At 42.2% G+C, this 57,671-nt stretch carries 49 protein-coding genes and 4 pseudogenes (1 of these 53 running past the window's edge); 18 read left to right on the top strand and 35 right to left on the bottom strand.

The genetic code is table 11. From position 1 onward, the window contains the following. On the top strand, positions 1 to 1,905 hold the 3' portion of the coding sequence (locus V7K36_RS07270; protein ID WP_335114434.1) for an SMC family ATPase. Its footprint begins 1,122 nt before the window's first position; only the last 1,905 of its 3,027 coding nucleotides appear in the window; its start codon lies beyond the left edge, outside the window; it ends in the stop codon at positions 1,903 to 1,905. Here the strand turns inward: V7K36_RS07270 and V7K36_RS07265 are convergent. Continuing rightward, on the bottom strand, positions 1,902 to 3,350 hold the full coding sequence (locus tag V7K36_RS07265) for a peptidoglycan-binding domain-containing protein (protein WP_335114432.1): 1,449 nt from the start codon (positions 3,348 to 3,350) through the stop codon (positions 1,902 to 1,904). The two genes, V7K36_RS07270 and V7K36_RS07265, sit on opposite strands and share 4 nt — an antisense overlap. A 373-nt stretch (positions 3,351 to 3,723) precedes the next feature. On the opposite strand from V7K36_RS07265, the gene V7K36_RS07260 reads away from it, so the two are divergent. Further along, complete coding sequence (locus V7K36_RS07260) at positions 3,724 to 5,076, top strand: serine/threonine-protein kinase (protein ID WP_335114430.1); 1,353 nt, start codon at positions 3,724 to 3,726, stop codon at positions 5,074 to 5,076. 89 nt (positions 5,077 to 5,165) lie between these two features. On the opposite strand, the gene V7K36_RS07255 is transcribed toward V7K36_RS07260, so the two are convergent. Then, positions 5,166 to 5,669 (bottom strand): SH3 domain-containing protein, encoded by a 504-nt coding sequence (locus V7K36_RS07255; RefSeq protein WP_335114555.1) that lies wholly within the window; start codon positions 5,667 to 5,669, stop codon positions 5,166 to 5,168. A 241-nt stretch (positions 5,670 to 5,910) separates the two neighbouring features. After that, complete coding sequence (locus V7K36_RS07250; protein ID WP_335114428.1) at positions 5,911 to 7,422, bottom strand: AAA family ATPase; 1,512 nt, start codon at positions 7,420 to 7,422, stop codon at positions 5,911 to 5,913. Positions 7,423 to 7,625: 203 nt separating this feature from the next. On the opposite strand from V7K36_RS07250, the gene V7K36_RS07245 reads away from it, so the two are divergent. The 4 genes from V7K36_RS07245 (at position 7,626) to V7K36_RS07230 (ending at position 12,675) form a co-directional block, all read left to right on the top strand. Further along, positions 7,626 to 9,878, top strand: coding sequence for a hypothetical protein (locus tag V7K36_RS07245; protein ID WP_335114427.1), 2,253 nt, complete (start codon positions 7,626 to 7,628; stop codon positions 9,876 to 9,878). A gap of 15 nt (positions 9,879 to 9,893) precedes the next feature. Then, a complete protein-coding gene (locus V7K36_RS07240) occupies positions 9,894 to 11,171 on the top strand; it encodes a TRAFAC clade GTPase domain-containing protein (RefSeq protein ID WP_335114425.1) in 1,278 nt (425 codons plus the stop codon). A 23-nt stretch (positions 11,172 to 11,194) separates the two neighbouring features. Then, positions 11,195 to 12,151 (top strand): hypothetical protein, encoded by a 957-nt coding sequence (locus V7K36_RS07235; protein ID WP_335114423.1) that lies wholly within the window; start codon positions 11,195 to 11,197, stop codon positions 12,149 to 12,151. Positions 12,152 to 12,246: 95 nt separating this feature from the next. After that, positions 12,247 to 12,675 (top strand): hypothetical protein, encoded by a 429-nt coding sequence (locus V7K36_RS07230; RefSeq protein ID WP_335114421.1) that lies wholly within the window; start codon positions 12,247 to 12,249, stop codon positions 12,673 to 12,675. A 175-nt stretch (positions 12,676 to 12,850) separates the two neighbouring features. On the opposite strand, the gene V7K36_RS07225 is transcribed toward V7K36_RS07230, so the two are convergent. The 7 genes from V7K36_RS07225 to V7K36_RS07195 all read right to left on the bottom strand — a co-directional run bounded on the left by V7K36_RS07225 (position 12,851) and on the right by V7K36_RS07195 (position 17,014). Continuing rightward, a complete protein-coding gene (locus tag V7K36_RS07225) occupies positions 12,851 to 13,369 on the bottom strand; it encodes a YceD family protein (RefSeq protein ID WP_335114419.1) in 519 nt (172 codons plus the stop codon). A gap of 165 nt (positions 13,370 to 13,534) precedes the next feature. Continuing rightward, positions 13,535 to 14,062: a Jag family protein gene (locus tag V7K36_RS07220; RefSeq protein WP_335114417.1), complete on the bottom strand. Its 528-nt coding sequence runs from the start codon at positions 14,060 to 14,062 to the stop codon at positions 13,535 to 13,537. Beyond that, a complete protein-coding gene (yidC, locus tag V7K36_RS07215; RefSeq protein ID WP_334832603.1) occupies positions 14,059 to 15,210 on the bottom strand; it encodes a membrane protein insertase YidC in 1,152 nt (383 codons plus the stop codon). Before yidC ends, V7K36_RS07220 begins: the two co-directional genes overlap by 4 nt. A gap of 154 nt (positions 15,211 to 15,364) precedes the next feature. Next, positions 15,365 to 15,757, bottom strand: a complete 393-nt coding sequence (locus V7K36_RS07210; RefSeq protein ID WP_334832604.1) for a PH domain-containing protein — start codon at positions 15,755 to 15,757, stop codon at positions 15,365 to 15,367. Further along, entirely contained in the window at positions 15,744 to 16,172 is a 429-nt protein-coding gene (gene rnpA / locus V7K36_RS07205; RefSeq protein ID WP_335114415.1) for a ribonuclease P protein component, read from the bottom strand. Before rnpA ends, V7K36_RS07210 begins: the two co-directional genes overlap by 14 nt. Positions 16,173 to 16,197: 25 nt before the next feature. Next, positions 16,198 to 16,332, bottom strand: coding sequence for a 50S ribosomal protein L34 (gene rpmH, locus V7K36_RS07200; RefSeq protein WP_094327629.1), 135 nt, complete (start codon positions 16,330 to 16,332; stop codon positions 16,198 to 16,200). A 169-nt stretch (positions 16,333 to 16,501) separates the two neighbouring features. Next, complete coding sequence (locus V7K36_RS07195; RefSeq protein WP_334948368.1) at positions 16,502 to 17,014, bottom strand: DUF2808 domain-containing protein; 513 nt, start codon at positions 17,012 to 17,014, stop codon at positions 16,502 to 16,504. Positions 17,015 to 17,777: 763 nt separating this feature from the next. Between V7K36_RS07195 and V7K36_RS07190 the strand changes: the two genes are divergently transcribed. The 3 genes from V7K36_RS07190 (at position 17,778) to V7K36_RS07180 (ending at position 20,733) form a co-directional block, all read left to right on the top strand. Then, positions 17,778 to 18,950 (top strand): Re/Si-specific NAD(P)(+) transhydrogenase subunit alpha, encoded by a 1,173-nt coding sequence (locus V7K36_RS07190; RefSeq protein ID WP_335114413.1) that lies wholly within the window; start codon positions 17,778 to 17,780, stop codon positions 18,948 to 18,950. An 86-nt stretch (positions 18,951 to 19,036) separates the two neighbouring features. Beyond that, positions 19,037 to 19,330 (top strand): NAD(P) transhydrogenase subunit alpha, encoded by a 294-nt coding sequence (locus tag V7K36_RS07185; RefSeq protein WP_229547018.1) that lies wholly within the window; start codon positions 19,037 to 19,039, stop codon positions 19,328 to 19,330. After that, on the top strand, positions 19,327 to 20,733 hold the full coding sequence (locus V7K36_RS07180; RefSeq protein ID WP_335114411.1) for an NAD(P)(+) transhydrogenase (Re/Si-specific) subunit beta: 1,407 nt from the start codon (positions 19,327 to 19,329) through the stop codon (positions 20,731 to 20,733). The genes V7K36_RS07185 and V7K36_RS07180 overlap by 4 nt, the downstream gene beginning before the upstream one ends. A 164-nt stretch (positions 20,734 to 20,897) precedes the next feature. On the opposite strand, the gene V7K36_RS07175 is transcribed toward V7K36_RS07180, so the two are convergent. From V7K36_RS07175 to V7K36_RS07140, 8 genes are all read right to left on the bottom strand, one after another. Then, positions 20,898 to 21,620, bottom strand: coding sequence for an HNH endonuclease (locus tag V7K36_RS07175; protein ID WP_335114409.1), 723 nt, complete (start codon positions 21,618 to 21,620; stop codon positions 20,898 to 20,900). Positions 21,621 to 21,681: 61 nt separating this feature from the next. Further along, a complete protein-coding gene (locus V7K36_RS07170) occupies positions 21,682 to 21,984 on the bottom strand; it encodes an HNH endonuclease signature motif containing protein (RefSeq protein WP_335114407.1) in 303 nt (100 codons plus the stop codon). 28 nt (positions 21,985 to 22,012) lie between these two features. Continuing rightward, positions 22,013 to 22,228, bottom strand: coding sequence for a hypothetical protein (locus tag V7K36_RS07165; protein ID WP_335114405.1), 216 nt, complete (start codon positions 22,226 to 22,228; stop codon positions 22,013 to 22,015). A gap of 70 nt (positions 22,229 to 22,298) precedes the next feature. Continuing rightward, entirely contained in the window at positions 22,299 to 22,652 is a 354-nt protein-coding gene (locus V7K36_RS07160; protein ID WP_335114403.1) for a type II toxin-antitoxin system PemK/MazF family toxin, read from the bottom strand. After that, on the bottom strand, positions 22,639 to 22,911 hold the full coding sequence (locus tag V7K36_RS07155; RefSeq protein ID WP_335114401.1) for a hypothetical protein: 273 nt from the start codon (positions 22,909 to 22,911) through the stop codon (positions 22,639 to 22,641). Before V7K36_RS07155 ends, V7K36_RS07160 begins: the two co-directional genes overlap by 14 nt. Position 22,912: 1 nt before the next feature. Continuing rightward, entirely contained in the window at positions 22,913 to 23,053 is a 141-nt protein-coding gene (locus V7K36_RS07150; RefSeq protein WP_335114399.1) for a hypothetical protein, read from the bottom strand. Next, positions 23,050 to 23,328, bottom strand: coding sequence for a hypothetical protein (locus V7K36_RS07145; protein WP_335114397.1), 279 nt, complete (start codon positions 23,326 to 23,328; stop codon positions 23,050 to 23,052). The genes V7K36_RS07150 and V7K36_RS07145 overlap by 4 nt, the downstream gene beginning before the upstream one ends. A gap of 58 nt (positions 23,329 to 23,386) precedes the next feature. Then, positions 23,387 to 23,590, bottom strand: a complete 204-nt coding sequence (locus V7K36_RS07140) for a hypothetical protein (protein ID WP_335114395.1) — start codon at positions 23,588 to 23,590, stop codon at positions 23,387 to 23,389. Between the two features lie 309 nt (positions 23,591 to 23,899). Here V7K36_RS07140 and V7K36_RS07135 point away from each other — a divergent pair, with 309 nt between their 5' ends. Both V7K36_RS07135 and V7K36_RS07130 read left to right on the top strand, forming a co-directional pair. Continuing rightward, positions 23,900 to 24,130: a type II toxin-antitoxin system HicA family toxin gene (locus tag V7K36_RS07135; RefSeq protein ID WP_335114393.1), complete on the top strand. Its 231-nt coding sequence runs from the start codon at positions 23,900 to 23,902 to the stop codon at positions 24,128 to 24,130. Continuing rightward, on the top strand, positions 24,117 to 24,335 hold the full coding sequence (locus V7K36_RS07130) for a type II toxin-antitoxin system HicB family antitoxin (protein WP_193919289.1): 219 nt from the start codon (positions 24,117 to 24,119) through the stop codon (positions 24,333 to 24,335). The genes V7K36_RS07135 and V7K36_RS07130 overlap by 14 nt, the downstream gene beginning before the upstream one ends. Before the next feature lie 29 nt (positions 24,336 to 24,364). Here V7K36_RS07130 and V7K36_RS07125 read toward each other — a convergent pair whose 3' ends face one another. Then, the gene (locus tag V7K36_RS07125) at positions 24,365 to 24,568 is read right to left on the bottom strand and encodes a hypothetical protein (RefSeq protein WP_335114387.1); all 204 of its coding nucleotides are present in this window, start codon (positions 24,566 to 24,568) and stop codon (positions 24,365 to 24,367) included. A 654-nt stretch (positions 24,569 to 25,222) separates the two neighbouring features. Between V7K36_RS07125 and V7K36_RS07120 the strand changes: the two genes are divergently transcribed. After that, complete coding sequence (locus tag V7K36_RS07120) at positions 25,223 to 26,332, top strand: histidine decarboxylase (RefSeq protein WP_335114385.1); 1,110 nt, start codon at positions 25,223 to 25,225, stop codon at positions 26,330 to 26,332. 475 nt (positions 26,333 to 26,807) lie between these two features. Here the strand turns inward: V7K36_RS07120 and V7K36_RS07115 are convergent, their stop codons facing one another. Continuing rightward, positions 26,808 to 32,459 carry a PAS domain S-box protein gene (locus tag V7K36_RS07115; RefSeq protein WP_335114383.1) on the bottom strand — a complete coding sequence of 1,884 codons (5,652 nt, stop codon included), beginning with the start codon at positions 32,457 to 32,459 and terminating at the stop codon, positions 26,808 to 26,810. 680 nt (positions 32,460 to 33,139) lie between these two features. Between V7K36_RS07115 and V7K36_RS07110 the strand changes: the two genes are divergently transcribed. Further along, the gene (locus tag V7K36_RS07110) at positions 33,140 to 33,664 is read left to right on the top strand and encodes an Hsp20/alpha crystallin family protein (protein WP_335114381.1); all 525 of its coding nucleotides are present in this window, start codon (positions 33,140 to 33,142) and stop codon (positions 33,662 to 33,664) included. Between the two features lie 160 nt (positions 33,665 to 33,824). On the opposite strand, the gene V7K36_RS07105 is transcribed toward V7K36_RS07110, so the two are convergent. After that, positions 33,825 to 34,184 carry a Rieske (2Fe-2S) protein gene (locus tag V7K36_RS07105; RefSeq protein WP_335114379.1) on the bottom strand — a complete coding sequence of 120 codons (360 nt, stop codon included), beginning with the start codon at positions 34,182 to 34,184 and terminating at the stop codon, positions 33,825 to 33,827. A gap of 279 nt (positions 34,185 to 34,463) precedes the next feature. On the opposite strand from V7K36_RS07105, the gene V7K36_RS07100 reads away from it, so the two are divergent. Continuing rightward, positions 34,464 to 36,311: a vWA domain-containing protein gene (locus V7K36_RS07100; RefSeq protein WP_335114377.1), complete on the top strand. Its 1,848-nt coding sequence runs from the start codon at positions 34,464 to 34,466 to the stop codon at positions 36,309 to 36,311. A gap of 18 nt (positions 36,312 to 36,329) precedes the next feature. Here the strand turns inward: V7K36_RS07100 and V7K36_RS34045 are convergent, their stop codons facing one another. The 4 genes and pseudogenes from V7K36_RS34045 to V7K36_RS07085 form a co-directional block, all read right to left on the bottom strand. Further along, entirely contained in the window at positions 36,330 to 36,578 is a 249-nt protein-coding gene (locus V7K36_RS34045; protein WP_442948443.1) for a zinc ribbon domain-containing protein, read from the bottom strand. Between the two features lie 74 nt (positions 36,579 to 36,652). Beyond that, positions 36,653 to 36,841: pseudogene (locus tag V7K36_RS07095) on the bottom strand (recombinase family protein); the annotation flags it as partial. Between the two features lie 165 nt (positions 36,842 to 37,006). Beyond that, complete coding sequence (locus V7K36_RS07090; protein WP_335114375.1) at positions 37,007 to 37,705, bottom strand: DUF6745 domain-containing protein; 699 nt, start codon at positions 37,703 to 37,705, stop codon at positions 37,007 to 37,009. Next, complete coding sequence (locus tag V7K36_RS07085; RefSeq protein WP_335114373.1) at positions 37,705 to 38,046, bottom strand: hypothetical protein; 342 nt, start codon at positions 38,044 to 38,046, stop codon at positions 37,705 to 37,707. Before V7K36_RS07085 ends, V7K36_RS07090 begins: the two co-directional genes overlap by 1 nt. Positions 38,047 to 38,479: 433 nt before the next feature. Between V7K36_RS07085 and V7K36_RS07080 the strand changes: the two genes are divergently transcribed. Further along, positions 38,480 to 39,055, top strand: a complete 576-nt coding sequence (locus V7K36_RS07080; protein ID WP_335114371.1) for a single-stranded DNA-binding protein — start codon at positions 38,480 to 38,482, stop codon at positions 39,053 to 39,055. 57 nt (positions 39,056 to 39,112) lie between these two features. Here the strand turns inward: V7K36_RS07080 and V7K36_RS07075 are convergent, their stop codons facing one another. The 7 genes from V7K36_RS07075 to V7K36_RS07045 all read right to left on the bottom strand — a co-directional run bounded on the left by V7K36_RS07075 (position 39,113) and on the right by V7K36_RS07045 (position 47,758). Then, positions 39,113 to 39,646 carry a GH3 family domain-containing protein gene (locus tag V7K36_RS07075; RefSeq protein WP_335114369.1) on the bottom strand — a complete coding sequence of 178 codons (534 nt, stop codon included), beginning with the start codon at positions 39,644 to 39,646 and terminating at the stop codon, positions 39,113 to 39,115. A 352-nt stretch (positions 39,647 to 39,998) separates the two neighbouring features. Next, positions 39,999 to 43,010: a UPF0182 family protein gene (locus V7K36_RS07070; RefSeq protein WP_335114367.1), complete on the bottom strand. Its 3,012-nt coding sequence runs from the start codon at positions 43,008 to 43,010 to the stop codon at positions 39,999 to 40,001. A 20-nt stretch (positions 43,011 to 43,030) separates the two neighbouring features. Then, complete coding sequence (locus V7K36_RS07065) at positions 43,031 to 43,195, bottom strand: type II toxin-antitoxin system HicA family toxin (protein ID WP_442948442.1); 165 nt, start codon at positions 43,193 to 43,195, stop codon at positions 43,031 to 43,033. A gap of 165 nt (positions 43,196 to 43,360) precedes the next feature. After that, entirely contained in the window at positions 43,361 to 43,579 is a 219-nt protein-coding gene (locus V7K36_RS07060; protein ID WP_335114363.1) for a DUF1902 domain-containing protein, read from the bottom strand. 209 nt (positions 43,580 to 43,788) lie between these two features. Continuing rightward, positions 43,789 to 44,316 (bottom strand): transposase, encoded by a 528-nt coding sequence (locus V7K36_RS07055; RefSeq protein ID WP_335114361.1) that lies wholly within the window; start codon positions 44,314 to 44,316, stop codon positions 43,789 to 43,791. Between the two features lie 624 nt (positions 44,317 to 44,940). After that, positions 44,941 to 46,110, bottom strand: a complete 1,170-nt coding sequence (locus V7K36_RS07050) for a WD40 repeat domain-containing protein (protein ID WP_335114359.1) — start codon at positions 46,108 to 46,110, stop codon at positions 44,941 to 44,943. Further along, entirely contained in the window at positions 46,034 to 47,758 is a 1,725-nt protein-coding gene (locus V7K36_RS07045; RefSeq protein ID WP_335114357.1) for an nSTAND1 domain-containing NTPase, read from the bottom strand. The genes V7K36_RS07050 and V7K36_RS07045 overlap by 77 nt, the downstream gene beginning before the upstream one ends. Before the next feature lie 67 nt (positions 47,759 to 47,825). Here V7K36_RS07045 and V7K36_RS07040 point away from each other — a divergent pair, with 67 nt between their 5' ends. After that, positions 47,826 to 48,203, top strand: coding sequence for a CU044_2847 family protein (locus V7K36_RS07040; protein WP_335114355.1), 378 nt, complete (start codon positions 47,826 to 47,828; stop codon positions 48,201 to 48,203). Between the two features lie 665 nt (positions 48,204 to 48,868). Here V7K36_RS07040 and V7K36_RS07035 read toward each other — a convergent pair. The 3 genes and pseudogenes from V7K36_RS07035 to V7K36_RS07025 all read right to left on the bottom strand — a co-directional run bounded on the left by V7K36_RS07035 (position 48,869) and on the right by V7K36_RS07025 (position 54,211). Next, on the bottom strand, positions 48,869 to 52,048 hold the full coding sequence (locus V7K36_RS07035; RefSeq protein ID WP_335114353.1) for an nSTAND1 domain-containing NTPase: 3,180 nt from the start codon (positions 52,046 to 52,048) through the stop codon (positions 48,869 to 48,871). Positions 52,049 to 52,585: 537 nt separating this feature from the next. After that, a pseudogene (locus tag V7K36_RS07030) lies at positions 52,586 to 52,910 on the bottom strand (IS4 family transposase); the annotation flags it as partial. A 356-nt stretch (positions 52,911 to 53,266) separates the two neighbouring features. After that, positions 53,267 to 54,211 (bottom strand): glycosyltransferase family 2 protein, encoded by a 945-nt coding sequence (locus tag V7K36_RS07025; protein WP_335114351.1) that lies wholly within the window; start codon positions 54,209 to 54,211, stop codon positions 53,267 to 53,269. Between the two features lie 181 nt (positions 54,212 to 54,392). On the opposite strand from V7K36_RS07025, the pseudogene V7K36_RS34040 reads away from it, so the two are divergent. Next, a pseudogene (locus tag V7K36_RS34040) lies at positions 54,393 to 54,673 on the top strand (ATP-binding protein); the annotation flags it as partial. 154 nt (positions 54,674 to 54,827) lie between these two features. Next, positions 54,828 to 57,578 (top strand): annotated as a pseudogene (locus tag V7K36_RS07015) (ATP-binding protein); the annotation flags it as partial. Positions 57,579 to 57,671 lie beyond the last annotated feature (93 nt).

The raw sequence follows: 57,671 nt of genomic DNA, 5'->3' as shown, positions 1-57,671 counted from the left end.
CACCATGTTGCTCGCCTAGATCAACTACAAATGCAAGTTACTCCCTTGTTGCAACAACGAGCAACTTTACAAAGCCAACTCGATCGCACTCATGCTGGTTTAGTAGCGCGACTCGAACAACTGCAAAGTACTGAGAACCAATTGCAACGACAGCAGCGACGACAACCGCAACTGCAACAAGCAGTGATGGATGTGGGAATTCAGATTGAGGAACTGGAGAAAAAGCGGGTTTATTTGCAACGAGTCCAGGAAAAAGGACAAGAAAGGCGGCACTTTATCGAACGTCTGCAAGCTCACCAACGGGACTATGAAAAACTGCTGGGAGAATTAGAGCAAAAATTGCAAATGCTCCAAAATCCTAATGCTCTTTGTCCATTGTGCGAACGTCCTTTAGACGAACATCACTGGAGTCGGGTGGTGGAAAAAACCCAGGCTGAGTTAGAAGATACTCAAGGGCAGTTTTGGGTAGTCAGAGAACAAATGGCTGTGTCAGACAGAGAAATTCAGGTACTTAGGCAGGAATACCGGGAAATTTCCCAACAGTTGGCGGGCTACGATGGTTTACGGGAACAACGGGGACAGTTGGCAGCACAGTTAGAAGCTACAACTGATGTCCAACAGCAGTTACAACAAATTGCTGCCGAAAAACAGCATTTAGAGCGATCGCTCCAAGGTGGTGATTACGCTCCCGATAAACAAGCCGAACTCCGACAGCTAGACCAATATCTGCAACAAGCTAATTATAATGAACAAGATCACGCCCTCGCCCGGAGCGAAGTTGAGCGTTGGCGATGGGCAGAAATTAAACAAGGACAAATTAAAGATGCGACTAAGCGACAAGCGCAACTATTAGCCCGAAAACCAGAATTACAATCCCAAATTGTCCAATTACAAACCAGAATCCAGCAGGATCAGACTGATTCGGAATGTGCTAAACAAATTGCGGCTCTTGAACGTCACATTGCCGAAATTGGCTATAGTTCCGAGCAGCACAACAATCTGCGGATAGCTGTAAAGAAAGCTCAATCTTGGCATTTGCGGTATCAACAACTACTGTCAGCCCAGCAGCAGTATCCGCAACTCCAGACGAGATTGCAAGAGTTAGAGGAATCTAGGAACGCCAGATTAACGGAGCGGCAAAAACTCGGCGCACAAATCGAAAGTATTATCCAGCAACTACAAGCTACATCTAACCCATCTGCCCAAATTCAAGCTCTAGAGCAGCAGTTAGGAATACGTAGACGGCAACTCGATGAGCAGATAGCTAAGTTGGGGCGTTTAGAACAGCTGGCGCATCAACTGGAAACGCTGCAAATTCAGTATGAACAACAGCAGCAGCAACTACAATCTTGCAAGCAGGAATATCGTGTTTATCAGGAATTAGCGCAAGCCTTTGGTAAAAATGGTATCCAAGCACTGATGATTGAAAATGTGTTACCGCAACTGGAAGCCGAGACAAATCAACTACTTTCGCGGCTGAGTGGTAATCAGTTTCATGTACAATTTATTACTCAAAAAGCTGGGCGCAGTGCTAAATCAACCAAAAAAAATGCCAAACTGATAGACACCTTAGATATTTTAATCGCTGATTCTAGAGGAACGCGATCTTATGAAACTTACTCTGGTGGAGAAGCCTTTAGAATTAACTTTGCCATTCGTTTGGCTTTGGCGAAATTATTAGCGCAACGGGCGGGGGCGGCGTTGCAATTGTTGATTGTGGATGAAGGTTTTGGTACACAGGATGCTGAAGGATGCGATCGCTTGATTGCCGCGATTAATGCGATTTCTTCTGATTTTGCCTGCATTCTGACTGTAACCCATATGCCCCACCTCAAAGAAGCTTTCCAAGCCAGGATTGAAGTCAATAAAACTCAGGAGGGTTCGCAGTTGAGTTTGTCAATTTAATTGTATTTTACCCGTGCATCAAGACCATAGGAGCGGAGCTTTTTTGATAGCGTTTCTGCTTGGGTGCGATCGCTAAATGCCCCAGCATTCACATAATCTCCTAGACCGGATTGCTCCGTGACAGCATTCGGTAGATACTGTTGCACTTTACTCAGAGTATCATTACTGGAAATTGGCACTATTACTCTGTAGGGATTATTAGCAACTAATGTGTTGCCATTAGTAACAGGTATTACATAGTCATTAGTAGGAGGTAATACATCGCGACTAGTCTGAGGTAATAGATAACCACTAGTCTGAGCAGAATTACTTACAGTAGAGCTATTTAACCCTAATGCTTGCCAAGTTTGCCAATCTACATTTCCAGTAGAATTAAGTCGAGAAGATTGCTGGAATCCAATCACAGATTCTCTAGTGTAATTGTTGTAAAGGCCATCAGGATTGGTATTAGAGAAGCCCAACTGCGACAAACGCTCTTGAACTAATCTGACATTTTCTCCGCGATCGCCTACAGTCAGATAATCTCTACCTGGTTGTTGAGTAGTAGATCCAACTGTAGAGGATCTACGCACTGACTCCAAGAGTTGGGCATTGGCGATACCATCAACAGGTAGTTGATAATTTCGCTGGAATTGGATGACAGCTTCCCTAGTCATTGCGCCAATCTTCCCAGTGGGATTAGTCTTAAAATAACCTAGCTGCCGCAAACGCACTTGTAGTTCTCTCACTTGTTGAGTCGAGAGACTTGTTCTAGCTGGAGTCGGGGAGGAACCTAGTAGTTTGTTCCAAGTTGGTCGATTCACAATCCCGTTAGCAGGTAGGCGATAATTTCGCTGGAACGCAATTACAGCATCTTTAGTAATTTGTCCAAAATTGCCCGTGGGATTAGCATTCAAGTAGCCTAACTGCCGGAGACGCTGTTGCAACCTGGTCACGGCTGCACCAGTTTTACCTTGAGAGAGAAGAGGATATTGACCAACTGGCGATGCCTGCAACGGGCTGCGCCTACGTAATGTACCAGTGGTATTTCTACTAGAAGCTCTACTTTGACAGGCTCGTTGCAAGGCTCGTTGAGTACTAATACCCACAACTCCATCAGCAGGTATTCTATTGGCTTGCTGGAATTTGATCACACCATTTTGAGTCAAGCTAGCAAACTTGCCACTCACCGGGCCGTTAAAGTAGCCTAATTTTTTTAAGCACCTTTGGCTACTGCTAACTTCAGCCCCACTACTTCCGATTTTCTGAAGTGCTAAAGCCTTCCCAGTTATACTTAGAAGTCCCATAGTCAGTGCCACAGACAAAAGACGCATCGCCGCACTGCTAGATAACTTTTTCCAATTCAAAAATTTGAAATTAGCTACCGTAGGAACAGCCTTGACGCTTTCGGATGCCTCGTAGACTGAGGCAAGCTTGGTTAAATAGCTATTTACCCCTGTTTTCACTTGCTTTTTTCAGTTATGAGTATACCAAATTATACCGTTTGCTCTGTGTTGTGTTGATTTTTTGTATGATTCTTTACAAGAAATTTTCCAAGCTGATATGAAACACAAGCTTCTGTAGGGGGAATAATAACCAATGTAAAGCTATAGGATTACTACGTGATTTTTGAACAAAATTAGGTATTGTAGGGTGTGTTAGAACGAAGTTCGTAACGCACCATTATCAAGGGTTTGGTGCCGTACTCTCGGCGATAACACAACGCCAGTTGCTACAACGGAGGGAACCTCCGCAACGCACTGGCTCCCCTACATATCTTTTCATAGATCAAACCGGATTCCTATATATAGTAATTGCAACAAATAGGACTCCTATAGTATGAGCTACTGTACCAATATTGATTGCCTGCGTCCGCAAAATTCTGACATCTCTGGTTTTTGTAATAGTTGTGGTCAGGAATTGTTACTCAAACAGCGATATCGCCCACTCGCTCTCATTGGACGTGGTGGCTTTGGGAGAACGTTTTTAGCTATTGATGAACATCTTCCATCTCAACCCAAATGTGCAATCAAACAGCTATGTTTTCAAGAGGAAAATACTGACATTTGGCACAAAGCAGTCAAACTATTTCACCAAGAAGCCCTTCGTCTCAATGAACTAGAACACTCTCAAATACCCAAATTACTGGCGCACTTTGAACAAAATCAAAAGTTTTATATCGTCGAGGAATTAGTAGATGGACAAACACTCGCCCAGGAATTAAAACAACAAGGCGTTTTGAAAGAACCGCAAATTTGGGAGATATTAAAAAGTTTATTGATCACACTGCAATTTATCCATTCCCGACAAGTAATCCACCGAGATATTAAACCGGAAAATATTATGCGCCGTTCGATTCAAGGTGATCTGGTTTTAATAGATTTCGGAGTTGCTAAATTAGCCACTAATACGAGGCGACTTCGTACAGGCACAATAGTAGGTAGTCCAGAATATATTGCTCCCGAACAATTGCGAGGAAAGGCATTACCAGCCAGCGATCTTTACAGCTTGGGTGTAACATGTATTTACTTACTCACCGATGTTTCTCCCTTTGATTTATTCGATATTGCTAACGATCGCTGGGTATGGCAGGAATATTTACCAGCAGACAATACTGTTAGCATTCGCCTCTGTGAAATCTTAGATAAACTTTTAAAAAATGCCGTTTCGCAACGCTTCCAATCTGCAACAGAAGCGTTGCAGATACTAGAACAACAACCAAAGAAATTGCTAAATATTTCTAATTATCATACATTAACTACTATTGATTACACGCATTTGCATAATTTATTAGCAAAAGGAAAATGGCAATTAGCAGATCGAGAAACTTGGGAACTGATGTGTCAGGCACTAGCAAAGCCTAGAGGTAGCTATATACTTAGTAGTAATATTGATAAATTTACCTGTGAAGATTTACAGACCATTGACCATTTATGGGTGAATTACAGTCATGGACGCTTTGGTTTTAGCGTGCAAACACTTATTTACAAAAACGTGGATGGAGACTATGGAATTTTTTGTAATCAAGTTGGTTGGCATGTATACAATTATAGTTATGCCAACTCGGAATTCAATTTTAGTCTCAAAGCACCAATCGGTCATTTACCCTCACGCATTTGGATTGGTGGTTCTCAACCGTGGCGATACCCCAATGCTTTAGCTGTAAAACTAGCAGCCTGTGGTATTAGTTAGCTTTGTTGAATAGACACATCTTATTTTTGGTCTTGCTTTCTTGTTTGCTATAAATGTTGTGGTTCTTCTATTTTCTCTGATTTTTTAAGCTATTGTTTATCAACTTTTTCAGTATTACCTGCTTTCACCCAACCTTCTTGTTCGCTACCTTCCAAACGGATCTTTTGCCAGGATTTGTCCTCGCTTTCTTCTAAAACAATAATTTTCTGATTAAAACCAACCCCACCAATACGTTCAGCTTCTTGATTTGGTTGCGATCGCAAACTTAACCCTTGAGACCAACTAACACGCCCTCGATAAGCTCCCGATGGCAATGGTTTTGGTGATGGGGTAGCCTTTGGTGATTCTGTGGGAATGGAGGTTGCAGACGATTGAGTTTGAGTCCCAGGTTTAAGGCTGGGTTTACCTCCTCCAGGCTCAGTTGTTTTTGGAGCTTGGGCTTTTACTGAGGGACTATCGTTGGAAAAAACGGGTTTGGCAGGGGGTATGCCGGTGCGATTCATGAAATAGAGTGCAACTGCAACGCCGCCACCTACTAACACAGCGATCGCTAATAAAAACCCAAGTATAAATTTTGTTAAGCCAGACAACATAGTTACAACTAAAACCTGATTATCAAGAGTCAAAGTGCCGTTCAAGGTGAGCAAGTCACGCGTGTATTTCCCCCCGTGCGGAGGTTTCCACCATTGAGGGAAGTGGCGTTGAACTAGCTCTCAAGGGTTACGAGTAGAGAAGCAATGTAATCCATCCGTATAAGAATCAATAGTCCATAATAATTCATCATTAACTATGGACTTTTGACTAACTCATTATTGTAGCTGCCACTGACTGCGTTTACGGAGTGCGCCGGAGGCGATCGCTTAAAGGATTGTGTTTCGATGCTAAACGCGCTCTCCCGGCAGCAGCCCATTCTTGAAGTTGCTGAATTTGCTCTACAGCAGTTCGCGCCAAGGGTATGATCTGACTGGCTGCTTCTAAAATGTCGTCGGTAGCAAAGTCGCGGTTTTGGCTAAATCCAATATGCATCGCTTCAATTAAAGTTTGCTCAATCTCTGCCCCAGAAAAATCAGGCGTTTCGTATGCTAGCCTGTCGATGTCATAACTTTTCAAGTTATAAGGGCGCAATCGGGATAAATGAACATCATAAATTGCTTTTCTCTCTTCTTGGGTGGGCAAACCCACAAAGAAAATTTCATCAAATCGCCCCTTACGGAGCATTTCCGGCGGTAAGGCTTGGATATCGTTGGCGGTGGCGACGACAAAAACGGGTGAGCTTTTTTCGGCTAGCCAGTTAATAAATGTGCCAAACACACGGCTGGCTGTTCCGGCATCACCTTTGCTACCAACTCCGGCAAAGGCTTTATCTATTTCATCAATCCACAAAATACAGGGAGCAAGGGCTTCAGCTACTTGGATCATTTGGCGAGTCCGAGATTCTGATTCACCCACCAAACCACCAAATAACCTCCCGACATCCAGACGTAGCAAAGGTAAATGCCAGTGATGAGCGATCGCTTTTGCCGTTAACGATTTACCAGTTCCCTGAATACCCACCAACATTAAACCACGGGGGTGCGGTAATCCGTACTGTCGCGCCTTATCAGTAAAGGAGCCTCCCCGACGAATCAGCCAGTCTTTGAGGTTATCCAGTCCGCCAATATCAGAAATTTGCTCAGTGGCAGGGTAGAAGTCCAGGATTTGGGTTTGGCGGATAGTTTGGCGCTTTTCTTCCAAAACGAGATCCACGTCTTCTGGTTGCAATTCACCGTGGGTAGCGATCGCTTTTGCCAAAACCCGGCGAATCCGTTCCATCGAAAGTCCTTGACAAGAGCGTACCAAATCATCTAAAACTTTGCCAGAAAGGGAGTTACCAGTAGTTTGTAGTAAGCGTTCCACCTCAGTTTTAATTTCTGGGGCGGCGGGTAAGGGAAACTCGACGACTGTCAAAACTTCCGTTAAATCGTCAGGGATGGCGATGCGTGGCGACAGTAGGACAATATTTTTTGGTTGCGACTTGAGAAGTCTCGACAGGTTGCGGAGTTTGCGGGCGATCGCTACATCATCTAAAAAGCGATGATAGTCTCGGAAAATCAATACTGCTGGCGCGGATGCGGGTAATTTTTCGATAAATTCTAAAGCTTGCAACGGATTACGCCGCCCAAACCCAGCATCATTGGGGTTTCCCTGGTAGCCATCGACAAAATCCCAAGTATACACTGGGCGATTACCCTGGTTGGTTGCTTCTTCCCGGATAGCTGCTTCTACCCGCTCCTCCTCATAGGTGGGAATATAAATTAAGGGGTAGCGGGCGCGTAGCAGCAGTTTAAACTCTTCACGGAAGTTCATATATAGTTGTGGTTATTAGTTCTTCTCTCATTGTTCAGGTTTGTATCGCGTCTAACAAGTCTATTGCCATCTGAGAGGATGTTTGAAAAGTATTAGGGGAATAGAATTCGCCACTACACAAACTAAGTCCACCTCCGTGGACTAACGAAAAATTAAGGTTTTTATAATACACTTAGAGCTAAACACTTTGATCAGGCTATCTAATGGACAGAACCACACTTATTACTAGCATTATTGAGAAGCGTAAACCCCTTGCTCAGAGGATTGAACTGGTAGAGGGTAAGTTGAAAACTCTTTCTACAGCCTTGCATCAAGTGGAGGAGTACCGGAATCACCTTTTAAACCAAATTGATGATCCAAATGTTATTGGGAGACTGGAAGAAATTAGTTTTTCTAACATTCAGTTGACTATTGCCTCTGAGTTAGAAACCTTAACTAAGCTGAAAAACCGTTTTTCTCGCAATACTCTTAATATAGGTGTTGTGGGACGTGCTAGACAAGGAAAAAGCCGTCTCCTGCAAAGTTTAACCAGATTAAGTGCAGCCGAAATTCCTGATGGCGATCGCCAACATTGTACAGGAGTTCGGAGTACAATTCACCATAACCCGAATGTGGATACTTATGGAGAGGTGTGGTTTCATACGGAGCGATCGTTTTTAGATGAAGTGATTACTCCTTATTATGAAAAACTTCGTTTAGGTGTAAAACCGATCACTTTAGAAGAATTTGCCAATAACCCTTTACCACCATTACCTCAAGATATCCCTGGTTATGCAGCACCTGGGGCAATGTATGAACATTTAAAGCGATATCATACTCACCTCGATCAATATCGTCATCTTTTCAAACAAACTTCACCTCGAATTATTCCCAAAGATGACATTCGAGAATATGTTTCTCAAGATACTCTGGATGGCCAACGAATTTTATTTAACTATTTAGCGGTTAAAGAAGTAAAAATTACCTGCAAATTCCCAAATGTTGATATTGGGAAAATTGCTTTAGTGGATATGCCAGGTTTAGGAGATACGGGACTTGGAGATGAAGAAAGGTTAATTCAAGCATTAGGAAAAGATATTGATTTTGTTTTATTTGTGAGAATGCCTAATTCTCTTGGAGATTCTTGGGCAGATGTAGATGTTAAATTATATGATACAGTTCGTTCAGCCTTAGCAGATTTGCCAGTTAACTTGTGGTCATTTGTGGTAATTAATAGAACTAATGCCGAGTCAAATAATGGCGATAATTTGAGAAACTGCCAAGATTTATTAGATACAGTAGAAGAAAAACATATTAATGTAAAGAAATCTTTGATTGCTAACTGTGGTAATGACACAGAAGCAACTCAACTTTTAGATCAACTTTTGGATTATTTAACTAATAATTTGACTGTTCTGGACAAACAATACACTTCTACTTGTCAAGAACGCTTATTAGAAATTCATCAAGCCGTAAATGCTGAATTAAACAAAGCCAAAATTGTCTTTAATCAAAATGCAGAAGACGATTCTCAAGAAACTGAAGAACTGTTTAGCGACTTATTCGGAGATAGTGATAATGGTTGGTGGAAAGAGGTTGCATTAGGACTTCAAGGACTTAGGACACAGCTTTGGTATCTGCGTCAAACTCCCAATGAAGAGTTACATAATGGTGTCATTGCTGCTATTGAAAATTGTGAACGAGATAAGGGGATTTTATCATCAGAAAATGCTCTCCAAGAGATTAATGATCGAATTATGATTAGTAGTGCATTCAGAACTTATCCTGATTATCAAGATGATCTGAGAGTATTTATCTCTCATCGTTTCTTATCTTTAGATGAAAACCTCAAGCGGACAGTGGAGTTAGTTAAAAATCAGGTTGTTAATGTTTTAAAAGAAAAAGGTTGTTTAGGTATCATAAGTAATAGTGAAGGATCAGAGTTTTTTACTGAAATCTCTGAACTCATACCGGAGCGTTTTACAAAGCTAAAAGCAGGATTTAGAATCATCGCAGGTTTTCAATTATCATATCGTGGATTAATTCTTCCTCGTATTCGCCAACACTTAGATGGACTTACTAATATTAGTGCTGTGACGGGTCAATCAGGAGGAATTTCGGAACAACAAGATAAAACACTTGCTGTTTCTAAAGATACAACTGCTGAAGATATTTTAACGGCTCTGGAAATTGACTATGATAAAGCAATTAATACTATTAAGCCAGCCATAGAGGAATTATTGTGTGAACCCAATGAAGCGGCTCATGCAATGGTAGAGGAATTTATTGATAACATCATTCGTCAAAAAGACATTCAAAAAGAATGGAAAAATTTTCTCAGGGGACTTCGCCCAAAGATATGGTCAGACATTTTTGGAAGAAAAGAAAGGGACAGAGAGATGAGAAAACAATGGTTGGAATCAGTTAATCAAGTTACTCTAGTTAATCAACTTGAATCTTTTAATTTAGCTCAATAGTAGTAAGGAGAAATTATGACAGATGGAAATGAAGAATTAAAAATCATTATGGTTGCTCTCAGAGGAATGGGTAAAACCAGTCTTTTAGCAGCCATGCACGAAGAATTTCACAAAACTTTCGAGAGAGCTAATCTGCAAACTTGGATAGATGATAATAATACATTACGCGCCATACAAGAATGTAAGTCTGTCTTGAAAAATATAGATGCAAAATTAGAAAATAAAGTTACTCCTACGCAGGCTAAAGAAAACCCTTGGAATGACCAAGGTTTTAGCTTTGAGCTTGGTAGTAGTGGAAAAAAGTTTATGAAATTGAGGTTCACTGATCCCTCTGGTGAATACTTTAATTCAGATGCAACGAATGAATACAAACAGTATGTTAAACGCCAGTTAAATGAATGTGATGCTGTAGTAATTCCTATTGATGCTACTGCCCTGATGCAAAAAAAGACGGGAAAGGTAAATCATGCAGAAATCGGGACATGGCATGAAGAAAAAAATAGTTCTCAGCGCATTACTCAACTATTAAAAGATGCTTATACTAATGTAACGTCGCCTAGACTAGTTATTTTAGCTCCTGTCAAGTGCGAAACCTATACTAAAACACCTAGAGATGCAGAGAGGTTACTATACCATGTCAAAATCGGATATAGTGAATTGCTCGATTTTTTTAAATCAGATTCTTTAATTGATAAGGTGGCTGTAGTAATAACTCCAGTCCAAACTATTGGAAATGTAGTTTTTAGTTATGCCAAGACTGATAACGTTGGGTATACTAAGTTTTGCTACCATAAAACTCCTATTAATGCTCCCTACGAACCTAAAGATGGTGATCAACCTCTCCGATATATTTTATTGTTTCTCATTAATGTTTTCTTAGAAAAGAAAAAAGAGATTCTGAAAAAAGAACAAGAGAATTTAACAAAACTTACGAGTGACCTTGGTAAGGAAAAACATAAGCTAGACACTGCAAAAATAGAATTTGATGAAAAACAAAGACTCTTAAATGAACGTAATAATACTTGGTGGCTAGCTAGAACTATATTCAATATCTTTGATGATAGAGAATCACCGTATTATAAAGCGAAAGGACAATTTGAACAGAAAGAAGTTGAGAATCAAGAAATCCAATCAAATGTTGAATCAACTTCGCTCAAAGTTCAGGCTACTCAAGAAGAAATTAATGCATTCAACAATGCATTATATAAATTTGCGATCGGTTGTAAAAATAATGATGGTTTTGCGGTTGTTCAAGGACATAAATGGTTCAATTTTCCCCAGTCTATTTTCTAGTGAGTAACAAGGATGGTTGAGTTATGAATAACTTTGAAATCTATGTTAAAACTTCAGCAATAGGCCAGACAGGTATTCACTGGCGTAGTATCGAGAGTGAAGAACGTCAACCTGTAGAAGTTCCTAGTTTGATCAAACTTGAAGTTATAGGAAAAGAAAATGGTCAAATAGCTATTGTTAACGATTTAATTGATGAAGTTAAACCCTCCCTACTTCTCTTGAGAGATAATAAAAAGCTTTTATTAGAAATTACAGGAATTGAATCACCCCAACGCTCTATTAGAATGGGGCGAAAAGTTTTCAATTCTATGGTTTGGATAGCTGATGATATAGAAGAAAATGAAGTACTCTTACGAAAGATTGCTTATAGTGCAATCCAGAATATTTTACAGAAAGATTTCTTATTAAGGGAAATGATTGAGAAATCAGTAGAATTCTATGGACTAGAAGAATTTAGAGTCAATCTAAAAGAAGTTAACGAATATATCGAGCATATTGAACCAGTTGATAGCCATCAATTTAGTGATCTAGAATCCTATCAACAATATCAAATAGAATCTAAATCATCTGAAAGGTTAGAGAAATTGGCAGAAGAATTCCGAAATTATCCCCTACCTAAAGAATGGGTGAATTGGGATGGAGAAACAAAAAACGATGGCGTTTTAATTGTTGTGACAGAAAATTTAGAAAAAAGAACTATTTTGCACAAAGCTGGTGTCTGGAGAGGTTTTGCAACTAATGTAGAAGAACCTGCAAAAGTAGTAGTTGAATCAACGGAAAAAAAAACCGAAGTATTACCTTCAATGGAGACATTTCCGCCAGAACAAACTCAAATACCCAATCAGCCAATTCCAATTCCTTGGCGCATAATCATAATGTTGATAGTGGGAGTAATAGTGATATTGTTCATAATTCTCGGATTCCCATCCCCGGTGCAAGCTCCACATCAACCGGTGAAGGATTCACAAATACAATTATAATTATTGCTGAGGTAGGCAAATCTATAGTAACCATAGTAAATTTAATGGAAGACGTGGTTTCCTCGTTATTAACAGAAGAAACCATAACATCTTTAATGTCTCAATTAGATGATGAACAAAACTGGAATTTATTTTATATTGTCAATTTCTTAAACTCATATTATTCATCTAATATTGCTCCCCCTCAAAAAAAATACCAAGATATTATGAGTTTTTATGGAGAGCTAATTCAAGAAATAAAGCGTAAAGGCGAAGGCGAAGGCTACAAACATAAGTTTAAGGAACATCAAAAGAGTCATCAAGGATTAGATTCTAAAGATAGTGACAAAATTCCTAATCATACTCAGATTATTAATAAATTTAAGGATTTAGAGAGCTATGAACAACAAAATTTAAAGTATCTTGCTTGGTATATTTTATATTGCAAAATTGAGTTAGATATAAACAATCCAAAACGACCTTATCCTATTTGGCAGCGTTACTCTCAGTTAATTAAGCAGATTAAAGATTTGCCTATTAATTAATGAACAGATTTAACATGAGATTACTTGACTCGACTATCGCCTAGCGATCGCAATCACAATTTTACACAACTGCAAGCTTCATATATTCGCCACCCATGCTGTCTCTGTTGAGTTAATATTCTCGAAAGCGATCGCACGGGCGGGAAATCACAGAATTTGAGCCATCAGCAATAAGCTATAAGCCGGGAAGTTGCTTTTTCAGTGCTTCCAGAGAAGCCCAACGGTTATCAACTGGAGTTTCAGGACTATCAGAACTATCAACAATAATTACAGGAATACCTGGACAATTGCGATCGCACAGTTGTCGTTGAGGTACTGCCAAGCACATCTGCTCATACAGCCATTCATTGGGATAAAAATAACCATCGGGCGGTAGAGTTTCAAGCAATTCTTCCATAATGACTTCCCTTTCTAAAGGCAAGTCATTTAGCTGATTTGCAGTTTCGTCTAACCAGATGATTTCCTTCGTATCAAGCCCTAAACGTCGATTGTATTGCTGCAAACATCGGTTGCAGGTACAAGTAATAATTGTTTCTGCCTGACTAGACACTTCCAAGTAATTCCCATGATGCTGCACGCGCACATGGCCACGAACTGGTGTTAACGTTTCCAGACCAGGCAGAAATTCGTTAACCTCAACTTCCTCTGTCCGCTCCGGGGCTTGAGTTAGCTGCGGAATATAAATTGCGTCCATAGGATTTGTGAGACATCCTCACTAAAATTTATCTTCTTTATCAGTGATTGTACTGATTTTGCCTCTTTATTTTATCTCTTAGGAATAAGAGAAATTTTGAAATTATATGGTTATGAGTTTTCAATTAACTCCTAACTACAGACGCGATTAATCGCGTCTCTACTCTTAACTCGTAACTCCTTCCAAGGAAGCTGGACACACAACCAGATGACGATGCGGCTCTTTACCGCGACTAAAGGTTTCCAAATCTCCAAATTCCTTCAAGAAGGTATGGACTTGACGCCGTTCAGCAGAACTGAGGGATTTGATTTCCACTTCTCTACCAGAAAAGCGCACTTCATCAGCTGCTGCTTGTGCTAATGTGCGAATTTCGGCTTCTCTTTTGACCCGGTAGCCATTCAACTCAATGGTGTAAGAGGCTTGTTCCTCCGGCGGTTGGCTCAGGTTTAAAACCGAATTTGCTAGATACTGAATCGCATCTAACACAGAACCATCGGCACCAATCAATACCTGGATTTGTTCTGACGTAAAGTTGGTTTGGTCAATGGTCAACCAGTAGTTATCTGGTTCGGTGGAATCGCCGTCTTGAGATTGGGCAGTTTCTAAATGACCCTGAATCTCAGTAGGTATCCCAGTGAGTTCTAGCAGTGTTTTTAACCACTGCTGACCTCGCTGCATCGGAATGTTGCTCATGATCCCCCTGCCGCCTTTTTCTTACCACTTTTTGGTTCAAACGGTAATGCCTTTTGTTCTGTGACTGCTGCTTCTTTCTCCTGAGTTTCTACGATTTTTTGCAGTTCTTCTGATAAAGGTTCGCGGGAGAGAAGATAAGTTTGTGCGGTTTGGAAAATATTACCAATCACCATATACATCAGCACCCCAGCTGGTAAGGGGAAGAACAAAAACATCCCAGAAAAGATGACTGGGGTGATTTTGTTAACTGTATCCTGCTGCGGATTGCCACCACTGGAATTTTGCCCAGAAAGCATTTGGCTAACATAAAGGCTGATCCCAAAAAAGACAATCATGGCGACAATATCCCAGTGGATTGTACCATCTGGATCATTTGCGCCAACCCTGCCTAAGGCATCAATGAATAAAAAGCCTTTGTCTGCTGCTAGTCCAGGAATTGTTCCTTGAATGGTAACTTCTCCGGGCTGCAAGGCTTGGACATTGCCCTGGGCATCAATTTTTATCCGATCTTCCCCTTTGGTGACTTTCCAATCAGGAATCAGCTTATTTTCTGGGTGTTCTGCTAAGAGTACCTGAAATGGTTTCCCTTCAACGGTCTGATATTGTATCTTGGTTTGTTCTCCCACCGCTAGTTTGTTACCACTGGGAAGGATTGCAGCTACTTTAACGTGTTCCCCATCCGCAACGTAAATATTTTGAGGAGCAGTCGCAAATGCTTGCGGTTGAATTTGTTCGATTTGTTCTGCGGGAAAGATTTGCAGGTTAACGCTGTAGTTGGCACTTGCAAAAGGCGAACCCCGCAAAGTGGCGAACAGCGCGAATAAGACTGGCATTTGCACTAGTAATGGAAAACAACCTGCTAAAGGGTTGCCAAATTCTTTTTGAACATTGACCATTTCCTCATTCTGCTTTTGCTGATCATCCTTATAGCGCTCTTTGATTGCTGCCATCCGCTTTTGCATCAGAGGTTGTACAATTCGCATTTTCCGCATGTTGCGAATTGAGCCAGCACTCAGGGGATAGAGCGCAAAGCGGACTATCAGTGTCAAAGCAACGATCGCTAATCCGTAGCTAGGCACAATACCATAGAAAAAATCTATGATTGGCAGCATCACGTTGTTCGAGAGAAAGCTGATACCAAAATCCATTATTCTGAATTCAACCTGAGGTACTGTAAACTGAATCTAATTTATCTAAATCATAATTTGTTGGCGACTATCTTTCGCTACGGATAGCCGCACATTTAAATAGGGAATGGGGCATTGGGCATTGGTTCTTCTCCCCCTACTTCGCGTACTCCCATCACTTGTTGGCAGCGACAGTATATTCGGGATTTTTCGCTGCAATTCTTTCGTTGATGTAGTCATAGACTTCCCGAAACTTGGGAATTGCACGCAATTCGAGACGACTGCCGTTTTTCAGGGTTAGCACCATATCTCCCCACAAGCCAATGCCACGGGGGACTGTGACGACTTTGACAATTTCTGAGTAAATTATGTCAGTGCGATCGCGCCCTTGCCAACCTCCGATCACAGTAATTCGGCGATCGGTGATGCGGAAACGCAGCCACAATGCCCTGACAATTGCCCCGACTGTTAATGGTATCCCGACAATGGTTAGCCCAATCAGCAGGTTGATAATTAAATCCCCAAGATGGGGGCCACCTTCATAATAAACATCTTCACGAATTCCCATCGAACACCTCAGCTTGTGCCAATAACTGCTCTAATTCTTGCAGAAATTGTGGGCTTACGCACTTAGATTCTGCTGCTGTGGGTTTGACAATGACCACTAGCCGCCATCCTTGTGATAATTTGGGCAGTAAGTTATGTAAAGCAGCAGTAATTTGCCGTTTGATTCGGTTGCGAACCACTGCCCTTTTGCTGACTTTTGTGCTTATGGAAATGCCAATCCGCGTGCTGGCAAGATGTGCTGAGTTAGTTGCTTGTGTAGTCTGGGTGGCAGTGTTCAAAGAAGGTTTTGTTGAACATAAAGGTTTTAGTTTTAAGGCTCTCAATGTTAAATAAGAGCCATGACACCGAATTCCTTCCCGGAAAACTGCCTGGAAATCCTTGCGGGATTTTAGCCGATTTGCTTTGGGCAAAGCCACAGATGCTCTTTTAGCTTGATATGCCCTAAACGCTCAGACGGTGACGTCCCTTTCTTCTCCTGGCGCTAATCACGTTTCTGCCATCTGGTGTCCGCATCCTGGCGCGAAAACCAGAGGTTCTTTTTCTCTTACGGCTAGTGCCGCCCAGTGTTCTTTTCATACAGTTCTCCTCTTAGGTGATTTTTATAAAAACTCACAATCTGCAATTTTATCACTTTACTAGTGAATTGGGAATTGGGAATTGGGCATTGAGCATTGAGAAAGACGAGGCAGAAGGCAGGAGTTCTTCAATTTTGAATTTTGAATTGATTTCTCCCCACTCCCCACTCTTAATTGATGCTCAAAATCCATGTTCCCATGTAGCGTAGTAGTGGCACATCGCCAGGGGAGAGAACTTGACAGTTGAAATAATAAACTCCGCCAAAGGCTGGGTTTTGTACGTTAGATAAGACTAACTCTACTGGGCTACCTGCTGGCACCGGCTCTTGAGGAAAAATATTAATCAGCTTACCTTCTTTGTCCCACTTCACCTCCGAAAGCGGAACTGCTTTGCCTTTGACTCGAACTTCAATTTTTTTCGGGTCAAAGGTTCCTTTGTAATAATCAGGGTAGGTAATGGCAAATTGACCAACTGCCAATTTCATTCTTTTGGCTGGAATCCTCAATATGTATCGATCCCAACCATTAGCTTGTCCACCAAAATCTAACCTAAAGGGCAACTGATTCTCGCCTTTGACGCCACTAAACAGTGTCAATCCAGGTAAGCTTTGTGCCCAAGTCAGGGCTGGTAATCCAGTAACCAAAAAGCCAGTCACGGCTAAAGCAGAAAGTAAACGTCGCATAATTGGGCTTCCTCTACCAAAATGTAAATCTGTGATCTAAAATAACTGTGTGTTAGTATTCTTTACTAAACTTTACTACTCACTTCCTAACAATGGACGTTAAATTGCAATAAAAAGTGCCATCTCTGTGAACTTTGGGTGGCAGTGAAATTACTTAGTAGTAAATTCAACATTTACTAAATTAACTTCATTACCCTTGTAGAGTCCTGATTTGATTACTAAGTTGGTCAAATTTGAACTCAATAGAAACACAGTTAGGATTGGATTGTGTTTCCAAATATGTATAAGTGTATCTAAATTTGATAATTTTGTGATAAAAATTGAGGCGTGCGATCAGCGATCGCTAGTTAACTCGCGCTAAATTGATTAAAATAAATTTGAATCTAAAGTCGTAATCCTTAAAATTTAATTTGGAAATTATAAAACTTTCAAAATTTGGTCAATATTACTCTATAAGAAAGGAATACCAAAATTTCTCAATCCCGAAAACAAGTTGAAGATAAAGATGCAAAATTTGGGAATCATCAATTTAGGATGTGCAATAGGTAACCCTGTTTGCAACTATCTGAAAATATGACCTTTGCGAGCGGCAAAGTCAGGCTTTGCCTGGACAGCTAAGAGTGGGAGAGGAAAGATTCAAGGTTCAATCTACTAGTAAAAGTCATGGCTGATGTTCCTGCCTAAGTACTATGAGTGCGGGATACTCCTCATTTGGGCAATCGCTTACTTGACAGAGATTAGGTATTTATCTTCAGGAGATTTCATGAGAATAGCAGTTGCTAAAGAGATTGAAGTTTGTGAACGTCGTGTGGCATTAATTCCTGATGCCGTTGCCCGATTGGTAAAACAAGGTTTGGAAGTCTGGGTAGAAACAGGTGCAGGAGAGGGAGCTTTTTTCGGCGATTCTGACTATGAAGCAGCAGGAGCCACAATAATCAGCGATACTGCCAAACTATGGGGCGAAGCTGATATTCTGCTGAAAGTCAGCCCACCGCAAGAACGAGAAGATGGACGCTCAGAAATTGAATTACTCCGGGAAGGGGCTGTATTAGTCAGCTTCCTCAATCCCTTGGGAAATCCCGTCGTGGCGCAGCAACTGGCAAATCGGAAAGTCACAGCCTTGAGTATGGAGATGATTCCCCGTACCACCAGGGCGCAAAGTATGGATGCTTTGTCCTCGCAAGCTTCATTAGCAGGTTACAAGGCTGTATTAATTGCCGCAGCAGCATTACCGAAATATTTCCCGATGTTAACCACAGCCGCAGGTACGATCGCTCCAGCGAAAGTATTTATTATGGGTGCTGGTGTAGCCGGATTGCAAGCGATCGCCACCGCTAGACGTTTGGGAGCAGTGGTAGAAGCCTTTGATATCCGTCCCGCCGTTAAAGAAGAGGTGCAAAGCTTAGGGGCAAAATTCGTTGAAGTCAAATTAGAAGAAGAAACCGTCGCCGCAGGTGGTTACGCCAAGGAAATTTCTGAGGCTAGCAAACAACGTACCCAAGAAGTTGTCGCCGAACACGTCAAAAATTCTGATGTTGTAATTACCACCGCCCAAGTTCCTGGGAGACAAGCGCCACGGCTTGTTACAGAAGAAATGGTAGCACAAATGAAACCAGGTTCAGTGATTGTGGATTTGGCTGCTGATCAGGGTGGTAACTGCGCCTGCACCGAACCCGGTAAAGATATTGTGTGGAACGGCGTGACAATTATCGGCCCCATCAATCTCCCATCATCGATGCCAATTCACGCTAGCCAATTGTATGCCAAGAACGTAACTTCGCTGATGCAACTACTAATTAAAGACAAAGCTTTGCAGGTAGACTTTAGCGACGACATCGTTGATGCAGCTTGCGTTACCCACGCTGGTGAAATTCGCAATCAACGAGTGCGGGATGCACTACAAGCTTTGAATACTCAAGAACCGGCGGTTAGTTAGGGACTGGGGGGATGGGGAGATGAACCAGTACACCATGCCCAATGCCCAATGCCCCATGCCCATTTACATTAAGGAGTTTTGATTTCATGACAGAGGCATTACTTGCTGCTTTGTTTGTATTTGTTTTGGCATCTTTTATCGGCTTTGAAGTCATCAACAAAATACCACCGACTCTACACACGCCCTTAATGTCAGGCTCAAACGCGATTTCTGGGATTGCGGTACTTGGAGCAATAGTTGCTGCTGGTGCCAGAGAGACGAATGTATCAGTAATTCTCGGTTTGATTGCTGTGGTATTGGCAACAGTCAACGTTGTGGGTGGTTTTTTAGTCACAGACAGAATGTTGCAAATGTTCAAGAAGAAGGAGATTAAGGCGTGAGCGACTTTTTACCAACTGGCATTCAGCTGACGTACTTAGTCGCTGCATCGTTATTCATTCTGGGCTTGAAAAAGCTGGGATCACCTGCTACAGCTAGGAACGGTAATCTGGTAGCGGCTGTAGGGATGCTGCTGGCGATCGCAGCGACAATGCTGGATCAACATGTGTTGAACTACGAGATGATATTGTTGGGCTTGGCGATTGGATCGGCAATTGGTGCGATCGTTGCCTACAAAGTCCAAATGACCGAAATGCCCCAAATGGTGGGTTTACTCAACGGCTTGGGCGGTGCAGCTTCGGCTTTAGTAGCTGTTGCCGAATTCTGGCGGTTGTTGGATAGTTCTCAGGCGATACCCCTAGATGTCAACATTTCCATACTTTTGGACGTGTTAATCGGTGGTATTACCTTCACAGGTAGTTTTCTAGCCTTTGCCAAATTGCAAGGTTTAATCAGCGGTTCCCCGATTACATTTCCATTCCAGCAACCATTTAACCTCTTACTTCTGGGTGCTTATGTAGTAGGCAGTGTCTATTTAATCATCACACCAGATAGCTTACCCATATTCTTAGGAGTGGTTGGCGTTTCATTGGTGCTGGGCGTGATGTTCGTCATCCCCATTGGTGGCGGCGATATGCCTGTGGTAATCTCGCTGTTGAACTCGTTGTCAGGTGTGGCGGCGGCGGCGGCGGGGTTCGTGGTGATGAACAATATGTTAATCATCGCTGGGGCTTTGGTGGGAGCATCTGGCTTAATCCTCACCGAGATTATGTGTAAGGCGATGAACCGCTCCTTATTTAGTGTGCTGTTCAGCGCTTTTGGTACAGGCTCTAGTTCTGGTGGTGCTGCTGCTAGTGGTGGTGCAACTGATCAAACCGTCCGCAGCATTGATCCTGAAGAAGGCGCGATGATGTTGGGTTATGCCCGTTCTGTGGTAATTGTGCCTGGTTATGGTATGGCAGTTGCCCAAGCGCAACATAGCGTGCGGGAATTGTCAGATCAGTTAGAAAAAATGGGCGTTGATGTCAAGTATGCCATTCACCCCGTTGCTGGGAGAATGCCGGGGCACATGAATGTGTTGCTGGCAGAGGCAAATGTGCCTTATACGCAGTTGTACGACATGGATGATATTAATCCCCAATTTGAGCAAGCGGATGTGGCTTTAGTAATTGGGGCAAATGATGTGGTAAATCCGGCAGCGCGGAGTGATAAAAATAGCCCGATTTATGGTATGCCGATTTTGGAAGTAGATCGGGCGAAGCAGACGATTGTGATTAAGCGCGGGATGAGTACGGGTTTTGCCGGTGTAGATAATGAGTTGTTCTACAAGGATAAAACTACGATGCTTTTTGGTAGCGCTAAGGATATGGTGGCGAAGTTGGTTTCGGAAGTGAAGCAACTTTAAGAGAAACGAACCGCCAAGGCGCAAAGGGCGCGAAGTAAAGAAAGAATTAGAGAGTTTGCTTGCCTTGGGAGTGTGATGCTTCTGGGGCAAGTTTTTTAGTCAAATAAAGTGAGTTTTGCAAATTTCGATTTTGGTGTTTATCTTGCATAAACTATTTATAGCATTCAGCATGACAATTCCTTTGGCTTTACTACGGCGTACATTTTTAATCTACCCCATATTTCTATGGCATAAAAACCAGCATCTGGATTGTCACTTGTCATAGCACGTACTACTTTAATACCTGGACGATCGTATGGCTCACAATATTGTTGGTATTTTTTTAGTAGGGGTTGAGCAGCTTTATCATCTAGAGTAAAAAATTGAATCTCAAAATTGTTTTCTATAAAAGTCTGATCAACAAAATAAGTTATACCGCGAACGATCTTATGACACAAACGTTCTAACTTATCGGCTGATATTGGAATAGATGGATATTCTGGATAGTAAACATTGCTTTGTACTCCAAAATTTGGATGTAAACCTATAGGTGGGATTGCTTCCCATTTAACTATTTCTTTTTTTATCTTCTCTTTTTTTCTTTCTCTTATTCGCTTTTCTGTTCTATCATTTGCATAGTCTGGATCTATTGAACGTAATACTTTATCTGTAATTCCGCTTGAATTTGCATTTTCAGGATCAATACACATACCTAGTCTCAAGAGTAGATCCTCTTCCAATTTGCCATATTGCTCGTTGCATGTTTTGCACGATGGAATTGTCCATCTTTGCAAATTTTCAGGAGTATTATCTGGATACCAAGCAAAGGGAAAAATATGATCTCGTGTTAAATCTTCCACGTTTTGTAAACAATGTACACATCTTCCGGACTTAGGTCGTTTAGCCATTGTTTGCCTTGTTCCAGTTAAAATTTATTGTAGGTGGGGTAGAGCAACAGAGGAATCTAACCTATTGCCTAACAATATTGATGTACCATTGTAGGGGACGTAAATTGTAAATATGATCACTGCCCCCTTGAGATTTTGGTATTATATGGTCAATTTCCCATCCATAAGTAGATTCACGCTTTCCATACTTATATCTATTTATGAATCTTCCAAATTGATCTTTCCGCCAGATCCTTGGATCGCAATTTTGAAGAATAAAACCCTTTTCCCATACTGCTTGAATTTTAGTTAATTTGACTGCATTTTGAGCCGCTTGATACGCCAGTGCCAAGGAATAAGGGTTAGGACTTACACTACCGAACATATTGTGATTTCTCCTTATTAGAGTTAGTTTATAGATTATAGTATATTTGTACTGAAAAATATTGGTAAAAAAAGCGATCGCCTACAAAATCTCTATAGTGCGATCGCCCTCTTCCTTCTTTGCGCCTCTGTGGTTGGTTAAAAAAGCGATCGCCTGAAAAATCTCCACAGTGCGATCGCTCCTTCTCTGTGTTCTCTGCGCCTCTCGGGTTCGTTAAAAAGGCGATCGCCTGAAAAATCTCCACAGTGCGTAGGCAAAGCCCGCCGCAGGCATCGCTCTCTTCTTCCTCTGTGGTTCGTTAAAAAAGGCGATCGCTAAGATATTGGGTGAGAAATATTTAAGACAACAGCTAATGCTTGAGAAATAAGTTGCATTTCTGAGTCGGAGAGTTGACCTAGTTTTCTCACTAATCTTGTTTCTGAAACTGAACGTATTTGAAAAGTATCTACACCAGAAACTTTGGCTAAACTGTTCTCTGTGCTTGGTTCCAGCCGTACTATCCAAGGTCTAACAGCATATCTTTCTTTCCAATCTGTAACTGGGACAATAACCTTCAAAGGCAAAATCCCAATAGCATCATCATTGACTATAATACAAGGACGTTTTTTGCTAATTTCTGTCCCTACTGTTGGATCTAAATTAACTAACCAGACTTCACCTCTGTACATAATTCCCTGAGTTGTGGAAGTCTTCATCTGGATAGTCGCAAAAATCTTCTCCCTCTAAGTCAGAGAATATATCTAATTCACTACCAGGTGCATAATCTACAATCGCTGTGATGGCGGCTAGTGTTAATTGGTGTTTTTGTTGATCTTTGGTGAGTGAGTGTTTTTCTTGAAGAACCAATTGCAGGGCTGATTCAGCTATCTTTAGGCGATCGCTTATGCTCAGGTTTGGGAGTGCTTGGAGAATTTCTTTAGTTTCCATATTAATTCATAGAGCAATTTATATTACTAATTGTAGTGAAATTATGATCGGCGATCGCCTGAAAAATCTCCACAGTGGGATCGCCTCTTCTATTCTTCTGCACCAAACGCAGCAAAATATTAGTATCCACCAAATAGCTCATAACATTTCATCTTCTCTGGTGTAAATACTCTCTTGACTAATCGCTGCATCTGAAAGTGCTGGTGCTAAATAAAAAGCAGGGCTATTTATTAAATCTGTTAATATAGCTTCCCATTCTTCCTGAGTTGATACTTGATAAAAACATTTTTCTTCATGGCTGGTTAAACTATCTTCAATCAGAGATGCAATATAAGCTTCTACCGATAAACCTTGTGCAGCAGCTTCAGCAATGAGACGAGCGTCTATTTCTGGTTTCAATTGTAGCTGTATGGTCATTTTTTGTTTCCTATGAGTGCTTTTAAATATTTAATAAAACTAGATAGATACTGGGTATTCACTCTCTTTCTAATTCGGCTAATGCTTCATTAATATTTAATGGTGTTTCTTGTTGTACTTCCTTGATTGCTAATATCAATCCTTCATCTTCTCTCGCTTCTAATAAGCGTAGATAGTCTTGGAAATCTATAATTACTTTACGAATGTTACCTTGAGTATCTGTGATTAATTCTTCAGCAAATGGGTATTGATTGGTTTTCATTTGGGTATTAGTGTTTGTAATCATAGAGAATTTGATTACCTTTACATAGTACAAGTATAGAAGATTTGGAGTAGGCGATCGCTTCGCTGCGACTTTGCGCGAAACAAAAAACGTAGGTATTGACGTAGCCTTTTTGCTGCTCTCTTCCTCTGTGTCCTCTGCGTCTTCTCTGCGAGACGCTGCGCGATGGCGGTTCGTTAAACCTACTTCATTAAAAATGCGTTCCCCCTGGACTCATCTTGAAGTATCGCATTCCCCATTTGCGGTAAGTGCGATATCTTGGGATTAATTAAGCGTCTAAACCTGATAATGCCAAAGAAAATCAGGGAACTCAAACAAATGTTGGTAAGAGCGAATTTTACAGAAATCCCAGGTAAAGGAAGTCATACAAACTGGATACATCCTTTATATGCGGGAAAACTCACGGTTTCTGGTAAAGACAGTTCAGACGCAAAACGCTATCAAGAGAAAGACGTTCAACAAGCAATTCAAGAAGTAGAAGAAAAACAGAGGAAGAATGAAGAAGATGAGCAAATTTAAATATCAAATGCTAATTCAATGGTCTGATGAAGACAACTGCTTTTTAGTCGGGTTTCCCGATTTCCCTGGACAGCCTTTTCGGACGCATGGCGATACTTATGAGGAAGCTGTTGCCAATGGTACGCAAGCATTGGAGTCACTGATAATGGCTTATGAAGCCACTGGGGAAGCACTTCCAAAACCGACCGTTTGTAAGGTCGCTTAAATGGGTAGTGCGTTGACAAAGTAACTCGCTTATTTTGTATTGCCTAACCTGATTTTATCAGCTAGGCGATCGCCAAATCTCCACAGTGCGTAGGCGTTGGCGTAGCCTCTCCAAGAGAAGCCCGCACAACGGCCGTACTCAGTGATCACCTCAGGTATCGCTAAGATATTGGGTGATAAATATTTAAGTGGGTAACTGAACAAACTGACCTGAACGAAACAGCAGTAACTCATGCCAAACAAAGCTTTGAGGATGCAGAATCTGATTAGATTCAAAGCTATGGAATGCAAAAGATATGAAGACCAGTTGTGCAAGGAATTAAAATTTCATGAAGATGACTCAGGAATTAAAGATGTGATGAAGGTTACTAAGTAAGACTTGAGTATTCAGGGTCTATGTGATTTTATGGAAATAAGAAATACGTCACACAAGTATCGCTGACTGAATGAACGTCCAATATGAATTAGCTAGCTGCAAAATTTAATACTACTTATTGAAGACTATTTAATGGTCTGCTTATTTATGCCGTGCTGTACTAGTTTTTAGGGAAATAGTTTTAGGAGTTTTCCTGGTATGTAAGTACTTTCTAAGCTATAGCACATAAATAACAGTAAAAAGTGTGGGCAAAAGAGTCTTTATTCAGCTCAACATTGCTTGCTATTCTCAATATCTTCACAAAAAAGATAGATGTAAATTTTACACAAATCACACAATTAAACTGTGTGATTCAATATTAGTAAAAAGGTATAATTACTTTCAATTACTTAGATATCTGCTCCCTTCTATACTTGTAAATAGCAACTACACCTTGACAGGAAAGACTAAAGATATCGTGTGGTTTTACGAGATTAAAATTTGATGTTTATGAGTTTAATGTAATTAAGATTATGTCCACTGCAAACTTGTCTGTTCTCTCGATTGATGGTCTGTTGGAACGTCTTCAAAGTCGCTCAAAGCTTCATGCTGGTTATCCTTATAATCTAGCATTTGATTCTCACCGTGTATTACCGCTTTTAAAATACACACTTAATAATTTAGGTGATGCATACGTAGAAGGTAATTATGGAATCAATACCAAAGATTTTGAGCGAGAAATAATTAGTTTTTTTGCAGATATTTATCATCTCGAAAAAGATGATGCTTGGGGATATGTAACATCCTGTGGCACTGAAGGAAACCTTTATGGTATTTTGATGGGGCGTGAGTTATATCCAGATGGAATTCTTTATGGTTCAGCTGATTGTCACTATTCAGTGGTAAAAGCTGCAAGGATGTTTCGCATACCATTTGTAGAAATAAAAAGTCAGATTCATGGGGAAATAGATTATTCTTCGTTGCATGAAGCTCTCGATAAGAATAGGGATAAACCTGCAATTATTAATGTAAACGTGGGAACTACAATTACAGGTGCAGTGGACGATATTAGTAAAGTAGTAGCAATACTTTCTGAACTAAATATAAGTCAGTTTCATATTCATGTAGATGGAGCTTTAGGAGGAATGCTAATTCCTTATATGGAAGAAGCTACTCCTCTAGATTTCTCTCGATATCCAATTGGTTCCATAGCAGTTAGTGGTCATAAATTTATCGGTTCTCCAGTCCCTTGTGGAGTAGTGCTAGCACGGAAAGAAAAAGTACAATCCTTTGATATTGAATATCTTGGCTCAAGGGATACAACAATTACAGGCAGTAGGAATGGATTAACACCAGTCATTCTCTGGGATGCTATTAAACAGCGAAAACATCTCTTTAAAGAGGAAGTATTAAACTGTCGGAGGTTAGCAGAATATTTCTGGAATAAAATTGCTGAATCAAGAAAGTTTGCACTGATTAATCCTTTCTCCACTACGGTTGTATTTGAGCGTCCAGAGAAGTTCATTGAGAAACGATGGCAACTAGCTTGTTATGGCAAAATTGCTCATATTGTAGTTATGCAGAATCATAATCAAGCAATATTAGAACAGCTTTTGCAAGAGCTAGGTGTGATGAATACATAGAGGGTGTTTGAAAAGTCGCTCAGGTGGTAAAAAAGCTCCAAAATTTTTGTAGTATTCATGTAATGCTTCTGATCCCGGTTTTCAATTAATTTGGTCGGATGTTAGTACTTCTGCCTTGCCGAAATGCTTGATTTTCATAGGCTTCGGGCAATCAAAATTTTGCACGAGAAAATCAACCCATCACCCCTTTCATTGCCTAAAGCTTACCCAAAAATGATTATTTTTGGGAATGTTTGAACTAGAGGAGTCAAGTAAAGTTTGGTATTAAAACAAATGCATATGGGTAGATATAGCGAAGATGCCATCAGGGGTAATATTGTCTCAAAAGCTTACTAGATAAGCTTTTGATGCTATGAAAAAATATTTTTTATTGGCATTTTCAGACACTATGTATATTGGGGTAAAATACCTGTTTTGGACTAAACATTATGTCAATAGGGTTTGAGATGCGCTAACCCTGTGAGTTTTTATCCCTTCAACACTTACTAATCAATTCCATAATTTTCTCAAACTGAAAATCATGAGCGAAATTCTTGATAAAATTTCGCAGTGCAGCATTTTCAGAAGGGATTTGCTCAATCAATTCTAAAATCAGGTCATCACTGCATTGGGCTGCGGCAGTGTACACCTGTTTCATCCATTCAGGCGACATTTCAGATAATAGAGTCACTAAATCCGTAAGCGTCAACATTGATTCTATTTTCTGTTGGCTTGCATCTGCTATCTGATAGCTTTCTTCTTGATAAATATATTTAACTCCTAAATATTCGCTCAATTTCTCTAGTAATTGTTCCTCGCGGAAGGGCTTGTTAATATAATCATCACAACCCGCTTTGATCATTGCCTCTCGCTGTTCCTCAAAGGCATTAGCAGTTAAGGCGATGATAATGGTCTTGCGATTTGGGATTTGGGTTTCTTCTCTAGCTTTAATAACTTTTGTGGCTTCATAGCCGTCCATAATCGGCATCCGCATATCCATTAAGATTAGGTGTGGTTGCCATTTCTGCCAAAATGCGATCGCTTCAGTGCCATTTGTTGCTTCCTGGACTGCAAAACCAATAGATGTCAGAATTTTGATTAGCACTAAACGGCTGTCTGTGGAGTCATCAACCACCAAAATGCGGTATTCGCTTTGATCGGGCGCTAAACTCAGAACTTGCCGTCTAATTTGCTTGATCTGGATTTCGCTAGCTGTGGCTAGACCAATTTGAATATCAAAAGCAAATTTACTTCCCTCGCCAATAATGCTGGAGACGCTAATATTTCCCCCCATTAATTGTACATATTTGCGACTAATTGCTAAACCTAGTCCTGTTCCCTGTTGCGATTTCCTTCCGGTTTCAGTTTGCCCAAAAGCTTCAAACAACAAGTCAATTTCTTGTGAGGCAATACCGCAACCAGTGTCTTGTACCTCGAAGAAGAGATGAGGAGGATGAGGTAAAATTTTCTCCTCCATCTCCCCCATCCCTACGCGTAGCATCACTCTCCCAGTATCGGTAAATTTGATTGCATTTCCCAAGAGGTTAAGCAAGACTTGACGCAGTTTACTTTCGTCAGCTTGAACGTATTGGGGGAGGTAAGATTTATATTCAAAGACCAATTCTAATCCTTTGGAGGTGGCGCGGAAGCGCAACATCTCTTCGAGGTTTTCCAAGAGACGAATTAAGTCAAAACTGTTGAGATTTAATGTTATTCTGCCAGCTTCGATTTTAGACATTTCCAAAATGTCATTAATTAAGTTAAGGAGATGTTCGCCAGCACGATTGATGATTGTTAGATTTTGCTGATGTTCTGTAGATAAAGCACGATCATGGTTCATGACTTGGGTAAAACCGAGGATAGCGTTGAGTGGGGTACGTAATTCGTGGCTCATGTTGGCAAGGAATTCGCTTTTGGCGCGGTTGGCAGCATCAGCAATGATCACAGCTTCTTGCAATGCTTGTGACTGCGTTTGGGTTTGCGCTAGCAATTGTGCCTGCTGAAAAGCAACACCCAACTGATTGCCAATTTGAACTACGATATTGACTTCTTCTGCTTTCCATTGACGGGGAGCGGAATTTTGATAACTCGCTAGTAATCCCCAAAGCTGACTACCATATAAAATGGGGACAATAATGTAGGCTTTAGCCTGAAAGCGCTCTAAGAAATTGACATAAGAAGGATGAAATCCAGCGTTGTAAATGTCTGGGACACAGAGGAAACTTGCACCTGGGGTTGCTTGCAGATCAGGATCTTGCACCTGGTTTTCCGCGCTAGCCAAAATTTTTGCTAGGCAACGGCCGTCTTGGAAGACACCTTGTGTAAGATTGGGATCATTGTTGTGTTCTTCAATCAGAGAAATCCAACCATTACCTACCGACTCGGAGAGAAATTCGCCACTCCACTGGGGATTAAAACGATAAACAACAACCCGATCGCAATTGAGTACTTGCCGTAATTCTTGGGTTGTAGCCGCAAATATCGTCTCTAAATCCAGTGTTTGGCGCATCCTTTGAATTACTTGGGCGATCGCTCTTTCCCGTTCTGCACTCTCACGCAAGGCTTCTTCTGCCAATTTTCTCTCGGTAATATCTGTAATTGTACCGATGTAACCTTTAATTTCTCCATCATCTCCAAATTCTGGCAAAGCTTGAGCAATTACCCAGACGACCATACTATCATCATGCAAGAAACGATGTTCGTACTTATACATTATTTTAGCGTCTCTTGCTTGATTCCATGCCAACAATAGCTGCTCGCGGTCGTCTGGATGTACGGCATTTACCCAACCTGTTCCCAGAGACTCTTCTAAACTGCATCCAGTAATCTCACTCCAGCGTTGATTAAAATATAAGACATTGCCATCTATATCTGCGTGAAATATACAAGCTGGTGAGGCTTCTGCTAGAAGTTGATATCGCTGTTGACCTGACTGCAAAGCTAATTCTGCTAATTTGCGATCGTTAATGTCTGCCCAATAACCAACGCATTCTATAGGGTAATCAGCTTCGTCACGGATTAACCTCATCTTTTCGTAAAACCAGTGATAAGTTCCGTCAGCGTGTAACCACCGATATTCGTAGGAGATGTACTCGTGTTCAACAAGCTCGTTAAATTTTTCTGAGATCAGTTCAATATCTTGGGGGTGGACGTGCTGGAGCCAGAAACTGGAATCTTCGATAAATTCCCGCGCTTCGTAGCCCACCATTCCTTTAATATTCTCACTGATAAAGGTAGTGCTAAAATCTTCTGATGTTTTGCTGCTATAAATGACTACAGGGCTAGAGGTGAGCAGATATTGTAGGCGTTCGTTGGCTAAACGCAATTCTTGTTCGACACGTTTGCGTTCGCGTAGCGCGGCTTGCCGTTCGCGCAGCGCTGCTTGCAGTTCGCTAATTTCTACTAAAACAGTGCCTATACCAGAGGGGCGATCGTCCTCACCAGGGATCGGAAAATAAGAAGCTAGGAAGTGGCGGATAATATCTGGTTGTTTAATTGATGCGGCGCTTAATTCTTGATTGAGAATGGGTTGACCAGTCAACAGAACCTGTTGATAGATTGGTTCCATTCGGGGGGCGATGTGGGGTAAGACTTCATAGATCGTCTTGCCAATATGATCTTGCTGAGGTAGTCCATTAATCTCCGCCAGCAGTTGGTTGATTTGCACAAACCGCAGCTGCTTATCTACAATGTTCATGCCGACGGGAGCACTGCTAAAAAAGGCATTCAGGCGAGCTTCTCTGAGTGCTAATTCTTGTTCTAGAGTTTTGCGCTCAATTAATCCACCTAACTGAGCAGCAACAGCACTTACTAGCAAAAGCAAACGTCTATCTACCAATACTGAGCTACGTTTAAAAAACACTAAAACAGCTAATACTTGGTTTCCAGCCAGTATGGGAACACCAAAACTAGCTTTTAATCCTACTTTGGCAGCTTGTGGCGATCGCAAAAAAACTGGCTCTGTAACTTCGGAAACATCTTCTATCCATTCTGGTTTCTGGCTTTGCCAAACTCTTCCTGGTAGTCCCAATCCCAGAGCAAATTTCACAGTTTGGCTTTGGCGGCAGAATTCTGCTAAACTGCTCTCTTCACCGTACCAACTCAGACTGTGTTCTAAAACAGTACCATCTTCATTAGGTATCCATGCTTCACCAAAATTCCAGCCAATGGTTTGACAAATTAAGCGCAAGACCACTGCTAAAGCGCTATTGACATCACTGGCGCGCGCGATCGCTTGGGTTGTCAACAGTAGCAAACGGCTTTCATTTTCTGCCTGCTTGCGTTCAGTAATGTCTTTCGCTGTGCCCAGTACGTACCATTGTCCATCAATCTCGATCATTTCCGCACTAAATAGTGTCGTCCTAATTTCTCCTGTGGAAGTGCAGACATCAACCTCATAGTTGCGGATGGCTTTAGTTTGTTGCAGCCTGTGGGCGAGGAAATTATATTCTTCTGGATTCGCCCAAATATTCAATTCTTCATCGGTGTGATCGATGACCTGAGAACGAGAATAACCAAAAAACCGACAAAAGCTGTCGTTAACTTCGATGTAGCGTTTGTTGTGAACAGTAATTAAGGCAATTGGATCAGGAGATGACCGAAAAGCTGATGCTAACTTTTTTTCAGAAGCCCGTCGCGCTGCTTCTGCGCGTTGGCGTTCTTTTGCCTCCAAGACCAAGGATGTTAAATTGCCCAGAGAGCGAGCGAAATTTTGGTCTTCTAGCGTCCAATGATGAGTAACTCCCACTGCCTCCATACATAAAACTCCTACGGTCTTGCCCTCCAGCCTAATAGGTGTATCGAGTATAGAAGTAATGTTTAATCTTGAGTAAGATGCAGAAAATTCTCTAGTTCTGGGATCGCTATGGGCATCATCTGCGGCGATTAGTTGGTCTTGGTGCAAAGCTGTAAAATAAGCTGGATAGTCTGCCTCTGCCAAGAAAAGTCCTTCACTATGTTGATTACGGCTGGCCTCAAATAGGTCAAAACACTCGATTTTCGCGCCTGTTTCGTCATACAGCCAGATACTGGTTCGTTCCACCCCAATATTTTTCACAGCTGTTTCTGTGATTTTACTCAAAGCTGCTTTCACATCACCCTGATAAAGCGTCTGATTTTGTGCCAGTTGGGTTAGCACTAGGTTATGCTTGTAAAGCTTAATCGCGCTTTCTCGGAGTAATTTTTCTACTCCGCGACGCTGCGTAATATTACTAGCAGTACCTGTCATACCTATAACCAGATTGTCTTCGTTGCGTAAGGCGATCGCATTAAACATTAGATAAAGTAAAGTACCATCTTTAGCGACACAGGTAGTTTCATGCTGAAAGATCGGCTTTCCCTGAAAAACACGCTCAAAGGCTACTTTATCTTGAGCAACTTGTATCGGCCAGATGAAATCAGTCAAGGTACGCCCGATCATTTCCTGGGGTTCGTAGCCATAAATCTGCTTGACTGCCGGGTTGACAAAGGTAATTAGTCCATCAATATCCACCGACCAGATCATATCCTGGGATGTCTCCACAAGGTGGCGATATTGACTTTCACTCTTCTTCAAGGCGGCTTCGACTAAAAGGCGTTCGCCCTTGCCGTTGGCTGTGCGATCGCTTTGGTAAAATTCTCTACAAGAGGGTGTGCCAAGGCTAACAGGAATTTCTTTGAAAATCTCTTCTAATTGTTTGTTCCGAATATTTAACTCAATCGCAACCCGTTGACGCTCTTTAATCTCTTGTTGCAGTTGGGAATTTTGTTCTTTTAACTGTTTTTTCAGCCTTTGGAGAGTGAGTTGGTTTTGGACGCGTAATAAAACTTCTTTAGTTTGGAATGGTTGAGTAATATAGTCAATATCGCCTAAATCAAAAACATTTACTTCTTCAGATAACTCATCTAAAACACCGAAAAAAATGATCGGAATCTCTTGAGTTTTCTGGTTAGCTTTCAAATGTTGACAAACTTCATAACCATCCATCTCTGACATAAGAACGTCTAGCAAAATCAGATCAGGGGGAGAAGCCAGTGCCGTATTGATTGCCAATGGTCCAGAAATGGCACTTTGCACCTGATAAGCTTGGTGTTGAAGGATGTCTGATAAAAAATGTAAATTCTCTAGCTTATCATCAACTAATAAAATTTTTATTTTTTGAGCATTCATATCAATTACTAAGTTACAGGAATAAATTATTAAATAAAACTGAACATGAAATCAGAAAGCAAAACTCTGTTACAAGATTGTAAATAAAATTATCGTCTCTTACCACCATACTTCAGCGCCGGGTGTAGGGAAAAGTTGCAGGTCAAGCAGAACAACTGGTTAATACTGCCAAATCTCTGTAACGCCAGATCGGAATACAAAGATACAACAAAGCGGACATCGCCCATACACCCTGCTGATTCGATCAGATTGGTAATGGCATCAACTCCCCAGCCATTAATATCATGTCCGGTAAATTAGTTGTGATTCCTGCGTGACATCTCAAGAGCAGCCCCTCACCTATTCGGGCTACGGTGTACACACAAGTCTTTCTCAATGCAATTTACAGTTAAGTCTCATAGCCCCTGAGATACCTCACCTGCTTTTGCTACGCAAAACCTGTCCCTCTCCTTACTAATTGGATACGGTAAATCTAACCTATGTCTGTACGGTTTACCCAACTGGATTTACATTTTTATTGTATTAAATTACTTACTAGAGAGAAGAAACAAAGCAAATAAAGCTCCTCTCAAAAAAACTAGAGGTTCGATAATTGCTTAAATATCTGAAACCTCTAAATACCTCTAAAACTTTGTTTGATTACCCAAACTTGAATTAGAAAGTTAAGGAGAGATTGAGATATGGCATTAATTCGTTGGGAACCATTCCGTGAAATGGAGATTCTGCGTCGTCAAATGGATCAACTATTCTCTGATATTACAGCAGCCGAGCGCGGTAACTCCGAGATTTATCCATCACCGAGAACAGCGTGGGTTCCTGCTGTTGAATTATCTGACAATGGTTCCGAGTTGCTATTAAAAGTTGAGATTCCAGGCGTAGAAGCTAAAGACCTGGATGTTCAAGTTACTCAAGATGCAGTTTCGATTGCTGGTGAACATCGTTACGAAAAACATTCCCAATCTAACGCTAAAGTTCATTCTGAATTCCGGTATGGCAACTTTACTAGAGTAATTCCTCTACCAACCAAAGTTCACAATCAACAAGTTAAGGCAGACATGAAAGATGGGATTTTAATTTTGACTTTACCCAAATTGGAGCAAGAGCAGAGCAAGGTATTCAAAGTTAATTTAGGCCAATCTGAAAGTGCTACAGCTTCTATAGAAGCTGGCAATGCTAACACACAATCCGACATTACATCACAATAAAGCGTTCAAACTTCTGAGAAGGTGTTCTATTTTCTGATTTAATGGTTCCTATGTCTTTGAAATAGGTCAATTTTGATCGAAACCCCAGCTAAACTCATCGGCTGGGGTTTTATTGCTTTTTTTTACTTACCACTGTTTCGGTAAATTCCGGGAGAGGGTGCTATTCCTCTTGCACATCAACCCAGATACTACCTTCTTCCACACGAATCGGAAATACTGGCAGTACCTTTGGTTGTGAAACCAACGAGAGTAATTTACCTACACCAGGTGGCCAGGAACACCAGTCTTGTACATCACCAGTCCGCAGGTCAAAAGCACTGTGATGGAAGGAACAAACAATTGTCCCACTTTCAGTGATTTTCCCACTTTTCAGTGGTAATTTCATGTGAGGACAGGTGTTATCTACAGCATAAAGCTGACTTTGGTGATTCAAAAGCAGAATTTTCCGATTACCAACTTTCACGACTTCTCGCGCACCTGGGGAAAGTGCTTCGACTGCAAGAACTTTAGTCCAACTCATTAGGTTCTCCTCTCCTAATATATCTGCTTTCAGTTTCCCGCAATTGTGACCCGTGCGATCGCCTTTCAGTTGTGGCGAGTGGGGAAGGATAAAGTCAGTAGCTCACAAACTTTTCCCGAAAGAGCGGCCGCTGGTGAAAGGCGGAAACTATAAAATATTACATAAAAGCAACTTTATACACTGAATAAACTGATTTCTGGGTAAACTAAAGAGAGCGCTTCCTGTCCCAGCATCATCGGGATTGTGGCTGATAACAGACAATTTTGAGCGATATAAAAAATGATTAAGACAAGTTACGAATTTGACCAGTCTATCCTCCCCGCAGGATCTTCATTAAAGACTAATATTCTGCTACGTTTTCGTGTTGACATAGCTGAATCTCCCCGACGTCACCTTAACCTTTCTCTTGTAATTGACCGTTCCGGCTCTATGGCAGGCGCTCCCTTGCATCATGCACTCAAAGCCGCTGAGTCTGTCGTAGATCAACTTGAGCCAGATGACATTCTCTCAGTAGTTATTTACGACGATGAAGTGGACAGCGTTGTGCCACCCCAGGCTGTAACTAACAAGGCCGCACTAAAAAATTCTATCCGCAAGGTTAGAGCCGGTGGGATTACCAACTTATCGGGGGGATGGCTCAAAGGCTGTGAACATGTGAAGACGCGACTTGATCCGCAAAAAATAAATCGTGTTCTCCTGCTTACCGATGGTCATGCCAATATGGGCATTCAAGACCCCAAAATACTTACAGCGACATCGGGGCAAAAAGCTGAGGAAGGCATTATCACAACTACGTTAGGTTTTGCTCAGGGTTTCAATGAAGACCTGCTGATTGGTATGGCAAGAGCCGCCACGGGCAACTTCTACTTCATTCAGAGCATCGACGAAGCAACGGAAGTGTTTAGTATTGAGCTAGACAGTCTCAGAGCAGTAGTGGGACAGAACCTCAAGGTGACACTTGAGTTAGCTGACGGTATCAGCCTTGTTGATACCTTAAGTCTTGCTAAACTTAGCCAGAATGACGCTTCTCAAGCTGTCCTCACCTTGGGAGAACTTTACGAGGGCGAAGACAAACTTCTCGGTTTGAGTTTGGTGATATCAAGCGCTCAAATTGGGGAGTTACCTGTGATGAAACTACATTACAGCGCCGATGTTGTGCAAGATGACGTTATTCAAAGCGTGTCAGGCACAGTAGATATCGTCGCCAAAGTGGGCACCGTTGAGGAAGCAGCTTTTGCTTCTACGAGCCAGATCATTCTGGAACTGAGTCGCCTGACGATCGCTAAGGCCAAAGAAACTGGACTCAATCTAGCTGAACATGGCAAGCATCAGGAAGCTGAAGAAACCCTCCGGGCGCTTGTGAAAGATTTGCGGGATAAAGGGTTGAGCGAGAATTTTGAAATTGCTGAAGAGATTGATCAGCTTGAGTATTTTGCAGGTCGGATCGCCCAAAAAGCTCTAGGCAATGCCGGACGTAAAGAGATGCGGGATCAATCTTACCAGACGATGACGCGCAATCGCAGCGATCTGGTGGGTCGAGGTGTCACTGCTGGCGATGAAGTGTACGCGATACCGATTGTCAATCAAGTCGGTTCGGGTGTTGAATTGTATTGCGTTCGTGAAGGGGGTAAACTGCGGGTCAAAGTCATGTCCGAAGGCTACGATTCAACCAAGAACATCCAGTTTCCTCGGGCGATTCGTGCCGAGGGGGCACGCTATGTTATTGAAGGACTGGAACTCTCAAGCGATGGCACTTTCTACCGTGTACGTGGTAAAATCACCCGTTTTACTCAACCTGGTGAAGCAGATATCTTCGTTGCCCCTAGACAATCGAATCTAACTAACACAGGCAAAGCTTCCAAAGGCCCTGCTAGTGCCGCCGATCTGACCACAACTGACAGTGTAGGGGACAGCATTTTAGTTCAGTGTGTCAAAGATGGCAGCAAGCTACGTGCTAGGGTAGTTTCAGACGGATATGAACCGGATTGGAATATGCGTTTTCCGCGATCGGTTCGCGAGGAAGGAATGCTTTACCTCGTTGATGAAGTCAAAACAGCACCTGATGGCAAGTCCTATATTGCCTGTGGTGAAATTAAGCGATTTGTGCAACCCACTTCTAGCAATTGAGTAGCCGCTCTCTGAAACTTACTCAATTCTACTTTGAGAGTCTTGAGGTTCAGTTTCTAGCTTGGAGCATGGGAGCGGTGAGCCATCACTAGACTTGCACGATTGAGCTATCCGTGCGTAGTTTAAAATGTTGCGACTAGCATTTAAATCGCGGTCGATAGACAGGTTACAAGCAAAACACTCATAAACTCTTTGATTTAAAGGCATAGATTGTTTAGCGTCACAACCAGAGCAAAGCTGACTGGATGGAAACCATCTATCAACCAAACAGAGTTTAGATCCGTACCAAACGGTCTTATATTCTAGTTGGCGCTTAAATTCAGAAAAACCACAATCACTAATAGCATAAAAATCAGTTCACTGCCAAATCGAAGTAATCTATCTTTGTGAGTTAGTACGAGTCGCTCAACTTGGTTGTCAGTAATAAGTCTAATTAATCTTTTTAAACCACGCTTACTATAATTCAACCCAGAGCCGAAATCATCAATAATTTGGAACTGCCAACCATTAGTAGAACAAAATAGTTCTAATTATTATAGGTCATTGCGTGAGTAAGTTTAGAAAGAATTAGATAATTATTTTGTTGCTGTACTCATCCCTTTCAAAGTGACTCATAAAATCTTTGCTTTCCTGCTCTAATAAACTTACTCAAAATTGCCCAAAAATTTTACCCACCTTGAAAGGGTTAGTCCTAATTACGCCTCGATCGCAGGGTTATAATCATCTGGGTTATTAAAACCTGCAATCCAGGCGGCTGCCTGATGGCAATTTCGCATCTGAGGGGGAACGCGCAGGATGTGAATATGTCCTGTGGATGGACAGGTAACTTTCAAGACCATAAGCGGCTCGTCATCCTCAAAAGGAATGTAGACTAGTTGACGTTCTCCACCAGAATCTCGATCGCGATCGCGGATCAACCCTCCCGCTTGCTGCAAAAATGTCTCGTATCCCAGACGTTCAATCAGCACACGCCGCAACTCAACATTCTCTATATTCAGGATATCCGGCCCAGTTATGGACTGGGATTCAAAGGCAATCTTATCCGTCGCCTGCACGCCTCGCCAGCGCAAGAGAAAACCATGCCCCGCAGATAAACTGGTAATCCCACTTCCGGCCAACTCGATCCAATAAGTGACGTGGAGTCCTTGGGGAAGGGTAGTGAGGTTTACACAGTCGCTGATATCAATACTTTCACAGGTGAGATTTTCAGGTAGATTGTAAAGATCCAACGCACGACTTAAATCTAGATGACCCAAAACGCGCATACGATCCCAGGCGCGATGCTCAAGGATAAGTTTTCGAGCAAGTTCAGCCGATACAGGCTCGTGGCTTTCCTTTGGGCGCTGCTTAACTGGTTTATTCGGCACACGTCCTTTCGACATGATCTTCAGCATTAGTCCATCACCTCCACGTAAGTATCAGGGCGATATTCACGTTGTCTCCAGACGCGGTATAGACCTTGGGGTAATTCAATCGCCCGATGTTCTTCATGAACTAAAGTGGCACTTGCTTCTTTAACTTCAACAAAAAGGTCACTACCATGTACCCACAACTGAACAGCATTGGATTGCTGAATGCGATGGCTGTGTCCTGTGATTTCACCATGAGCCAGAGTAGCACCTACACGCCTTTGAGTACCGACAGGTAAGTTAGCAATACGTCTGATTAGAACGTCGCCATGTCTGTACAGAACACTAGCTTGGTTAGCTTGGGAGTTATTACTGTCGTTAAACATCTTGTCATCATCTAATACTTAGTAGTTAATGTAACGTATATGTTACGGTTCATATAGTGTTCGTCTAATTTACCCACCTGGCGCGACCTTCCAGCAAGGTTGATCGCCTTGGGTGTTTTCCAGTTCACGTCAAGACTTAATTTTTGCCAAGAATTTTTTCTATTTCCGGAATCGATGGTACAATTATACTACTTAGGCAGAATTCAATGCTCATTTAGTCAAGCGAAGGTGGCGAGTAGCATATTTAATACTGTTCAAAGCGATCGCTTGGCTTTTATGTTAAGAATAACTAAAAGTAAGAGTGGATGTAAGAAATTTATTCAGGCATTATTAAAAAATGCAAACAATTAAACATATCTAGATATTAATTGGCACTACATAGAAAAACCCCCTGTTTTTCAATCAGTACTTTTTGCAGTCAGGAGTAATTATAATGAACAGCTGCGTTTTGATGGCGGAAATTCTTAACGAGCCGCAACTCCGGTATACAGCCGATAATCTGGGAGTCACGGAAATGCTGGTGCAGTTTCCCAATTCCTTGAAACCAGAAGATCCGCCAGCCACCCTGAAAGTTGTCGGCTGGGGGAATTTAGCGACAGAAATTCAGCAAAACTACCACCAAGGCGATCGGGTCATCCTGGTAGGACGTTTAACTATGAATACTGTTGAGCGTCAAGAAGGTTTTAAAGAAAAACGCGCTGAATTGACGGTGCAACAAATTCAATCTGTTGGAGGTAGTTTTAATACTGATCCATTGCCCTCAGCAACCGTAACTCCATCATTTACTGAAACTGCTCCACGACAACCATCTTCAGCATCTCGTCCTCCACAGAAAGACGTTACCACTTACGAGTCACCAGGTCCAGCGCCTACCCCAGCTACAAATCCTGTTGGCGTTACTCCCCAAGTGACAAGTTACGAACCTGTACCCCAACCCACAAATTATGAGCGAACCACTTATCCAGCAGTGAAAGAGGAAGAACCAGATCCAGATGATATTCCCTTCTAAAGTTGGTAGTTGAGCGTGTATTCAATTTGCTCACATACTTAACAACAAGCATTACGATTAGACAATTTCTACAAATAGCCATCCTTTCGGATGTGCTATTTTTTTTGTATATGCCTTGCCATTGAGATAGTAAGATTTTGCGATCGCGTTTACAGCCTGAAAAGATTTTTGTGAAGTTGATAGTAAGCGTTTTGTTCGGGGTATAAGTTTAGATTTGCCCGTTGTCCCCGATGTTTCTTGAAAAAGAATAATTGGCTCTGCTACCAGTTGAGAGAAATTTCCACATGAAGCAATATCTTCGATAACTTCGCGGTAATTTTCATAAGTGGTCAGAGGATATATCCTTTGAAATTCTGCAACCGAATCTATAGCCGCAAAGTTATACTTCTTACCGTATTTTGTATCCTTTTGAAGTTTGAGAATATTTCTGAGAAGCTTTTGTTGGACAGAGACAGCATTAACAGTGTCTTTTTGCAAACTTTTCAGGCTTCTTTTCGCTGCTACTTGCAACAAATAAAGGAGAAAAATATCCGGAATTTTATTGAATATTTTCTCAGCTTGTTCTCGAATCTTTGAGTTTATACGCAGCAATTGTTATGGAAGTCTTGTATCGCCTCAAAGGAAATGAATCACTACTGCTGAATGAGCCAGAATCAGGTATGGGTTATTAAATATTGTATATTATCATTGTTTGCGACCCAAGTCAAGGATGAGGAGCCTGTAGGCGATCGCCCAAAGCGGGGAGTCAGTCTCAATTATTCGGGAGTGCCTTTGTATACTACCCTTTTAGGCTGTTATTTGCTTATTACGTTTCTTAAATAAGCGAACCAACCGAATGGACTATGGCTGTTGCAATAAATGTTGTTAATGGCGATGTCCGAAGTCTCCGGCTTTGCGCTACGCGTCTACACTCACCGTTGCCTGCCATATATTTTAAAATAGCTTAACCTGGTGGGGCTGCTTCTTCAAAGGGACGGATAATCGCAGGGGCTGGTGTAACTTCTGGTTTAAAGATTCCCTGCAATGCTTGTTTCAATGTTTGTGCCATAACAATCCGGTTTTCGTAAGCCACGACTACCCGCACCAAAGTTGGTAGGCTATTCTGTGTCGCTTCTAGATAGATTGGCTCGACATACAGCAGCGATTGCTCAATGGGAATTACTAGTAGATTGCCTTGAATGGCTCTCGAACCCTGGCGATTCCACAGGGAAATTTGCTGGGAAATTACTGGGTCTTGGTTAATCCGCGCCTCGATTTGCTCTGGCCCGTAAACCAGGCGTTCCTTAGGAAAGACATATAGCACTAACCTACCGTAGTTCTTGCCATCCGATCGCGCCGCTAACCAAGCGATTAAATTAGTCCGTTGTTTGGGAGTATAAGGTAGAAGCAGAATAAATTCTTCTCGACGAGAGGCTGCGCCAACAAAGGTTACGGTGGGTAGACTAGTAATCAAATAATACGGCTCTACCGGACGGGGTTCACTGCCATAGATTTCGTTGGGGATTTGCCACTGGTCTTCCCGGTTGTAAAATACTTGGGGATCAGTCATGTGGTAGGTCATCAACCGCTCAGATTGAATTTTGAAAAAGTCCACCGGATACCGGGTATGACTGCGGAGATTTACTGGCATTGTACTGAGCGGTTTGAACATGTTGGGAAATATTGCTGACCAAGTGGCAATTATCGGATCGCTTGGATCGGCAATATAAAACTTAACAGTGCCGTGATAGGCATCAATCACCACTTTGATAGAATTGCGAATGTAGTTGATACCATCGCTACCAGTGTCTGAGTAAGGATAGCGATCGCTCGTCGTATAGGCATCAACAATCCAGTAAAGATAACTGGGATTACTTGAGAAATTTTGATTAGCAGCAGCTACTAAATAGGGGTCGCTGTCAAATTTAAGGAAAGGTGCGATCGCTTGAATTCTTTGCTTGACATTTCGCCGAAGTAGGACTTTTGTCTCTGGCAAAAAGTCCCGCGTCAGTACCATCTGCCAATCTTTCAAATACATCGCAAATAACCAGCGTCGCCATGCTGAACCGATTTCAACGCCACCCAGACCATCGTAAGAGTTATAAACATTGTCACTACCACTAGGGTAATCTAGCTCTCTAACTCTTGTGCCAGTCATAACATAAGTATTAGTAATTTCACCGTAATAAATTCGGGGTTGCCCAATGGGAATGCTTTCACGAATCGCTTTATTGGAAGTTGTGAGGGCGCTACTATCACCGCTAATATCTTTGACAAAATATTCTGGTAGCCCACCCGGCCCTACTGTATTAACTGGACTAACAGTAAACCCGAAACCGTGGGTATAAATAAGGCGGCGATTAACCCATGTTTGAGCTTCCTGTGGTACGGCACTGTAATCTAATTCTCGTGCGGCAATCAGTACCTGTCGCCGTTCTGTTGATTCAACTGGTTCGTGGTTAGGTTCTGCTGGCTTTTGCGGCGCAGATAGTTGGCGTGAAGTTATATCTGTTTTGAGAGTGTAGCGGTCAATATCGGCATCGGGGAACCGATAGTAAGGCCGAATTTGTTGCAGTTGACGGTTAGTTTCTAATAGTGGTCGCTGATCCCACAGGCGAATATTCCGAATTGTCAAGTCATTATTTTGAATATTAGCTTCAGTCAAAGTTCCTTGCGGGTTGAAGGTTCTAGCATCGATCGCCTCTAAATCGAATGCTTGGCGAGTCAAGGCGATAGTACGCTGAATGTAGGGTTGCTCTCGTTGTAACTCATTCGGTTGGACAATTAAATATTGCACCACAGTAGGTAGAACAACGTTAGCTGCTGCAACCAGTACTAGATAAATTCCTAACCCGTAAAATACCAATCGGCGATGCTGAGATTTGGGTTTCCAGAAAAATGTTCGCCAAAGTAGGTAGAAGGCGATCGCTACTGCCAGGATGCACAAGACGGTATAAGCTGGCAACTGGGCTGTCACATCCGTATAGCTGGCACCATAACTTACTCCACGGGTAGAATACACGAGTTCATAGCGACTTTGCCAATAACTTAAAGCTACTACCAGCATCAACAAGCCACCCATACCGAATAAATGACGTTGCTGCTGGGGCGAAAAACCGGGGAAAATTCCCTGACTCAAACTGTCCCCTGACAGGATATAAGTGAGAGTAACGGCGACGAAGCCATACAAACATAATCCCATCAGCCAGAGTTCTAGCAGTTCCCAAAAGGGTAAGGAAAATACGTAAAAGCTGATATCTTGACCAAATAAAGGCTCAGTGCTGTTGAAAAGGGTGGAGTGGAAATATTGCAGCACCTTTGGCCAGTGGCGGAAGAGAATGAATGCAAAAATGGGACTTAACAAAACTGCGATCGCAGTTAGTAAAAATTGAGGATAGATTAAGATTGCGATCGCTACTCCCACAATTAAGCCGAGATACCAGGTTTGAGAGACAATCTGCTTTAAGAGTTGCCAGATTGTCTCCGGTCGGAATAGGGCGGGAATGGGTAGAATACCCTGATTAACTGGAGAATGCCAGTATAAAAGAGCAATTTGACCATAGTGAGCCAGCATCAGCCCGATCAACAAGCTCAGTACCAGAGTTAGGGGTAATAACCAACGCAATCTTAATGGTTTAAAGAGTTGTGGCGCAAGTGTCTGGGTTTCGTTGCGTCTTGGATAATCAGGAGTGAGAAAATTTGTTAATTTACTGTTGAGTTCTGCTGACTCAATCTTTAGAGAATGGGGATATTTTAGCCGTTGTGCGAGAGCCAGGTTTAGCAGTAGATAGGCAGCAGTTATCCCAGCCACCACTACCCACAAAACACCACGAGTCACTATCCTCAACAGAAATACTTGGAGGTAGCCGACTTCCTGAAACCAAAAAATCTCTGCTCCCAGGCGGGAACCCAGATCCAACAGTAGCCACAGCCCCAAGAATACAATTAATAGTTTAAAGCCCAATTTCCAATACATTGATATGTAATTTTACCCCCCTAAAAGGCTTTGGGAAGTCCAGCTTGTTTCAAAACTCCGTTAGCGGTATGGCGTGATTTGATGGTTTCGTCTACAACAAACCGACGATCTGTGATTGGACTGTACCAGATTTCATGATCTCCTTGGCCTTGCCGTTCAAAGTAGCACCCAACTTCTGAAAGCATCTTTTTCAACTCAGGAGTAAACGACGCACCCATCTATGAAGCCACCTTAATCAACTCTTGTCGATGGCTGGTTAACTCAAAGGTGATATAGGACTCATATCTGATTTTTGAACAAGATTTCGGATAAAACCCTGATCAAACGGGATTTTCAGTCTCAGTATGTTTTCAGAAATCAAATCGGATTCCTATAGAACCCACATAGTCAGGAGGGACAATTTTGTTCAGAATGATCAGTTCTGGAATTATTTCTCGCAGCTTTTGCGTCAGAACCTCAATCATAGAAGCTTCTGTTACCAATCCAGGTACGTCATCACTAGTTGCTACCCAAACTTCTGTGTCTGAATCCCAAAATGCTTCAACCTTAAATGTGATTTGTGCTATCATCGAGTGCTTACAACGTAGTTCCAGTTTAGAACATTCGAGTTCTCAGGGTAAGCGTAGACGTACCATTAGATACTAAGCTATGTCTATGACGGGCTACGCCAACGCGAATTCATATTTATGACATAACACACGATTTTAAATCAAAAAAGGATATCAAACAGGAAATCTTGATCATCAGAATTACGTTCCGGGTTTTCTGGATCATCTGCTCAACGCTGGGGATTATTTAAAATATATTGTTGGATATTATCTACAGATTTTTGCTCTCTTCCAATGTGTTCATAAAAATTGCGTTGCCAGATTGATTGTCCTTTGGTCTGCCAAATTATATTAATGCGTTTGCTGACAACGCCTTTATCGCTGCGAATAACTGCCGAAATAGAACCATGTACAGGTTTACCAAATTTTTCTGTGTTGCAGTCAAGATGTTGATTGAGGGCACAACAATGTTGTGCCCCTACGGGTTTGTCGATCATGATTAAGATACCGTGTAGGTGGTTAGGCATGACTACAAAGGTATCTAATTCAATGTGGGGAAAATGATCGGGTATTGTTTGCCAGCAGTTGAAGGCAATATGACCTAAAGAATTTAATTGCATTTCGCCCTTAACCACATTACCAAATAAACATTGCCGCGCTTTGGTGCAAATGGTAATGAAATATGCACCAGGTTGGATGTAATCGTACCTTTTCAAGCGAATAGAATGGCGGTGGTGTATTTGTGGATCATAGGGCATTGATTTTTACATACAGTTACTAGTAATGTGTGTTTATTTTAACTGATAATTTCTATTGCCATTGATCTAAATAACGTAGGGGCACGGCATTGCCGTGCCCTCCTACCCATTTGGCATCTCAACGAGAAATAATATTGTTTTGCACAATGCATATTACATTTGAATGATACTAATTCCTCTACGGAAAATTACAAACAAAATCTTGGCTGCGGTGAACAGTTCTATCAGGGCACAACAATGTTGTGCCCCTACGCAAGATATTTGTGGTAGCTTTAGTTTGCAGATTTGTGAAAATGGGATAGTAAGGTAAATATTTGCCTTTTAATCACCATCATTCACCCTTGGATCTAAGTTGTTGCAGTTCAAAGGTCGAAGTTCCGAGTTCAAAGGTCGAAGTTCCGAGTTCAGAGGTCGAAGTTCCGAGTTCAAAGGTCGAAGTTCCGAGTTCAGAGGTCGAAGTTCCGAGTTCAAAGGTCGGAGTTCCGAGCAAAAAGGTCGAAGTTCCGAGTTCAAAGGTCGGAGTTCCGAGTAAAAAGGTCGAAGTTCCGAGTTCTGAAGGTAAAAACTGGAGTTCTGAGCTTCAAAATTGGAGATTAAAGGTTTATTTTTCCTGTTTTCTTCTGATTAATCCCCTATTTTAACTTCTTCTTTACTCCAGACATATTTACGGCAGACTTCGCAGGCGGCTTTTGCTTCCTCAGTTTGCGGATTAGTGAAGATGGGATGGTAACGCAACCTGTCGCAACAGACTTGCAACCATACACGCCAACCACTCTGCCACAACCGCACTGTGCCGTCACCACCACCACTGACAATTGTTTGCCCATCGGCGCTGATGGCGACAGACCTGACATCACCTTGATGACCGTACAATGGTTCAGCTAAGGCAAGACCTTGGCGGTTCCACAACCGCACTGTGCCATCATTACCGCCACTGACAATCGTCTGCCCATCGGCGCTGATGGCGACAGAATTGACACAATCTTGATGACCATACAATGGTTCAGCTAAGGGAAGACCTTGGCGGTTCCACAACCGCACTGTGCCGTCATGACCGCCACTGACAATCGTCTGCCCATCGGCGCTGATGGCGACAGACCTAAAATCACCCTCATGATCACGTGAGGCAATGGAGACTCTTACCTTATTCACTACCTGATTCAAACTGTTCTGAACTGGTGCAAGAATGTGCTGAGGTAATTTCTCCTGATTCTCACCAATTGTTTGAATTGCCAAAACTAGACTATCTAGGGGTTGGAAAGGCAATAAATTCTCTACCCTTGCGGCTTTCTCTAACAATCGTGATTCAGTGAGTGCCTTTTCTAATGTAGCAATCTGGTGCTGTTCAAAAGCATCGCTGCGTTGGTAAAAATTTTTGGATTGAGGTGATGATAAAAACTCTAGCTGTTGCCAATTTTCCCGCACCTCTGCCAACAATCCCCCCTGGATTAAGTATTTTTCATTCTCCCCTTTGTTCAACCACTCGCGTAAAGCATCTGCTAATCTATCGCTCAACCGCCGCAAATCTCGGTTTTGTTGTCGCCATTGGGCAAACCTCTCCCAACCCTCAATTAAGGCTTCATGCGCTAAATCAATCCAAGCTTTTCCTTGTTCATCTTTCCCAGCTACCAGCAAACGTCCTTTCACCAATCCTTCATCTAGCAATTCACTTAATGCTTGCTGCTGTTTTTGCTCATTACCAGCAATGGTTAACAGTTCAGCTTTTGGTTGGCGCTGTCGCGTGTCCTTTTCTCCCTCTCCCGTTCGCACTAATCGCAGGAAATATTTGCCCAATCCAGTCCTTCTCCTGTTCATTTCGTTCTTGAGTCGGGGAATCCTGCTGATAATCTTCGTAAAGATAAACATTTTCTGCATGAAAATTCAGCGCCCCTGTCAATCCTTGGAAGTTTTCATACTGTTCTAGGGTGAGTTGATGCTTTTGTTGGTCGCGTTTTTCCCAGAGTCTAGTTAAAGCAAACTCCATCAACGGCAAGTATCCCGGTTCTTTACCAACATCTTCTAAAATTTTCAGTACTAGTTTTTCTTCAACACTATGACCTTGAAGTTTAGCTGGTTCGGTTATTGTCTGTTTTAAATCAACTCCAGTGATACGCGGCATCAAAACAAGCTGATTTTCAATCAATTTATTTAAAGAGGGATAGTCTAAACATGGTTCGAGAAAATCCGCTCGCATGGTAATCACAACTTTCAACCGCGAATCGGTCATCTCTACTACCTGAGTTAGCAATTCAATAAATCTCTGCTTGTCTTCAGCAACAGAGACAGTAAATAGTTCCTCAAACTGATCTACTACCAATAAAAATTTTTCTGCACCTGTGAGATGCTCCAGAATTACAGGTAAAGGATTCGGTTCATTAGTAATCAACTCCGAAAGCAATCTTTCTTTTTTCGCCCCTTGGAAAAATGCTTTCAGAACTCCTCTCAATTCCTGCAAAGGCTGAAATCCTGGTTTGATTGGCGGTAAAATTTGCCAGACACTATCATCTAATTCTGGAATCAAACCCGCCTGAACCACGGAAGATTTACCACTCCCGGAAGGGCCAATAATCGGAACAAAGGGCTTTTGTGCCAGTTTCTCCAGAATCTTCCTCACAACCTGCTTGCGCCCAAAGAAAAACTGTTTTTGTTCGGCTTCAAAGGCTTTTAACCCTTGGTAAGGACATTCATCTTTGACTTCAAAGGTTTGAACTTGTCTTTGATTCTTGTGGGTAATTAGAGTAATGGAACGCCCCCAACCCATGCGGATTGGTTCTTGACCACTACTTTTAAGTTCTGTAGCAAGTATATCGAAGAGGCGATCGCCTGTCACTTTTCCATGATCATTAGTGTTCTCTGGTGACAAACCAGCCAGCAAAGCTGTTGTAAAAATACTGTGTTGTACGCTTTTTTTGGCATAGGCTTGTTGAAAACCTCTGCAAGCAGCAATAAAATAGTAATCGCGCTGTGAAATAAAGGCAGTAAAAGTTTTTTCGATGAGATTGCGTTCTAAAAATTCACCGCTGTGACAGCAATCTAACAGCACTACTAGATTACTCAAGTCGGAATCTCTAATTAAATTGTTCAGACTGAGAAGACTAATCCCGCCTGTTTGTTCAATAATTTGGTTGCCTTGAGTGACAATTGTCAAGTCAGAAGTCGCTAGATATGCTTGTTGTGTTCCTAAGCTGTCAGATACGGTGATGCCATGCCCTGTAAAGTAAATTAGCGCTTCGTTTTTAACTGCTTGTTGTTGCAAAAGTGTTTTTAAAGCTTCAGCCAACTTAGTTGTACTAACTTTCCCTTTCAGAACAGCGATATCCTCAAAATCACCATGCGCTTTTAGTACCTGTTCTACCGCTTCTGCATCCGTAGCTGGTTTTGTGAGGTTGGGAAGCTGATTTGTATAATCTGTAATGCCAACTACAAGCGCGTAACGAGCCATCTATACATATTTAAGTTGTCTGTTACAGAATAAGATAACGTAAATACACCTAAAATCTGAGGGCTTGATGTCGAACATAAAACGTTTAGTCTTTGAAGAAGACGGGGAAATCTATACAATTCTGTTCGAGTCAAAGGAAACGCCAACTGTTCCAGAAGTAGTCACACCCGAGGTTGATGAAGATAAAGAATCCTACGGCTGGCGGGAAGAGGCATTTGTCAAGATTGATGAAGTTCACCATCAAATTCGAGCTTATACTAAATATGCCATTGGCGCTTTTAAAAATTTAGGTACTGCTGAAGTTGAAGAGATTACTCTGAAGTTTGGCTTGAAGATAGGCGGAAAAACTGGTATCCCTTATCTAACTGAAGGTTCGGCGGAGAGTAATTTTGAAATTGAGGTGAAGTGTAAGTTTCCTGAGAAGAAGCAAAATTCTAGCACTTGAGATTTTGCTTTAGTAGAGATAAGCTTTATACCTTCAACTCTGCTAGGAATTATGGAAGCGATCGCTCCGACGGGCTACGCCTACGCCTTTGATTGATCATCATTCACCCTTCAATCTCGGATGTTGCAGTTCAAAGCATGAAGTTTTGAGTTCAAAGGGTGAGCGATCGCCTTTCAATAACCATTATTCTTATATAGGACTTACGCAAAATATCTCTCAAACTCTGATTTATACGTGTCCTCTGCCGTTCATTATTCCGTAAGTCGTGCGTAAGTCCTAATTATAGAAAAATGGGTGGTTAGAAACCGCATCTACATAGGTAAAACCCGCCTAAGCGGGTTGAATACCTTGATTTTCCATAAGCCCACATTCGCGTAGGTTCCGAAGGAAAGGTGTGGCTCTTGTTTGTGTAGCTGCGAATTCTATGAGACTGTTGGCGAATTGATAGGGGGTCTAACCCCTCAGCCTGAATCCATCTTAATTTCTTTAATCTTCAGTGCGTTTCAACGCACTTTAGCTATTAGCCCGCAATTTATTGCAGGGCGGGAAAGCAATGCCAAACTAAGGTTTTAGGGGTGGGGGGTTTAACAAGAGAGTGAATTCGCCAACAGTCTCATTCTATTCGCCCTGGCTCTAAATTGACACCAATGGGCAATGTCGTGTCCTTATCCGCGTACTTTACTCCAAACATATTTACGGCAGACTTCGCAGGCCGCTTTTGCTTCCTCTGTTTGCGGATTGGTGAAGATGGGATGATAACGTAACCTGTCACAACAGACTTGCAACCATGCACGCCAGTCACCGCGCCACAATCGCACAGTGCCGTCTTCACCGCCACTAACAATGGTCTGCCCATCGGCGCTGATGGCCACAGAATAGACCCAACCCTGATGACCACGCAATGGTTCAGCTAAGGGAAGACCTTGGTGGTTCCACAACCGCAACGCGCCGTCATCACCGCCACTAACAATCGTCAGCCCATCGGCGCTGATGGTAACAGAATAAACCCAACCCTGATGACCACGCAATGGTTCAGCTAAGGGAAGACCTTGGTGGTTCCACAACCGCACCGTGCCGTCAGTACCACCACTGACAATCGTCAGCCCATCGGCGCTGATAGCGACAGAATAGACCCAATCCTGATGACCACACAATGGTTCAGCTAAAGTCAGACCTTGGTGGTTCCACAACTGCACCGTGCCATCACTACCGCCACTGACAATTGTCTGCCCATCGGCGCTGATGGCCACAGATAAGACATCACCCTGATGACCACGCAATGGTTCAGCTAAAGTCAGACCTTGGTGGTTCCATAACCGCACCGTGCCGTCACTACCGCCACTGACAATCGTCTGCCCATCCGCGCTGATGGCGACAGAATAGACCCAACCCTCATGACCACGGAAGGGTTCAGCTAAAGTCAGACCTTGGTGATTCCACAACCGCACCGTGCCGTCAGTACCACCACTGACAATCGTTAGTCCATCGGCGCTGATGGCCACAGAATAGACCCAACCCTGATGACCACGCAATGGTTCAACTAAAAGAAGACCTTGGCGATTCCACAACCGCACCGTGCCGTCGGTAGCGCCACTGACAATTGTCTGCCCATCGGCGCTGATGGCCACAGACCTGACATTACCCTCATGACCACGCAATGGTTCAACTAAAAGAAGACCTTGGCGATTCCACAACCGCACCGTGTCGTCACCACCGCCACTGACAATGGTCTGCCCATCGGCGCTGATAGCTACACAATAGACCCAACCCTGATGACCATGCAATGGTTCAGCCAAGGGAAGACCTTGGCGGTTCCACAACTGCACTGTGTGGTCATCACCGCCACTGACAATCGTCTGCCCATCGGCGCTGATGGCCACAGATAAGACAACACCCTGATGACTACGTAATGGTTTAGTTAACGGAAGACTTTGGTGGTTCCACAACCGCACGGTGCCGTCACCACCGCCACTGACAATGGTCTGTCCATCGGCGCTGATGGCCACAGATAAGACAACACCCTGATGACTACGCAATGGTTCAGTTAAAAGAAGACCTTGGCAGTTCCACAACCGCACGGTGCCGTCACCACCGCCACTGACAATGGTCTGTCCATCGGCGCTGATGGCCACAGAATTGACATAACCCTGATGACCACGCAATGGTTCAACTAAAAGAAGACCTTGGTGGTTCCACAACCGCACCGTGCCATCAATACCGCCACTGACAATTGTCTGTCCATCGGCGCTGATGGCCACAGAAGAGACATTACCCTCATGACCACGCAATGGTTCAGCTAAGGGAAGACCTTGGAGGTTCCACAACCGCACCGTGCCATCAATACCGCCACTGACAATTGTCTGTCCATCGGCGCTGATGGCCACAGAAGAGACATTACCCTCATGACCACGCAATGGTTCAGACAAGGGAAGACCTTGGTGGTTCCACAACCGCACTGTGCCGTCAGTACCGCCACTGACAATTCTGTGCCCATCGGCACTGATGGCCACAGAATTGACATCATCCTCATAACCACGGAAGGGAATGGAGACTCTTGCTTTATTCACTACCCGATTCAAACTGTTCTGAACTGGTGCAAGAATCTGCTGGGGTAGTTTCTCTTGATTCTCACCCATAGCTTGAATTGCCAAAACTAGACTATCTAAGGGTTGGAAAGACAGTAAATTCTGTACCCTTGCCGCCTTTTCTCGCAACTGGGATTCAGTGAGTGCCCTTTCCAGTTCGGCAATGCGGTCTTTTTCATCAGCATCACTGCGCTGGTAAAAAGCTTCATCTTCTTGGGGTAATTGTAAATGGGGCTGCAATTGTTGCCCGCTATCCCTCACTTTTGCCAGCAGTCCCTCTTGCATCAAATATTTGTCATCCGGCCTTTTGTTCAACCATTCCCGCCGGGTATCTTCTAATTTATCACTCAACCGCCGCAAGTCTCGGTCTTGTTGTCGCCACTGGGCAAACTGCTGCCAACTTTCAATTAAAGCTTCATGGGCTAAATCAATCCAGACTTCTCCTTTTTCATCTTTCCCTGTAAGCAACAAGCGTCCCTTAACCAATCCCGTTTTCCCATCTAGTAACTCACTGAGTTGTTGTTGTTGATTGAGATCATCACCTGCAATATTTAATAGTGTGGCTTTTGGTTGGCGCTGGCGAGTGTCTTTTTCTCGCTCTCCCGTTCGCACTAACCGCAGAAAAATCTGCTTAATCCATTCTTTTTCCTGCTGACTGCGTTCTTGGGTTGGGGATTCTTCCTCATAATCTTGGTAGTGATAAACCTTTTCTGCATAGAGATTTAACGCCCCAGTTAATCCTCCCAACTTCTCATACTGTTCTAGGGTGAGTTGATCTTTCTTTTGATGGCGTTTCTTCCAGAGTTTAGTTAAGGCAAACTCCAACAAAGGCAAGAACTCTGGTTCTTGTTTAAGATTTTGGAGAATTTTTAATAGTAGTGCTTTTTCAACACTATGATCCTGAAGCTTGGTAGGTTCGGTGATTGTCTCCTTTAAATCAACTGGCATAAAATCTGCCTGGGTTTGAATCAGGTGAGTCAGAGAGGGATATTCTAAACAGGGTTCGAGAAAATCCGCTCGCATAGTAATTACAACTGCTAACCGCGAATCATGAATCTCTACTACCTGAGTCAGTAGTTCAATGAATCTCTGCCGTTCTTCCTTATCTGCACAAACTGTAAATACTTCCTCAGACTGATTTACCACCAGCAAAAATTTTTCTGTGCCAGGAAGATTTTGGAGATCATTAGTAGGTTTAGTCAGACTGTCAAAACTGTTCTCATACTGAGCAATTTCTAGGACAAGGGCGTATTGTGTCATCTTATTTTGTTAAAACTATTGGGTAAATCGCCTATGTCTACTAAGATACCCAATTAAAGGATCATTATCCTCAGTATACTTAAGGACTTTAGATTGAAAATTCCGCTAGCATCTTAGTAACACGCGGTAGTAGCATAAGATTAAAGTCTTAGTGACTGGGATAAGCTCTATACCTTACAGTTCGCTAGTAATTACGTAAGCGATGTCTCCGACGGACTACACCTACGCCTTTGACTCACCATAATTCACCATTGGATCTCGAATTTCCGAGTTCTGAGCATGAAATTTTGAGTTCAAATGGTAAGCGTTTGCTTTTTATTCATCATGATTCACACTTGGATCTTGGATATTGCTGTTCTGAGCTTGAAGTACCGAGTTCTCAGGATAAGCGATCGCGCTTCACTTACCATAATTAAGGAAGTTATACCCATGCCATTTGTAGAATCAAAACAATAATCGTTGCAGAATCCAGTGTTTCTTTAAGTAAAAACACTGGATTCTAATATTATAAATATATAAATCAATACCTCTGCCCATTTACGAGGGTTCAACGCCGGTGGAAACGGGATGAATACGTCCTAAAGCAGTAAGCTTGGCAAAAATCTGGGTTAATAAAATAGGCTCAGGGATTTCGGGAAGCATTTTTAACATTTCACGAACATATCGAAAACCACGATGGTAAGCCTTAAGATCAATAATGCCGGAACCGGGATTGAGTTGACGGAAATCAGCGAGAAGATGGTGGGATAAATTGACCATAAAAAATGCGTGTTTTAGAAGCATTAGTCACAGCAGTTTGGCTCAGGTTCATAAAATCTTCCAATCCCCAAAACTGCTTGGTATCCCTAAAATTAAACTTTATCTACGGTAACAGGCATTGTAGTAGTGATAGGATATCGAGCATGGGCTGCTTGTAGCTTTTGAGTTATCGTTGTGAGAGACAATAACTCTACTACCTCAGCCCTCTCTCTTTATACTATTTTTTTGGCGAAGGTATTGTTTATCGTAGATGTTTGCATATATCACACCCAAAACTGACTCTAGCTTGAGAAAAGGAGTCTGTCTTTTTACTTGATAATTTCTTCAAAGCCTTTTATCACAGTACTCTTATTTCTACTCTTTATGAAGACACCGTATTATGACAAGAGCCGCACCCATATGTTTTTTATTCAGGCATAACATTCTCTCATAATCAAATGATTGTCAACGATTAAAAAGCTAGGACTCAATCAACACCAGCTTACGAACCTCAGAATTTTGTCCCTGAGAGCGGCGTGATGAGGCAGCTGTTAGCAAAAACTTCCAAGACTGAGGAGAAAGTATAGACAAATCTATGATTGAAAGGAAACTCTTGAGATTTTTTTGCTTCAGTGCTACTAAAATCCAATGCAGTTTTAGGTAATTTTTTATATCCTGAAAGACGGGAATCTTTGAGCGATGTTGGTCATTTACCAAGGCGTAAATTTTCTCCTTCATCAAAATATTTGTAGCTAACCGCCGAGATAAAGAAAACTTTTGATTATAAGCACCAGGCCAGATAGTCCGGTAAGCAAAACACTGGTTGCAAAAAATAGCATCGCCAAACTGAGCAATCCGAATCCAAGAATCGATGTCATCACAGTTAGCATCAAGTGTGGAGTCCCAACCACCAGTTTGGAGGAAAGTATCACGTCTGCAAGCTACTTGGACAGGCGTCCCAAAAGGTACAAGCTCTAAAAGCATACCGTAGTGAATATCGGCTTGTGGGATATAAAAAGCTAAACCAGGGCCAACTTGGGGGGTGCGACTGAGTTCAACTTCATTACCATCCACCTGAGCCGCCACACAAGAGCAGATTACAGCATCGGGACGAAGTGCGATCGCCTTCGCCATCTCTTCTATGCAGTTGGGCGCTAAATAGTCGTCATCATCCAAAAACTTAATCCAGTCGCCGCTAGCTTTGGCAACTCCAGCATTTACCGTTGCTGCATGACCAAGGTTCACTTCGTTACGATGGTAAACAACCTTGTCCCCTAAGCTTTTGAGATATGTTTGGGTGTCATCAGATGAACAGTCGTCGGCAACAACCACCTCGCACTCGATTGTTTGGTTACGAGCCGAGTTAATTGCTCTTTGCAGCAAGTTCAAGCGATTATAGGTACTGATGACGACGCTAAATTTCATAAATTTTACCCCTGTGGTACAGCATTCTGCAATATAGCTTTGATCTTTAGGCTGTTGTATCAGTAAAATTATCAATCCAGCAATTCTCATTATGGGAATAATTATCACTACCACTCAGAACGATGATGTTGTAAGTTATCAGCAGTCCATGACTGACTCTATACAAACCCTAACCCCTTGTGATGCCTTAGAAGAATCAAATACCGGCCGGAGTTTTGCAAAAGTTCAAACGAATCCCAACTGCATTAACATTCAAACATTGATCGAAAATGAAATGGTAAAGGGATGAGTGAATCGGTAAAACAAAAAATTTTTGACCATTTATTTACTACTAAAGCTGTCAGTAAAGGAACGGGTTTAGGACTGGCGATCGCTCGTCAAATCGTTGAAAAAAACCACGCCAGAAAATTGAGTGCTGACTCTATTCTCAGTGAGAGGATAGAATTCTTCATCAAATTTTAGGTATAAATTATTACTGATCGTATTAGATTGGTGAGAATTGAAAGTTATAGATCCCTGACAACTTTTATGAAGTCGGGGATCTTGTCTCTGATGAATGATTAAGTAGGACTATCTCTGGGAATACTAAATCTGAAAGTCTTCAGGATTTAGCTGTATGGTAAGTACTCTAGCCAGTATTCCCGGATATCAAGTAAGTGAACAACTCTACAATGGTTCTAGAACCCTGGTTTATCGTGGTTATCGAGAGACTGACCACAAACCTGTGGTGATTAAACTGCTGAAAAATCCATATCCGGGTTTTGGCGAATTGGTACAGTTTCGCAATCAGTACACCATCGCCAAAAATCTCAACTCACCCCTAATCATCGCCACTTACAGCCTAGAACCCTGCCAAAATGGCTATGCGCTGGTGATGGAAGATTTTGGAGGGATTTCTTTAAAAGATTATTTCATCTCTGTAGAGACGCGATCTATCGCGTCTCTACAGGAATTTTTGCAGATTGCGATCGCACTCTGCAATACCTTAGATATTCTCTATCGAGAGCGGATTATTCATAAAGATATTAAACCCGCTAATATTTTAATTAATCCCGAAACAAAAGAAGTTAAATTAATTGATTTTAGTATTGCATCTCTACTACCACGGGAAACTCAAATACTCATCAATCCCAATATATTAGAAGGGACACTAGCTTATATTTCGCCAGAACAAACAGGAAGAATGAATCGGGGGATTGACTACCGCACTGACTTTTATTCAGTCGGAGTCACTTTTTATGAGTTACTCACAGGAGAATTACCCTTTCAATCCAATGAGCCGATGGAATTGGTGCATTGTCATATTGCGAAACTTCCACCTTTAGTATCTGAAATTAACCCACAAATCCCGTTTTCCCTCTCGGAGATTGTCAATAAATTGATGGCTAAAAATGGCGAGAACCGCTATCAAAGTGCCTTGGGACTAAAGTGTGATTTAGAAACTTGTTTACATCAGCTACAAGTTGATGGTGAAATTAAGAGTTTCCCAATTGCTCAACGGGATGTGTGCGATCGCTTTATCATCAGAGAAAAACTCTACGGTCGAGAAATCGAGGTAGAAATCCTCCTGCAAGCATTTGAGCGAGTTAGCCTTGGTGCAACTGAAATGATGTTGGTAGCAGGTTTTTCTGGAATTGGGAAAACAGCAGTTGTCAACGAAGTTCATAAACCGATTGTGCGCCAACGTGGTTATTTTATTAAAGGGAAATATGACCAATTCCAGCGCAACATCCCCTTCAGCGCTTTTGTCCAAGCCTTCCGCGATTTGATCTGGCAATTACTCTCAGAATCAGATGCACAACTGCAAGTCTGGAAAAGCCAGATTCTGGAAGCCGTTGCCGACAATGGGCAAGTCTTGATTGATGTGATTCCTGAATTAGAAAATATTATCGGTAAACAATCACCAGCAGCAAAACTATCAGGAAGTGCTGCCCAAAATCGCTTTAATATGCTCTTTCCAAAGTTCGTGCAAGTTTTTACTAGTGCTGAACATCCTTTAGTAATGTTTTTAGACGACTTGCAATGGGCAGATTCCGCATCGCTGAATTTGGTACAATTATTGATGCAAGAGACAGGATATTTATTAGTATTAGGTGCTTATCGAGACAATGAAGTTTCGCCCGTCCATCCATTTATCTTAACAGTGGATGAGGCCGTCAAAACTGGGGTGACAGTGAATACGATTACTTTGTCATCGTTAAGCGAACCAGATATAAATCAATTGGTGGCAGATACGCTCAATTGCGAGTTATCTATTGCCGAACCATTGACAAAATTTGTGGCTCAAAAATCCCAAGGTAATCCGTTTTTTGCTATACAGTTTCTCAAGGCATTACATGATGACAAGCTAATTAGTTTTGATTGGGAGAATCGATATTGGCAGTGTGATATTGCTCAAGTAAAAGCCTTAGCAATTACTGATGATGTCGTGGAGTTTATGGCACTGCAATTGCAGAAGTTGCCGAACGAGACTCAGAATATACTCAAACTGGCAGCTTGTATTGGAACACAGTTTGATCTGGTGGCTTTAGCGATTGTCTCAGAAAAATCCTTAGAACATGCAGCAGCTGATTTATGGAAAGCGTTGCAAGAAGGGTTAATTATTCCGAATACGGAAATATATAAGTTCTTTATCGAGTCTGACAGTGCGTCAGTTTCTGATGTAGCAGCGAATCCGACTTATCGATTTTTGCACGATCGCGTTCAACAAGCAGCTTATTTTTTGATTCCTGATGACCAAAAGCAAACAGTCCATCTCAAAATTGGACAGTTACTTCAGCAAAACTTTTCAGAAATAGAACGAGAAGAAAAACTATTCGATATTGTTGGACATTTGAATCGAGGACAAGCATTAATTAATCAACCAAAGGAACGGGAAGCCTTAGCTAAACTTAACTTCAAAGCTGGCAGTAAAGCCAGAAATTCAACTGCCTATGCCGTCGCCAGAATGTATCTACAAACTGGAATCGATCTACTAGAGGTGGATTGTTGGCAAAGTCAGTATAATTTGACCCTAAATCTGTATGTCGCCGTCACCGAAGCCAGCTATTTGAATGGTGACTTTGAGGGTATGGAACAGAAGGCAGCACTGGTGTTGCAGAATGCCCAGACGATTTTAGATAAAGTAAAAATTTCCGAAATTCAAATTATTGCCCTGACTACCCAAAGCCAGATGTCAGAGGCGATCGCAGTTGGCAGAAATGCTCTAGTAGAATTGGGAGTAGAACTCCCTACGGAAGTAGACGAAGCCAAGATTGGCGTAGCCTTACAAGACCTGAACCACCAACTCCAGAGTAGACAGCTTGAAGAACTGGTTGATTTACCATTAATGAGCGATCCCACGTCAGTGGCAGCAATGCAACTATTAACCCAAGTTGCGGGTTATCGACTGATATGAACTTGTGATACTCAATTAATGCGATCGCGTACAAGAAAGTGAGGTTGGTGCGTAGCGCCAACC

This window comes from Nostoc sp. (assembly GCF_036919555.1).
Lineage (GTDB): Bacteria > Cyanobacteriota > Cyanobacteriia > Cyanobacteriales > Nostocaceae > Nostoc.
The sequence above is the reverse complement of the archived record's forward strand: the minus strand, read 5'-3'. Positions and strand labels throughout refer to the sequence as shown.

What these genes read in the sequence shown, in the direction of transcription:
- V7K36_RS07260 (WP_335114430.1), top strand. Translation starts at nt 3,724, where the DNA reads ATGAGCTACTGTACCAATATTGATTGCCTGCGTCCGCAAAATTCTGAC.
- V7K36_RS07255 (WP_335114555.1), bottom strand. Translation starts at nt 5,669, where the DNA reads ATGTTGTCTGGCTTAACAAAATTTATACTTGGGTTTTTATTAGCGATC.
- V7K36_RS07250 (WP_335114428.1), bottom strand. Translation starts at nt 7,422, where the DNA reads ATGAACTTCCGTGAAGAGTTTAAACTGCTGCTACGCGCCCGCTACCCC.
- V7K36_RS07245 (WP_335114427.1), top strand. Translation starts at nt 7,626, where the DNA reads ATGGACAGAACCACACTTATTACTAGCATTATTGAGAAGCGTAAACCC.
- V7K36_RS07240 (WP_335114425.1), top strand. Translation starts at nt 9,894, where the DNA reads ATGACAGATGGAAATGAAGAATTAAAAATCATTATGGTTGCTCTCAGA.
- V7K36_RS07235 (WP_335114423.1), top strand. Translation starts at nt 11,195, where the DNA reads ATGAATAACTTTGAAATCTATGTTAAAACTTCAGCAATAGGCCAGACA.
- V7K36_RS07230 (WP_335114421.1), top strand. Translation starts at nt 12,247, where the DNA reads ATGTCTCAATTAGATGATGAACAAAACTGGAATTTATTTTATATTGTC.
- V7K36_RS07225 (WP_335114419.1), bottom strand. Translation starts at nt 13,369, where the DNA reads ATGGACGCAATTTATATTCCGCAGCTAACTCAAGCCCCGGAGCGGACA.
- V7K36_RS07220 (WP_335114417.1), bottom strand. Translation starts at nt 14,062, where the DNA reads ATGAGCAACATTCCGATGCAGCGAGGTCAGCAGTGGTTAAAAACACTG.
- yidC (WP_334832603.1), bottom strand. Translation starts at nt 15,210, where the DNA reads ATGGATTTTGGTATCAGCTTTCTCTCGAACAACGTGATGCTGCCAATC.
- V7K36_RS07210 (WP_334832604.1), bottom strand. Translation starts at nt 15,757, where the DNA reads ATGGGAATTCGTGAAGATGTTTATTATGAAGGTGGCCCCCATCTTGGG.
- rpmH (WP_094327629.1), bottom strand. Translation starts at nt 16,332, where the DNA reads ATGAAAAGAACACTGGGCGGCACTAGCCGTAAGAGAAAAAGAACCTCT.
- V7K36_RS07195 (WP_334948368.1), bottom strand. Translation starts at nt 17,014, where the DNA reads ATGCGACGTTTACTTTCTGCTTTAGCCGTGACTGGCTTTTTGGTTACT.
- V7K36_RS07190 (WP_335114413.1), top strand. Translation starts at nt 17,778, where the DNA reads ATGAGAATAGCAGTTGCTAAAGAGATTGAAGTTTGTGAACGTCGTGTG.
- V7K36_RS07185 (WP_229547018.1), top strand. Translation starts at nt 19,037, where the DNA reads ATGACAGAGGCATTACTTGCTGCTTTGTTTGTATTTGTTTTGGCATCT.
- V7K36_RS07175 (WP_335114409.1), bottom strand. Translation starts at nt 21,620, where the DNA reads ATGGCTAAACGACCTAAGTCCGGAAGATGTGTACATTGTTTACAAAAC.
- V7K36_RS07170 (WP_335114407.1), bottom strand. Translation starts at nt 21,984, where the DNA reads ATGTTCGGTAGTGTAAGTCCTAACCCTTATTCCTTGGCACTGGCGTAT.
- V7K36_RS07160 (WP_335114403.1), bottom strand. Translation starts at nt 22,652, where the DNA reads ATGTACAGAGGTGAAGTCTGGTTAGTTAATTTAGATCCAACAGTAGGG.
- V7K36_RS07155 (WP_335114401.1), bottom strand. Translation starts at nt 22,911, where the DNA reads ATGGAAACTAAAGAAATTCTCCAAGCACTCCCAAACCTGAGCATAAGC.
- V7K36_RS07150 (WP_335114399.1), bottom strand. Translation starts at nt 23,053, where the DNA reads ATGAGCTATTTGGTGGATACTAATATTTTGCTGCGTTTGGTGCAGAAG.
- V7K36_RS07145 (WP_335114397.1), bottom strand. Translation starts at nt 23,328, where the DNA reads ATGACCATACAGCTACAATTGAAACCAGAAATAGACGCTCGTCTCATT.
- V7K36_RS07140 (WP_335114395.1), bottom strand. Translation starts at nt 23,590, where the DNA reads ATGAAAACCAATCAATACCCATTTGCTGAAGAATTAATCACAGATACT.
- V7K36_RS07135 (WP_335114393.1), top strand. Translation starts at nt 23,900, where the DNA reads ATGCCAAAGAAAATCAGGGAACTCAAACAAATGTTGGTAAGAGCGAAT.
- V7K36_RS07130 (WP_193919289.1), top strand. Translation starts at nt 24,117, where the DNA reads ATGAGCAAATTTAAATATCAAATGCTAATTCAATGGTCTGATGAAGAC.
- V7K36_RS07125 (WP_335114387.1), bottom strand. Translation starts at nt 24,568, where the DNA reads ATGAGTTACTGCTGTTTCGTTCAGGTCAGTTTGTTCAGTTACCCACTT.
- V7K36_RS07120 (WP_335114385.1), top strand. Translation starts at nt 25,223, where the DNA reads ATGTCCACTGCAAACTTGTCTGTTCTCTCGATTGATGGTCTGTTGGAA.
- V7K36_RS07115 (WP_335114383.1), bottom strand. Translation starts at nt 32,459, where the DNA reads ATGAATGCTCAAAAAATAAAAATTTTATTAGTTGATGATAAGCTAGAG.
- V7K36_RS07110 (WP_335114381.1), top strand. Translation starts at nt 33,140, where the DNA reads ATGGCATTAATTCGTTGGGAACCATTCCGTGAAATGGAGATTCTGCGT.
- V7K36_RS07105 (WP_335114379.1), bottom strand. Translation starts at nt 34,184, where the DNA reads ATGAGTTGGACTAAAGTTCTTGCAGTCGAAGCACTTTCCCCAGGTGCG.
- V7K36_RS07100 (WP_335114377.1), top strand. Translation starts at nt 34,464, where the DNA reads ATGATTAAGACAAGTTACGAATTTGACCAGTCTATCCTCCCCGCAGGA.
- V7K36_RS07090 (WP_335114375.1), bottom strand. Translation starts at nt 37,705, where the DNA reads ATGCTGAAGATCATGTCGAAAGGACGTGTGCCGAATAAACCAGTTAAG.
- V7K36_RS07085 (WP_335114373.1), bottom strand. Translation starts at nt 38,046, where the DNA reads ATGTTTAACGACAGTAATAACTCCCAAGCTAACCAAGCTAGTGTTCTG.
- V7K36_RS07080 (WP_335114371.1), top strand. Translation starts at nt 38,480, where the DNA reads ATGAACAGCTGCGTTTTGATGGCGGAAATTCTTAACGAGCCGCAACTC.
- V7K36_RS07070 (WP_335114367.1), bottom strand. Translation starts at nt 43,010, where the DNA reads ATGTATTGGAAATTGGGCTTTAAACTATTAATTGTATTCTTGGGGCTG.
- V7K36_RS07065 (WP_442948442.1), bottom strand. Translation starts at nt 43,195, where the DNA reads ATGCTTTCAGAAGTTGGGTGCTACTTTGAACGGCAAGGCCAAGGAGAT.
- V7K36_RS07060 (WP_335114363.1), bottom strand. Translation starts at nt 43,579, where the DNA reads ATGATAGCACAAATCACATTTAAGGTTGAAGCATTTTGGGATTCAGAC.
- V7K36_RS07055 (WP_335114361.1), bottom strand. Translation starts at nt 44,316, where the DNA reads ATGCCCTATGATCCACAAATACACCACCGCCATTCTATTCGCTTGAAA.
- V7K36_RS07045 (WP_335114357.1), bottom strand. Translation starts at nt 47,758, where the DNA reads ATGGCTCGTTACGCGCTTGTAGTTGGCATTACAGATTATACAAATCAG.
- V7K36_RS07040 (WP_335114355.1), top strand. Translation starts at nt 47,826, where the DNA reads ATGTCGAACATAAAACGTTTAGTCTTTGAAGAAGACGGGGAAATCTAT.
- V7K36_RS07035 (WP_335114353.1), bottom strand. Translation starts at nt 52,048, where the DNA reads ATGACACAATACGCCCTTGTCCTAGAAATTGCTCAGTATGAGAACAGT.
- V7K36_RS07025 (WP_335114351.1), bottom strand. Translation starts at nt 54,211, where the DNA reads ATGAAATTTAGCGTCGTCATCAGTACCTATAATCGCTTGAACTTGCTG.